Source organism: Rhizobium aouanii (genome assembly GCF_037002925.1).
In the GTDB taxonomy this organism is placed as follows: Bacteria; Pseudomonadota; Alphaproteobacteria; order Rhizobiales; family Rhizobiaceae; genus Rhizobium; species Rhizobium aouanii.
Window position 1 is genome coordinate 57,672 of record NZ_JBAMYD010000011.1, and the last position, 56,482, is coordinate 114,153.

Annotated in this window: 55 protein-coding genes and 1 other RNA gene (2 of these 56 only partly in view); 22 read left to right on the forward strand and 34 right to left on the reverse strand. The window is 61.5% G+C overall.

Features of this window, described 5'->3' with window-relative positions:
* Positions 1 to 259 carry the final stretch of a YoaK family protein gene (locus V8P77_RS19705; protein WP_335913889.1) on the forward strand. 464 nt of this gene lie to the left of the window's left edge, so the window shows 259 of its 723 coding nt (coding positions 465-723); its start codon lies beyond the left edge, outside the window; the stop codon is at positions 257 to 259.
* A gap of 68 nt (positions 260 to 327) precedes the next feature.
* Entirely contained in the window at positions 328 to 1,116 is a 789-nt protein-coding gene (locus tag V8P77_RS19710; RefSeq protein WP_335913890.1) for a YdcF family protein, read from the forward strand.
* A 124-nt stretch (positions 1,117 to 1,240) separates the two neighbouring features.
* Here V8P77_RS19710 and V8P77_RS19715 read toward each other — a convergent pair whose 3' ends face one another.
* Positions 1,241 to 1,714, reverse strand: a complete 474-nt coding sequence (locus tag V8P77_RS19715) for a hypothetical protein (protein WP_028743597.1) — start codon at positions 1,712 to 1,714, stop codon at positions 1,241 to 1,243.
* A 171-nt stretch (positions 1,715 to 1,885) separates the two neighbouring features.
* On the opposite strand from V8P77_RS19715, the gene V8P77_RS19720 reads away from it, so the two are divergent.
* Positions 1,886 to 2,521, forward strand: a complete 636-nt coding sequence (locus tag V8P77_RS19720) for a trimeric intracellular cation channel family protein (protein ID WP_335913891.1) — start codon at positions 1,886 to 1,888, stop codon at positions 2,519 to 2,521.
* A gap of 119 nt (positions 2,522 to 2,640) precedes the next feature.
* Here V8P77_RS19720 and irrA read toward each other — a convergent pair whose 3' ends face one another.
* Positions 2,641 to 3,060 (reverse strand): iron response transcriptional regulator IrrA, encoded by a 420-nt coding sequence (gene irrA / locus V8P77_RS19725; protein WP_003544303.1) that lies wholly within the window; start codon positions 3,058 to 3,060, stop codon positions 2,641 to 2,643.
* 300 nt (positions 3,061 to 3,360) lie between these two features.
* Here irrA and fabA point away from each other — a divergent pair, with 300 nt between their 5' ends.
* The 5 genes from fabA to V8P77_RS19750 all read left to right on the forward strand — a co-directional run bounded on the left by fabA (position 3,361) and on the right by V8P77_RS19750 (position 6,761).
* On the forward strand, positions 3,361 to 3,876 hold the full coding sequence (gene fabA / locus V8P77_RS19730) for a 3-hydroxyacyl-[acyl-carrier-protein] dehydratase FabA (protein ID WP_011649939.1): 516 nt from the start codon (positions 3,361 to 3,363) through the stop codon (positions 3,874 to 3,876).
* A gap of 45 nt (positions 3,877 to 3,921) precedes the next feature.
* Positions 3,922 to 5,154 carry a beta-ketoacyl-ACP synthase I gene (fabB, locus tag V8P77_RS19735; RefSeq protein WP_168349151.1) on the forward strand — a complete coding sequence of 411 codons (1,233 nt, stop codon included), beginning with the start codon at positions 3,922 to 3,924 and terminating at the stop codon, positions 5,152 to 5,154.
* Positions 5,155 to 5,161: 7 nt separating this feature from the next.
* Positions 5,162 to 5,968: an enoyl-ACP reductase FabI gene (gene fabI, locus V8P77_RS19740; RefSeq protein WP_335913892.1), complete on the forward strand. Its 807-nt coding sequence runs from the start codon at positions 5,162 to 5,164 to the stop codon at positions 5,966 to 5,968.
* Positions 5,969 to 6,068: 100 nt separating this feature from the next.
* Positions 6,069 to 6,236: a type II toxin-antitoxin system HicA family toxin gene (locus V8P77_RS19745; RefSeq protein ID WP_335913893.1), complete on the forward strand. Its 168-nt coding sequence runs from the start codon at positions 6,069 to 6,071 to the stop codon at positions 6,234 to 6,236.
* 129 nt (positions 6,237 to 6,365) lie between these two features.
* On the forward strand, positions 6,366 to 6,761 hold the full coding sequence (locus V8P77_RS19750) for a type II toxin-antitoxin system HicB family antitoxin (protein ID WP_163878774.1): 396 nt from the start codon (positions 6,366 to 6,368) through the stop codon (positions 6,759 to 6,761).
* A gap of 3 nt (positions 6,762 to 6,764) precedes the next feature.
* Here the strand turns inward: V8P77_RS19750 and V8P77_RS19755 are convergent, their stop codons facing one another.
* From V8P77_RS19755 to rimP, 10 genes are all read right to left on the reverse strand, one after another.
* The gene (locus tag V8P77_RS19755) at positions 6,765 to 7,781 is read right to left on the reverse strand and encodes a class I SAM-dependent methyltransferase (RefSeq protein ID WP_335913894.1); all 1,017 of its coding nucleotides are present in this window, start codon (positions 7,779 to 7,781) and stop codon (positions 6,765 to 6,767) included.
* A gap of 171 nt (positions 7,782 to 7,952) precedes the next feature.
* Complete coding sequence (gene pnp, locus V8P77_RS19760) at positions 7,953 to 10,091, reverse strand: polyribonucleotide nucleotidyltransferase (RefSeq protein WP_027669094.1); 2,139 nt, start codon at positions 10,089 to 10,091, stop codon at positions 7,953 to 7,955.
* A gap of 348 nt (positions 10,092 to 10,439) precedes the next feature.
* On the reverse strand, positions 10,440 to 10,709 hold the full coding sequence (gene rpsO / locus V8P77_RS19765; protein ID WP_003544317.1) for a 30S ribosomal protein S15: 270 nt from the start codon (positions 10,707 to 10,709) through the stop codon (positions 10,440 to 10,442).
* Positions 10,710 to 10,862: 153 nt separating this feature from the next.
* Complete coding sequence (locus V8P77_RS19770) at positions 10,863 to 11,714, reverse strand: alpha/beta fold hydrolase (protein WP_335913895.1); 852 nt, start codon at positions 11,712 to 11,714, stop codon at positions 10,863 to 10,865.
* A gap of 96 nt (positions 11,715 to 11,810) precedes the next feature.
* Positions 11,811 to 12,743, reverse strand: coding sequence for a tRNA pseudouridine(55) synthase TruB (gene truB, locus V8P77_RS19775; protein WP_335913896.1), 933 nt, complete (start codon positions 12,741 to 12,743; stop codon positions 11,811 to 11,813).
* Positions 12,744 to 12,756: 13 nt separating this feature from the next.
* On the reverse strand, positions 12,757 to 13,161 hold the full coding sequence (gene rbfA / locus V8P77_RS19780) for a 30S ribosome-binding factor RbfA (protein ID WP_017966457.1): 405 nt from the start codon (positions 13,159 to 13,161) through the stop codon (positions 12,757 to 12,759).
* Between the two features lie 149 nt (positions 13,162 to 13,310).
* The gene (infB, locus tag V8P77_RS19785; protein ID WP_335913897.1) at positions 13,311 to 16,064 is read right to left on the reverse strand and encodes a translation initiation factor IF-2; all 2,754 of its coding nucleotides are present in this window, start codon (positions 16,062 to 16,064) and stop codon (positions 13,311 to 13,313) included.
* A gap of 101 nt (positions 16,065 to 16,165) precedes the next feature.
* Positions 16,166 to 16,858 (reverse strand): RNA-binding protein, encoded by a 693-nt coding sequence (locus tag V8P77_RS19790; protein ID WP_335913898.1) that lies wholly within the window; start codon positions 16,856 to 16,858, stop codon positions 16,166 to 16,168.
* A complete protein-coding gene (gene nusA, locus V8P77_RS19795; RefSeq protein ID WP_003555785.1) occupies positions 16,855 to 18,456 on the reverse strand; it encodes a transcription termination factor NusA in 1,602 nt (533 codons plus the stop codon). The genes V8P77_RS19790 and nusA overlap by 4 nt, the downstream gene beginning before the upstream one ends.
* Positions 18,457 to 18,515: 59 nt before the next feature.
* Positions 18,516 to 19,121 (reverse strand): ribosome maturation factor RimP, encoded by a 606-nt coding sequence (rimP, locus tag V8P77_RS19800; RefSeq protein WP_020052336.1) that lies wholly within the window; start codon positions 19,119 to 19,121, stop codon positions 18,516 to 18,518.
* Between the two features lie 198 nt (positions 19,122 to 19,319).
* Here rimP and V8P77_RS19805 point away from each other — a divergent pair, with 198 nt between their 5' ends.
* Complete coding sequence (locus tag V8P77_RS19805; protein WP_335913899.1) at positions 19,320 to 20,999, forward strand: MFS transporter; 1,680 nt, start codon at positions 19,320 to 19,322, stop codon at positions 20,997 to 20,999.
* A gap of 9 nt (positions 21,000 to 21,008) precedes the next feature.
* Positions 21,009 to 21,464 carry a GNAT family N-acetyltransferase gene (locus tag V8P77_RS19810; RefSeq protein ID WP_335913900.1) on the forward strand — a complete coding sequence of 152 codons (456 nt, stop codon included), beginning with the start codon at positions 21,009 to 21,011 and terminating at the stop codon, positions 21,462 to 21,464.
* 6 nt (positions 21,465 to 21,470) lie between these two features.
* Here V8P77_RS19810 and V8P77_RS19815 read toward each other — a convergent pair whose 3' ends face one another.
* Positions 21,471 to 22,742 (reverse strand): lytic murein transglycosylase, encoded by a 1,272-nt coding sequence (locus V8P77_RS19815; RefSeq protein WP_335913901.1) that lies wholly within the window; start codon positions 22,740 to 22,742, stop codon positions 21,471 to 21,473.
* Positions 22,743 to 22,915: 173 nt separating this feature from the next.
* Complete coding sequence (gene recR / locus V8P77_RS19820) at positions 22,916 to 23,521, reverse strand: recombination mediator RecR (protein WP_335913902.1); 606 nt, start codon at positions 23,519 to 23,521, stop codon at positions 22,916 to 22,918.
* Between the two features lie 57 nt (positions 23,522 to 23,578).
* Between recR and V8P77_RS19825 the strand changes: the two genes are divergently transcribed.
* Positions 23,579 to 24,196 carry an MOSC domain-containing protein gene (locus tag V8P77_RS19825; RefSeq protein ID WP_335913903.1) on the forward strand — a complete coding sequence of 206 codons (618 nt, stop codon included), beginning with the start codon at positions 23,579 to 23,581 and terminating at the stop codon, positions 24,194 to 24,196.
* Between the two features lie 27 nt (positions 24,197 to 24,223).
* Here V8P77_RS19825 and V8P77_RS19830 read toward each other — a convergent pair whose 3' ends face one another.
* The 3 genes from V8P77_RS19830 to ffs form a co-directional block, all read right to left on the reverse strand.
* The gene (locus V8P77_RS19830) at positions 24,224 to 24,547 is read right to left on the reverse strand and encodes a YbaB/EbfC family nucleoid-associated protein (protein WP_017966464.1); all 324 of its coding nucleotides are present in this window, start codon (positions 24,545 to 24,547) and stop codon (positions 24,224 to 24,226) included.
* A 22-nt stretch (positions 24,548 to 24,569) separates the two neighbouring features.
* On the reverse strand, positions 24,570 to 26,447 hold the full coding sequence (locus V8P77_RS19835; protein ID WP_335913904.1) for a DNA polymerase III subunit gamma/tau: 1,878 nt from the start codon (positions 26,445 to 26,447) through the stop codon (positions 24,570 to 24,572).
* Positions 26,448 to 26,492: 45 nt separating this feature from the next.
* Positions 26,493 to 26,589, reverse strand: an RNA gene (gene ffs, locus V8P77_RS19840) — signal recognition particle sRNA small type.
* Positions 26,590 to 26,948: 359 nt separating this feature from the next.
* On the opposite strand from ffs, the gene V8P77_RS19845 reads away from it, so the two are divergent.
* From V8P77_RS19845 to V8P77_RS19865, 5 genes are all read left to right on the forward strand, one after another.
* Positions 26,949 to 27,359, forward strand: a complete 411-nt coding sequence (locus tag V8P77_RS19845) for an HIT domain-containing protein (protein ID WP_335913905.1) — start codon at positions 26,949 to 26,951, stop codon at positions 27,357 to 27,359.
* Entirely contained in the window at positions 27,356 to 28,315 is a 960-nt protein-coding gene (gene nudC / locus V8P77_RS19850) for an NAD(+) diphosphatase (protein ID WP_335913906.1), read from the forward strand. The genes V8P77_RS19845 and nudC overlap by 4 nt, the downstream gene beginning before the upstream one ends.
* Before the next feature lie 4 nt (positions 28,316 to 28,319).
* Entirely contained in the window at positions 28,320 to 29,015 is a 696-nt protein-coding gene (locus V8P77_RS19855) for a helix-turn-helix transcriptional regulator (protein ID WP_077977152.1), read from the forward strand.
* Positions 29,016 to 29,086: 71 nt separating this feature from the next.
* Entirely contained in the window at positions 29,087 to 29,347 is a 261-nt protein-coding gene (locus tag V8P77_RS19860) for a hypothetical protein (protein WP_335913907.1), read from the forward strand.
* 139 nt (positions 29,348 to 29,486) lie between these two features.
* Positions 29,487 to 29,855 (forward strand): VOC family protein, encoded by a 369-nt coding sequence (locus V8P77_RS19865; RefSeq protein WP_017962745.1) that lies wholly within the window; start codon positions 29,487 to 29,489, stop codon positions 29,853 to 29,855.
* A gap of 113 nt (positions 29,856 to 29,968) precedes the next feature.
* Here the strand turns inward: V8P77_RS19865 and V8P77_RS19870 are convergent, their stop codons facing one another.
* Positions 29,969 to 30,823 (reverse strand): prephenate dehydratase, encoded by an 855-nt coding sequence (locus V8P77_RS19870; RefSeq protein ID WP_003544355.1) that lies wholly within the window; start codon positions 30,821 to 30,823, stop codon positions 29,969 to 29,971.
* Positions 30,824 to 30,833: 10 nt separating this feature from the next.
* A complete protein-coding gene (locus V8P77_RS19875) occupies positions 30,834 to 31,589 on the reverse strand; it encodes a 3-deoxy-manno-octulosonate cytidylyltransferase (protein ID WP_335913908.1) in 756 nt (251 codons plus the stop codon).
* A 154-nt stretch (positions 31,590 to 31,743) separates the two neighbouring features.
* Between V8P77_RS19875 and V8P77_RS19880 the strand changes: the two genes are divergently transcribed.
* Positions 31,744 to 32,307, forward strand: coding sequence for a c-type cytochrome (locus V8P77_RS19880; RefSeq protein WP_222270124.1), 564 nt, complete (start codon positions 31,744 to 31,746; stop codon positions 32,305 to 32,307).
* A gap of 68 nt (positions 32,308 to 32,375) precedes the next feature.
* Here the strand turns inward: V8P77_RS19880 and V8P77_RS19885 are convergent, their stop codons facing one another.
* Positions 32,376 to 33,323, reverse strand: a complete 948-nt coding sequence (locus tag V8P77_RS19885; protein WP_335913909.1) for an AEC family transporter — start codon at positions 33,321 to 33,323, stop codon at positions 32,376 to 32,378.
* A 416-nt stretch (positions 33,324 to 33,739) separates the two neighbouring features.
* Between V8P77_RS19885 and V8P77_RS19890 the strand changes: the two genes are divergently transcribed.
* Positions 33,740 to 34,732: an adenosine kinase gene (locus V8P77_RS19890; RefSeq protein ID WP_003544362.1), complete on the forward strand. Its 993-nt coding sequence runs from the start codon at positions 33,740 to 33,742 to the stop codon at positions 34,730 to 34,732.
* Here the strand turns inward: V8P77_RS19890 and V8P77_RS19895 are convergent.
* Complete coding sequence (locus V8P77_RS19895) at positions 34,725 to 35,264, reverse strand: SH3 domain-containing protein (protein ID WP_335913910.1); 540 nt, start codon at positions 35,262 to 35,264, stop codon at positions 34,725 to 34,727. The genes V8P77_RS19890 and V8P77_RS19895 overlap by 8 nt on opposite strands.
* 185 nt (positions 35,265 to 35,449) lie before the next feature.
* Here V8P77_RS19895 and V8P77_RS19900 point away from each other — a divergent pair, with 185 nt between their 5' ends.
* Complete coding sequence (locus tag V8P77_RS19900) at positions 35,450 to 36,451, forward strand: 2-hydroxyacid dehydrogenase (RefSeq protein WP_335913911.1); 1,002 nt, start codon at positions 35,450 to 35,452, stop codon at positions 36,449 to 36,451.
* Between the two features lie 33 nt (positions 36,452 to 36,484).
* Here V8P77_RS19900 and V8P77_RS19905 read toward each other — a convergent pair whose 3' ends face one another.
* The 3 genes from V8P77_RS19905 to recF are packed head-to-tail and all read right to left on the reverse strand — an operon-like array spanning position 36,485 to position 38,900.
* A complete protein-coding gene (locus V8P77_RS19905) occupies positions 36,485 to 36,958 on the reverse strand; it encodes a GNAT family N-acetyltransferase (RefSeq protein WP_335913912.1) in 474 nt (157 codons plus the stop codon).
* Positions 36,955 to 37,779, reverse strand: coding sequence for a molybdopterin-synthase adenylyltransferase MoeB (locus V8P77_RS19910; RefSeq protein ID WP_335913913.1), 825 nt, complete (start codon positions 37,777 to 37,779; stop codon positions 36,955 to 36,957). Before V8P77_RS19910 ends, V8P77_RS19905 begins: the two co-directional genes overlap by 4 nt.
* Positions 37,776 to 38,900, reverse strand: coding sequence for a DNA replication/repair protein RecF (gene recF / locus V8P77_RS19915; RefSeq protein ID WP_335913914.1), 1,125 nt, complete (start codon positions 38,898 to 38,900; stop codon positions 37,776 to 37,778). The genes V8P77_RS19910 and recF overlap by 4 nt, the downstream gene beginning before the upstream one ends.
* Positions 38,901 to 39,350: 450 nt before the next feature.
* On the opposite strand from recF, the gene V8P77_RS19920 reads away from it, so the two are divergent.
* Positions 39,351 to 39,716: a helix-turn-helix domain-containing protein gene (locus V8P77_RS19920; protein WP_168304640.1), complete on the forward strand. Its 366-nt coding sequence runs from the start codon at positions 39,351 to 39,353 to the stop codon at positions 39,714 to 39,716.
* Between the two features lie 160 nt (positions 39,717 to 39,876).
* On the opposite strand, the gene V8P77_RS19925 is transcribed toward V8P77_RS19920, so the two are convergent.
* From V8P77_RS19925 to V8P77_RS19965, 9 genes are all read right to left on the reverse strand, one after another.
* Positions 39,877 to 40,077 carry a hypothetical protein gene (locus V8P77_RS19925; protein WP_335913915.1) on the reverse strand — a complete coding sequence of 67 codons (201 nt, stop codon included), beginning with the start codon at positions 40,075 to 40,077 and terminating at the stop codon, positions 39,877 to 39,879.
* A gap of 525 nt (positions 40,078 to 40,602) precedes the next feature.
* On the reverse strand, positions 40,603 to 41,730 hold the full coding sequence (dnaJ, locus tag V8P77_RS19930; protein WP_011649969.1) for a molecular chaperone DnaJ: 1,128 nt from the start codon (positions 41,728 to 41,730) through the stop codon (positions 40,603 to 40,605).
* Between the two features lie 85 nt (positions 41,731 to 41,815).
* Positions 41,816 to 43,732: a molecular chaperone DnaK gene (dnaK, locus tag V8P77_RS19935; protein WP_335913916.1), complete on the reverse strand. Its 1,917-nt coding sequence runs from the start codon at positions 43,730 to 43,732 to the stop codon at positions 41,816 to 41,818.
* Positions 43,733 to 44,116: 384 nt separating this feature from the next.
* Positions 44,117 to 46,453 carry a transglycosylase domain-containing protein gene (locus V8P77_RS19940; protein WP_335913917.1) on the reverse strand — a complete coding sequence of 779 codons (2,337 nt, stop codon included), beginning with the start codon at positions 46,451 to 46,453 and terminating at the stop codon, positions 44,117 to 44,119.
* 198 nt (positions 46,454 to 46,651) lie between these two features.
* A complete protein-coding gene (locus V8P77_RS19945) occupies positions 46,652 to 46,873 on the reverse strand; it encodes a hypothetical protein (RefSeq protein ID WP_168345541.1) in 222 nt (73 codons plus the stop codon).
* 40 nt (positions 46,874 to 46,913) lie between these two features.
* Entirely contained in the window at positions 46,914 to 47,408 is a 495-nt protein-coding gene (locus V8P77_RS19950) for a hypothetical protein (RefSeq protein ID WP_335913918.1), read from the reverse strand.
* On the reverse strand, positions 47,405 to 48,058 hold the full coding sequence (locus V8P77_RS19955) for an SH3 domain-containing protein (protein ID WP_335913919.1): 654 nt from the start codon (positions 48,056 to 48,058) through the stop codon (positions 47,405 to 47,407). The genes V8P77_RS19950 and V8P77_RS19955 overlap by 4 nt, the downstream gene beginning before the upstream one ends.
* Positions 48,059 to 48,431: 373 nt before the next feature.
* Positions 48,432 to 49,820, reverse strand: coding sequence for a dipeptidase (locus tag V8P77_RS19960; RefSeq protein WP_335913920.1), 1,389 nt, complete (start codon positions 49,818 to 49,820; stop codon positions 48,432 to 48,434).
* 138 nt (positions 49,821 to 49,958) lie between these two features.
* Positions 49,959 to 50,375 (reverse strand): MarR family winged helix-turn-helix transcriptional regulator, encoded by a 417-nt coding sequence (locus V8P77_RS19965; RefSeq protein WP_335913921.1) that lies wholly within the window; start codon positions 50,373 to 50,375, stop codon positions 49,959 to 49,961.
* 544 nt (positions 50,376 to 50,919) lie between these two features.
* Between V8P77_RS19965 and polA the strand changes: the two genes are divergently transcribed.
* Entirely contained in the window at positions 50,920 to 53,919 is a 3,000-nt protein-coding gene (gene polA / locus V8P77_RS19970) for a DNA polymerase I (protein WP_335913922.1), read from the forward strand.
* A 170-nt stretch (positions 53,920 to 54,089) separates the two neighbouring features.
* Entirely contained in the window at positions 54,090 to 56,435 is a 2,346-nt protein-coding gene (locus tag V8P77_RS19975) for a DNA translocase FtsK (protein WP_335913923.1), read from the forward strand.
* Positions 56,436 to 56,470: 35 nt separating this feature from the next.
* Here the strand turns inward: V8P77_RS19975 and V8P77_RS19980 are convergent, their stop codons facing one another.
* A protein-coding gene (locus V8P77_RS19980; protein ID WP_335913924.1) for a GrpB family protein crosses the window boundary here: on the reverse strand, positions 56,471 to 56,482 show its end. Its footprint extends 492 nt past the window's final position; the window shows 12 of its 504 coding nt (coding positions 493-504); its start codon lies beyond the right edge, outside the window; its stop codon occupies positions 56,471 to 56,473.

A 56,482-nucleotide genomic window follows, 5' to 3' on the forward strand; every position in this document is an offset into this window, starting at 1 on the left:
CGGCCGCGGTATCGGCCGCTGGATCATCGGCGATCGTCGTGTCGAATGGACGATCCAGATCGTGCCCTGGGGCGGCATGGTGCTCGGCGCAATCGCCGGGGCCGTCCTGACACGGCTAACGGGCGCGCATGCGCTGTGGCTGGTCTCCCTTTTCGCCATGGTGCTTGCACTTGCCGCCATGCTCATCCCGCGGCCGCTTCAGCGCCGCTTCAATCAGAAGGTCGCACCGAGCGGATCGGCCATCACGCGCGCGAAATAAAACCGTCGCATTCCTGTCACCGTCGAATCGGATAGGAAGGATCGCCGCCAATCCTCAAGGAGTGGGTCTTGTTCCTGATTTCGAAGCTTGTCTGGATTTTCGCTCAGCCGCTGTCGCTGGCATTCTTCCTCGTCTTCTTGGCCCTCATTGCCGGCCTTCTGCGCTGGCGTATCTTAAGTATCCTCGGCGCAACGGGTTCAGCCCTCATCCTCTTCGTCACGCTCTACACCACGGCCGGCAACCTGCTGATGCAGGGTCTCGAGCAGCGCTTCGCAAAGCCCGCCGCCGATCCCGATAGCCTGCAATGCATGATCGTGCTCGGCGGCGCCTTCGAAAACGAGGTGAATACGGTGCGTCACGGCATCGAGTTCAACGCCGCGGCCGACCGCTTCGTCGAAGCCTTGCGGCTCGCGCAGAAATTTCCGCAGTCGCGCATCCTGGTATCGGGCGGCGACGGCTCTATTTCGGGCATCTACGAAGGCGATGCGGCGGCGTCCGAGCGTTTCTTCCCGCTCTTCGGCGTCGGCAGGGATCGCCTGATCGAGGAGAGGCAATCGCGCACGACCTTCGAAAACGCTGTCAACACCAAGGAATTCCTGACAAGCCAGGGGCTTTCCAATTGCCTGCTGATCACATCGGGTTTCCACATGCCGCGCTCCGTCGGCATCTTTCGCAAGCTCGGCATCGATATCGTGCCCTGGCCGACCGATTATCGCAGCGACGGCCAGGTGAGCCTTGGGTTTGATTTCACCCAGCCGAACCTCAATGCGCAGAACATGGCGACGGCGATCCGCGAATGGTACGGCCTGGTCGGCTATTATCTCGCCGGCCGCACGTCGGAGCTTTATCCGCAATAGAGCAAATCCAGGAAAAGTGCGAAGCGGTTTTTCCAGGCAAAGCGCGAAGCGCTTTTGCCGGGAATTGCGTCAAAACAAAAGGCTAGAGCGGTTCCGCGCTTCCAGGAAGGAACGGCTCTAAGATTTACTTCTTCGAGATGGTGACGAATTTCGTGCCGCGGACGCGTGCCGTCACGGTGCAGGGATCACCTTCGGTGCGGTCGCAGAAGCGCGGATGCATCTTCATCGCCAGCACCATGTTGCCGAAGCGCTGGACGAAATCGTAGCCATAGATCTGTGCCGTCGCGATCATGAAATAACCGCCTTCGGCAACTTGCAGGTAGAAATTATAGGTGCAGCCGTCGTCATTGCATTGCGGCCCCTTCTGCCCGTCGCAGGTCAACTGGCCCTCGTTGACCACCGCATCGATCAGGCCGTCATTGTTGATGTCCTGCCGGATGATGAAGCCGTCGGCAAACTCGGCCGTCTTGCACTGCTCCTGGAAATGTTTCTTCTCGTAGATCTCAGGGTCGGAGATCAGCGATTGCTGACTGAGGGCGACAGCCGGCATGGCAAGCAGCAGGACGATATTCAGAACGGCGAGCACCAGCGTTTTCACGGCTTTCCTCTTTGGATAAAGGCTCCCAATGCATGTCGCCCAAAACTGTGCAGCGGTTTTGGGACAACGACATGCATTAAATCAAAGACTCCAGCTTTATGGCCGCGCCGCCTTGCGCCGCCCTTGCCGCCGTGATTGATTCCGCAAAACTTCCGCCGGTTCGGGGCTCGCATGTCTCTGCTCGTCTATCTCGATTATGCCGGCATTGCGCTGTTTGCCGCGACAGGCGCACTTGCCGCCTCGCGCAAGCAACTGGACCTGATCGGTTTTTTGTTTTTTGCCATGGTGACGGGAACCGGCGGCGGCACCGTGCGCGACATCGTGCTCGGCCGCGTACCGGTCTTCTGGGTGCTGAACCCCGCCTATATCCTCGTCTGCTGCATCGTCGGCGTCATCGTTTTCTTCACCGCCCATCTGCTGGAATCGCGCTATCGGCTGCTGATCTGGCTGGATGCGATCGGCCTTGCCGCCTATTGCGTGATCGGTGCCGCCAAGGGCCTCGCCGCCACCGGTTCGCCGACGATTGCGATCGTCACCGGCACGCTGACGGCGACCTTCGGCGGTATATTGCGCGATCTGATGGCAAACGAGCCTTCGGTGCTATTGAGGCCGGAAATCTACGTGACCGCAGCCCTCATCGGCGCCAGCGTGTTCACGCTCGCCAATGCACTTGGAATGCAGCTCTATCTTGCGTCAGCCTGCGGCGTCGTGGCGGCCTTTGCGGTGCGCGGTGGAGCCCTGTGGTTCGGCTGGACCTTCCCGACCTACAGGCACAAGCCCGGCCGGCATCCCGACGATATCATGTGAAGCCTAATGCGTCTCGCCCAAAAGTGCGCAGCGGTTTTGGGACAACGACATGCATAAAAACAGAGATCTAAAGCGCGAGGAGCGAATCTGAAAGATCGCGACGCGCTTTAGAGATGTCGTCAGCCCTGCTTCGCCCGCAGCCGGATCACCACGTCGACATGGGCGATCTCCATGCCCTCAGGCGGTTCCGGCAGATTGGCGATCGTCAGGTTGCTGACGGGAATGTCGAGCACCTCGTTCTCGCCTTCGACGAAGAAATGGTGATGGTCGGAAACATTGGTGTCGAAATAGGTCTTGGCGCTCTCGACGGCGAGAACGCGGATGAGACCGGCTTCCGTGAACTGATGCAGCGTGTTGTAGACGGTTGCCAAGGACACCGGCACACCGGCGGCAACCGCCTCTTCATGCAGTTCCTCGACGGTCAAATGCCGGTCGCCCTTGGCAAACAGGAGGTCGCCGAGCGCGACGCGCTGGCGGGTGGGGCGCAGGCCTGCACCGCGCAGCCTTACCTCTATTGCGATCGGGAATGCACCCGTCATCAAAACCAACTCCGGTTATTCTGGCATAAAGCAATCATGTTTCTTTAAGCGGTATAACTTTTGCATCGGAGCCTTTCAATAGTTCAATGGGGAGGAGAGCCTGATAAACGCGGCAAAAACGGGCTTTTGACGCAAATAGGTCTGGTCCCAGCCCTAGCCTTCCTGTATGCGACCACCAAATAATGGCGCAAGCCTGGTCCGGGGCGATGAATGAAGCTGCCTTGCTTGTGCTTCATTTTCTGAAGAACTTGGACTACACGTTCACATCCATCGGCTTGACGCGGGGGGAAAAGAAACTTTATGACGACCAGACAGTCCAGCTTCTCCTATGAAGAACTCATCGCTTGCGCGCACGGCGAGCTGTTCGGCCCCGGCAATGCGCAGCTGCCCCTGCCGCCCATGCTGATGGTTCACCGCATCACGGAGATTTCCGAAACGGGCGGCACCTTCGATAAGGGCTACCTCAGGGCGGAATACGACGTACGCCCGGACGACTGGTATTTTCCCTGCCATTTTGAAGGCAATCCGATCATGCCAGGCTGCCTCGGTCTCGACGGCATGTGGCAGCTGACCGGTTTCTTTCTGGGTTGGCTCGGCGAAGAAGGCCGCGGCATGGCGCTTTCGACCGGCGAAGTGAAATTCAAGGGCATGGTCCGGCCACAGACGAAGCTGATCGAATATGGCATCGACTTCAAGCGTGTCATGCGCGGCCGTCTGGTCCTCGGCACCGCCGACGGCTGGCTAAAAGCGGACGGCGAGACCATATATCAGGCGGCCGATCTTCGCGTCGGTCTATCGAAAGACAAGACGGCCTGAAACCGCATTTCGAGCGGCTGACGAAAACAACAAAGGTTTGATCAGATGAGACGGGTAGTTGTCACAGGTCTGGGTGTCGTGTCCTCGATCGGAAACGACGCGGCCGAAGTCACCGAATCCTTGCGGCAGGCAAAGTCGGGTATCTCCTTTTCGAGCGATTTCGCCGAACATGGGTTCAAGTGCCAGGTCTGGGGCAGTCCGAAGCTCGGTTCGGCAGAACTTGCCGAACTGGTCGACCGCCGCGCCATGCGTTTCCTGTCGCAGGGCGGCGCCTGGAACCATGTCGCCATGAAGCAGGCACTTGCCGATTCCGGCCTGGAAGAGAAAGACTACGCTCAGAACGAGCGTACCGGCATCATCATGGGCTCCGGCGGTCCCTCCACCCGCACCCTGATCGAAGCTGCCGAGATCACCGTCAAGAACAACAGCCCGAAGCGCATCGGCCCCTTCGCCGTGCCGAAGGCGATGTCCTCGACCGCATCGGCCACGCTCGCCACCTGGTTCAAGATCCACGGCGTCAATTATTCCATCTCGTCGGCCTGCTCGACCTCGGCGCATTGCATCGGCAACGCCGCCGAGATGATCCAGTGGGGCAAGCAGGACGTGATGTTCGCCGGCGGCCATGAGGATCTCGACTGGACGATGTCCAACCTCTTCGACGCCATGGGCGCCATGTCCTCTAAGTACAACGACACGCCGGACAGCGCCTCGCGCGCCTATGACATCAACCGCGATGGTTTCGTCATCGCCGGCGGCGCCGGCGTGCTGGTGCTCGAGGAGCTGGAGCGCGCCAAGGCCCGCGGTGCCAAGATCTACGCCGAAATCGTCGGCTACGGTGCGACCTCTGATGGATACGACATGGTCGCCCCCTCGGGCGAAGGCGCTATCCGCTGCATGCGCCAGGCGCTCGCCACCGTCAAAGGCGATGTCGACTACGTCAACACCCACGGCACGTCGACGCCGGTCGGCGACAGCAAGGAAATCGGCGCCATCCGCGAAGTATTCGGCTCGAAGATCCCGCATATCCAGTCGACCAAGTCGCTGACCGGCCATTCACTTGGCGCTGCCGGCGTACAGGAATCGATCTATTCCCTGCTGATGATGCAGCAAGGCTTCATCGGCGAAAGCGCCCATATCACCGAGCTTGATCCCGAATTCGAAGGCGTGCCGATCGTGCGCAAGCGTATCGACGACGCGAAGATCGACATTGCCCTCTCCAATTCCTTCGGCTTCGGCGGCACCAACGCTACGCTCGTCTTCCAGCGCTATAACGGATAATAATAATATGACGGGAATCATGCAGGGTAAGCGCGGGCTCGTCATGGGCGTCGCCAACAACCACTCGATCGCCTGGGGGATTTCAAAAGCTCTCGCCGCACAGGGTTCGGAACTCGCCTTCACCTATCAGGGCGATGCGCTCGGCAAGCGCGTCAGGCCGCTTGCTGCCGAGGTCAGCTCGGATTTCGTCCTGCCCTGCGACGTCGAGGACATCGCCTCGGTCGATGCCGTCGTCGACGCGATAAGCGAGCGCTGGGGCAAGCTCGATTTCATCGTCCATGCCATCGGCTTTTCCGACAAGAACGAGCTGAAGGGTCTCTACGCCGACACGACGCGTGAGAATTTCAGCCGCACCATGGTCATTTCCTGTTTCTCCTTCACCGAGATCGCCAAGCGCTGCGCTCCGTTGATGGAAGATGGTGGTGCGATGCTGACGCTGACCTATAATGGCTCGACGCGCGTCATCCCGAACTACAACGTCATGGGCGTCGCCAAGGCAGCGCTCGAGGCTTCGGTGCGCTATCTCGCTGCCGATTACGGCCCGCGCGGCATCCGCGTCAATGCCATTTCCGCCGGCCCGATCCGCACGCTTGCCGGCGCCGGCATCTCCGATGCGCGCGCGATCCTTTCCTGGAACCAGCGCAATGCGCCGCTGCGCAAGACCGTGACCATCGATCAGGTCGGCAGCTCGGCGCTCTACCTGCTCTCCGACCTTTCCTCCGGCGTCACCGGCGAAATCCACTTCGTCGACGCCGGCTTCAACGTCACCTCCATGCCGACGCTGGAAACGCTACGCAAAGCGGACGTCGAATAAGATCTGCCTGATGTTTCTACAAGGCCATACGCATTATAATGCGTATGGCCTTGTCGTTTTTGTTCAGAAGAGTTATATCGGAAAAGGATTGGGGCGGTCCGTGGAGCGAAACAGTCAGAAGATTATTGCCAGGCTGAAGCGGGAAGGCTTCGAAGTCGTTTCGATCAAAGGCTCGCACCACAAGCTTCGAAGAGGCAATCAGACCGTCATCGTTCCGCACCCGAAGAAGGATCTGCCGATCGGCACGGCGCTCTGCCTAATTCCTTAAATCGGAATCGATTTAAGGATAAAATTATGCAGCAATTCAAAGTGCTACAGCGTCCTTTTGCGCGTCTGAAAAGACGCGCGGCGCTGTAGAGATAGCGAAACAGGCCGGATGGAATGCGAGTGACAAATCATGAAATATTTTATTGCCATCGTGCACAAGGACAAGGGCAGCGCTTTCGGGATCAGCTTTCCAGATCTGCCGTCGGTATTCTCCGCCGCCGATGAGGAGGAGGATCTGATTGCAAACGCCATCGAAGCGCTTCGCCTCTGGGCAGAAGATGAAACCCTGCCGATGCCGTCCTCATACGATGAGATCAGTTCCCGGCAGGACATCCGCGAGCAGCTGGCCGCTGGTGCCTTTTTGACGCGTATTCCATTTATCGAAGATACGACACGCACCGTTCGAGCCAATGTCACCTTCGACAAAGGCATGCTGGATGCGATTGACAGAGCCGCGAAAGAGCGCGGCCTGACCCGTTCAGCTTTCCTTGCGAGTGCCGCACGCAAGGAAATCGAGGCTGCATAAGCCCTATTTCTTCGCCCAGAGAACCTTGAAGCGGGCGTTACGGCAGGTTTCGCCGCTTTCTCTGAAATTCGCCGCCAGCACCGGCTCGTAAGGCAGGCCGCGATTGGCGACGAGCATCAGGCGGCCGCCGCCGCGAAGGGCGGATGCGGCAGTCTTGATCATTGCCTGGCCGAGCGCCGGCTCGGCCGCGTGCCCCTCATGGAAGGGCGGGTTCATGATGACGAGATCGTATTTATCTTTGACCGGCTCACCCGCCAGATCGTGCCAGAAGAAGCGCGCAGGCGCGTTCAGGCAGTTCTGAGCCAGATTATCCCTGGAAGCCTCCAGAGCCGCGTGGTTGGCCTCGTAGAGGTCGAGGCGCGTCAGTCCACGCGACCTCCGCGCCATCTCGACGGAGAGATAGCCCCATCCGGCACCGAAATCCGCCACGTCGCCGGTGAAATCCTCAGGCAGGCGCGAGGCCAGCAGCTCCGATCCGGCATCGATGCGGTCATGTGAGAACATGCCGGCGGTGGCGTGGAAACGACCGTCGACGCGTACCGGCGCCTTTGCCAGCTTGGAGATGATCTCGTCTGCATCCGCCGGCCGGCCGAACCAGAAGGCGACGCCGTGATATTTCGGCATATGGTCGACGGCGAGATTGAAACCTTCCATCCGCTTGCGCAGCGGCTGGATGCCGTCTTCCTTGGCGCCGGCAACGACGATCAGGGCGCCGAGCCGCGTACGGGCGATAGCGGCAGCAAGATTGGCTTCGTTCTCGCCCTTGTGCTTGGTGCAGAGCACCAGAGCCGCATCGTAATCCTCGCCGTCGATCTCCGGCTTCGCATCGATCCGCTGGGCCAGCAGCTGCCGATAGAGCGGCCGAAAGCCCTGGACGGCGCTGAGCGAGGCGGCAAAGCCTTCCGGCAGCGCAAAGCCTGCCTCGGCGCCGAGGAAGAGCACGCGCTCGCCCTCGCCGGGCGCCGCGACTGTGCCGCTGGCAAAGGGATGGAACAGGGTCTTCAGCGTCTCGCTGCTCATGGTCTCGTCTCGTCTTAAGTCGCGCAAAGTGTTCAGCGGTTTTGCGAGCACGACATGCGCAAAACCAAAGACCTGAAGTGCGGCAACGATCGGAAAGATCGCGCCGCGCTTTAAGATACAAAAAAGGGCGCGGAAGCATTCCCGCGCCCGGTATTGAATCTGGAAGGCGGCTTATTCGGCCGCTTCTTCCTTCTTCTTCTCGTTCGGGATTTCCTGGCCGGTGGCCTGGTCGACGACCTTCATCGACAGGCGAACCTTGCCGCGTTCGTCGAAGCCGAGCAGCTTGACCCAGACCTTGTCGCCTTCCTTGACGACGTCCTGGGTCTTGGCGACACGCTCGGAAGCGAGCTGCGAGATGTGGACGAGGCCGTCACGGGCGCCGAAGAAGTTGACGAAGGCGCCGAAGTCGGCGGTCTTGACGACCGTGCCTTCGTAGACCTGGCCGATCTCAGGCTCGGCGACGATCGAGTGGATCCACTTGCGGGCCGCTTCGATCTCCTTGCCGGAGGACGAAGCGATCTTGACGGTGCCGTCATCCTCGATGTTGATCTTCGCGCCGGTCTTTTCGACGATTTCGCGAATGACCTTGCCGCCGGAGCCGATGACTTCACGGATCTTGTCGACCGGGATGTTCATGACTTCGATGCGCGGAGCGAATTCGCCGAGCTGGCCGCGGCTTTCGGTGATGGCCTTGGACATTTCACCGAGGATATGGACGCGACCGCCCTGGGCCTGGCCAAGGGCGACCTTCATGATCTCTTCGGTGATACCGGTGATCTTGATGTCCATCTGCAGCGAGGTGATGCCGTCGGCGGTACCGGCGACCTTGAAGTCCATATCGCCGAGGTGGTCTTCGTCACCGAGAATATCGGAGAGGACAGCGAAACGATCGCCTTCCAGGATCAGACCCATGGCGATACCGGCAACCGGCTTTGCCAGCGGAACGCCGGCGTCCATCAGAGCGAGTGAGGTACCGCAGACGGTCGCCATCGAGGACGAGCCATTCGACTCGGTGATCTCGGAGACGACGCGCAGCGTGTAGGGGAACTGCTCAGGCGTCGGCAGCATCGGACGGATCGCGCGCCATGCGAGCTTGCCGTGGCCGATTTCGCGGCGACCCGGGGAGCCCATGCGGCCGGTCTCGCCAACCGAGTAGGGAGGGAAGTTGTAATGGAGCAGGAAGCGCTCCTTGTACATGCCCGTTAGGCTGTCGACATACTGCTCGTCTTCGCCGGTGCCGAGGGTGGCAACCACGATCGCCTGGGTTTCGCCCCGGGTGAACAGCGCCGATCCGTGGGTGCGCGGCAGAAGACCGACTTCCGAAACGATCGGACGAACGGTTTCGAGGTTGCGGCCGTCGATGCGGCTCTTGGTGTCGAGGATGTTCCAGCGGACGATCTTCGCCTGCAGATGCTTGAAGATCGCGCCGACTTCTTCGGCCGTGTACCGGGCTTCGCCTTCCTCGGGGAGGAAGTGCGCCTTCACCTTCGCCTTGACGGCGTCGACGGCGGCGTAGCGATCAGCCTTCTGGGTGATCTTGTAGGCTTCGCGAAGTTCACCTTCGGCAAGGCCGAGCATCTCGTTTTCGAGAGCGGAGTAGTCTGCCGGCTGGAAATCGCGCGGCTCCTTGGCGGCCACTTCGGCGAGCTTGATGATCGCGTCGAGAACCGGTTGGAAGCCCTTGTGGCCGAACATGACGGCGCCGAGCATGACGTCTTCGTTGAGTTCCTTGGCTTCGGATTCCACCATCAGCACGGCGTCGTAGGTGCCGGCGACGACGAGGTCGAGGCTCGATTCGTCCATCTCGTCGAGATGCGGGTTGAGAACGTATTCGCCGTTGATGTAGCCAACGCGCGCACCGCCGACCGGGCCCATGAAGGGAACGCCGGACAGCGTCAGCGCTGCGGAGGTAGCGACCATCGACAGCACGTCGGGATCGTTTTCGAGGTCATGCTGGATAACGGTAACGACAACCTGCGTGTCGTTCTTGTAGCCCTCAGGGAAGAGCGGGCGGATCGGGCGGTCGATCAGGCGGGAAACCAGGGTTTCCTTTTCGCTCGGACGGCCTTCGCGCTTGAAATAGCCGCCGGGGATCTTGCCGGCGGCATAGGTCTTTTCCTGGTAGTTGACGGTGAGCGGAAAGAAGTCCTGGCCGGCCTTCGGCGCCTTGGCCGAAACGACGGTGGCGAGAACGACGGTTTCGCCGTAGGTGGCGAGAACGGCGCCGTCGGCCTGACGGGCGATCTTGCCGGTTTCGAGTTTCAGCGGGCGGCCAGCCCACTCGATTTCCACTGTGTGTGTATCAAACATGTCTTGTCCTTCAATGCGGGAGCACGCGCCATCGCCGATATCAAGGCGCAGCGCACAGTCGACCGCAATCAATGTGACGTATCACGGGCAAGACAACGGGAGGCTTTCCATCCTCGGTTTCATCAGGCATTCCTGAGAAACCGGGCCAAAGCTCATTGACAAGCCTTGGCCGAAAGCATCCGGCAATCCTGCCCCATGACAGGTCAACGGTTGGTTTGGCAGAACCGGCCCATCCGGGTCTGCCGGTCTTTCCACCGCTAAAAGATAGGGCGCGGCTGGAACATTTCATCGGGAGCCGTGTCCCGAAACAGAGCCGGCGGGCGCTCGGAAAGCGCCCGCCGGACAATCTTAGCGGCGGATACCCAGGCTGGTGATCAGCTTGGAATAGCGGCCTTCATCCTTCTTCTTGAGATAATCAAGAAGCGAGCGGCGGCTCGAAACCATCGTCAACAGGCCACGGCGGGAATGGTTATCCTTCTTGTGGTCCTTGAAGTGTTCGGTCAGGTTATTGATGCGTTCTGTCAGGATCGCGACCTGGACTTCCGGAGAACCGGTATCGCCTTCAACGGTCGCATATTCCTTGATCAGCGCAGACTTGCGCTCAGCAGTGATCGACATCGGGTTATCCTTTCTAAGAGGAGGAGATAAAGTCGCCAAAAGCCGGGATGTCGTCCAGCTTTGGCCGTGAATGCGAGCAGGCAAACCTGACGCTGGCGCTGCCTATAAACCAAATAAGCAGCAATGGAAAGAGGGGAGCTCCCGCAGCGGTTTTCAGCGGCCCGCCATGGCGTCCCGGATCATCGCATCGTAACCCGTCGGATCCTGCAGCATGGCGAAATGGCTGGCGTCTTTCAGGATCACGAGCTTGGCGCCCGGAATGTCTTTTGCCATCATCTCCGTATGGTCGAGCTTCACCGCCTCGTCATGGTCGCCGATGGCGAGCGTGACCGGCACCGCGATCTTTCCAAGATCCGCTGCCGTCCAGGCCGGCTGGGTCGCCCACATTTCGGAGATCTGGGTGACGAAGGCGTCGTATTCGTTCGGCGTCGGCGACAGTTTCCGGTAATATTCGCCGGCGACGTTGATATAGTCGTTGAAGGTCTTGTTGTTCATCACGTCAGCCTTGACGCCGTCCGTCGTGACGTTGGCTGCCTGGGCAATGACGCGCGTCAGCTTATCCGGATGTTTCATCGCCATGTCGATGCCGATGATGCCGCCATCCGACCACCCGACCAGCGTCGCCTTGTCGATCTTCAGATAGTCGAGAAGGGCGACGTAATCAGACGTCATCAGGTCGTAACCGAAGGGCTGCTGGCTGCGCGTCGAGCGCCCATGTCCGCGGCTGTCGGCAACGATGACCAGATGATCCTTGGCAAAATCGGCGACCTGGTGACCCCAGACGTCGGCATTTCCAAGACCGCCATGAATGAACAGGATGGGGTCGCCTTCGCCGTATTCGGCGTAATACATCTTGATGTCGTTCACATCGGCCATGCCGCTCGTCTTTGCCACCGGCATCGAAGGAAAGGCCGGAAGCTCGGCCCATCGCTCGGCGGATCGAGCGCCGGCGGCGGCGAGAAACATCGAAAAGAACGTCAGAATTCCGATAGCAGTTCCGCGCATAATCTTTCCCTCTGTCAGGCCCCCATGGCCCGACAGGGAAGATATCGCATCGCTACCGGCTGACAATCGCTGTCGTTGTCGGAAAGCAAGATAGGCTCAGGCGAAAACCCGCTTCGGGCGGAACTCACCCTGGCCGATCTCGCCGATCGCGATCAGCTTGCCGCGGGCCGTCGCATAGGCTTCGCTTTCGGCAACCGGCGCATCGCGGCCACGCACCAGGATCGGGTTGCCCATCTTCAGCCGGTGCGCCTGGTCGTCGTTGATGACGAGATGGGGCAGGGAGGACAGCGCTTCGCAGGTGTCGATCAGCAGCGCGTCGAGGGCCGCCAGACGCTCGTCCATATCCTCGATCGCTTCCAGTGCCACGAGATCCGCGAGCGGCACCATGGCCTCTTCCGCGAAAGGCGCGACGAAGGTGCGCCGCAGCCCGGACACATGGCCGTAGCAGCCGAGCTCGCGGCCGAAATCGCGCGCCAGCGCCCTGACATAGGTGCCCTTGCCGCATTCCACTTCGAAATGCGCGCGATCGGCGTCCGGGCAGGCGAGCAAGGTCAGCCGGAAGATATCGACCTCACGCGAGGGGATTTCGACGGTTTCGCCTTCGCGCGCCAGATCATAGGCACGTTCACCTGATATCTTGATCGCGGAAAACTGCGGCGGCACCTGGCTGATCGTGCCGATATATCCAGGCAGAATATCGCGGATCTGCTGTTCGCTCGGGCGTTTGTCCGAACTCTTGGTCACCGCGCCCTCGAGATCGTCCGTCGCGCGCTCCTCGCCCCAGCTCACCGTGAATTTATAGATCTTGCGGCCGTCCATCACGTAGGGAACGGTCTTCGTCGCGTCGCCGAGCGCGATCGGCAGCATGCCGGAGGCGAGCGGATCGAGCGTGCCGGCATGACCGGCCTTCTCGGCCTTATAGAGCCACTTGATCTTGGAAACGGCTTCCGTCGAGCCGAAATCCACCGGCTTGTCGAGGATGAGCCAGCCCGAAATCGGCCGGCCCTTGGGTTTGCGTGGTTTGGACATGCGTCTCTTCTGTTTATTGTTCGTCATTATCGCCGTCGAGGTCGCGGCTCACCTCGGGCGAACGCAGCAGCTCGTCGATCTTCTTGTAGTTGTCGAAACTGGTATCGTCGCGGAAGCGCACCTCCGGCATGTATTTCATCTGCCGAAGCTGCTGCCCGAGCCGGCCGCGGATGAACCTCGCATTGCGGTTCAACGCCTCGATGACGATGCTGTGGTCGGAAACGCCGAGCGGCGTCACATAGGCGGTGGCGATCTTGAGGTCCGGCGACATGCGCACTTCCGAGATCGAGATCACGGTCGCTTCGATGACGTCGTCGCGTACTTCGCCCCGCTGCAGCACCTGGGTGATCGCGGCGCGAACCTGTTCGCCAACGCGCAGCATGCGCTGCGAAGGCGCGGAAGAAGTTGCTCTGGTCATTGTTATCTCTATTTGCCGATGCGGCTGGGAATCGAACCCGTCAAAGGAGAGCGTCCATGACTCTTTTGGTCGAAAAGGTCAAGTCGGCAGATGCCCAAAAGCCATCCGCCGGCTGGCGGATGGCTTTCGGAAAGCTCAGGCGCAGCCGTTTAGAGCGTGCGCGTGATATGTTCGACGCGGAAGCACTCGATGACATCGCCGGCGCGCATGTCTTCGTAGTTTTCGAAGGCCATGCCGCATTCCTGACCCATCGGCACTTCGGACACTTCGTCCTTGAAGCGCTTGAGCGTCTTGAGCTTGCCTTCGTGAACGACGACGTCGTTGCGGATGAGGCGGACGCCCGCACCACGTTCGACCTTGCCTTCGACGACACGGCAACCTGCGACCTTGCCGACCTTGGTGATGTTGAACACCTCGAGGATCTCTGCATTGCCGATGAAGGTTTCGCGTCGCTCCGGAGACAGAAGGCCCGACATTGCTGCCTTCACGTCATCCACGAGGTCGTAGATGATGTTGTAGTAGCGGATTTCGATGCCTTCGCGCTCGGCGAACTGGCGTGCCTGCGTATTCGCACGAACGTTGAAGCCGATGATGGCCGCGTTCGAGGCTTCGGCGAGCGAGATATCCGACTCGGTGATGCCGCCGGCGCCCGAATGGACGATGCGGGCGCGGACTTCGTCGGTGCCGAGCTTCTCCAGCGCGCCGGCGATCGCTTCGATCGAGCCCTGCACGTCACCCTTGATGACCAGCGGGAACTCCTTGATGCCGACGCTCTGGCGCTGCATCATCATCTGTTCCAGCGAACCGCGCTGTCCCGACTGGCGGGCAGCCGCCTTGTCGCGGGCCAGACGCTGACGATATTCCGAGATTTCGCGGGCGCGGCTTTCGCTTTCGACGACGGCGAACTTGTCGCCGGCCTGCGGCGTGCCGGAAAGACCGAGAACCTCGACCGGCGTTGCCGGACCTGCTTCCTTCACATGGTCGCCCTTGTCGGTGACGAGAGCGCGCACGCGGCCCCAGACGTCGCCGGCGACGATGATCTGACCGGGACGCAGCGTGCCCTTCTGGACGAGCACGGTCGCGACCGAACCACGGCCACGATCGAGCTGGGCTTCGATGACCGTGCCTTCGGCGGTCCGGTTCGCATTGGCCTTGAGATCGAGAATTTCGGCCTGCAGCAGGATCGCCTCGAGCAGCTTGTCGAGGTTCTTGCCGGTCTTGGCCGAAACCTCGACGTCAAGCACTTCGCCGCCCATGGATTCCACGAAGACTTCGTGCTGCAGCAGCTGGTTGCGGACCTTCTGCGGATCAGCCTCGTGCTTGTCGACCTTGTTGATCGCCACGATGATCGGAACACCAGCCGCCTTGGCGTGGTTGATCGATTCGATCGTCTGCGGCATCACGCTGTCGTCGGCTGCGACGACCAGGATCGCGATATCGGTCGCCTGCGCACCGCGGGCACGCATTGCCGTGAAGGCGGCGTGGCCGGGCGTATCGATGAAGGTGATCTTCTGACCGTTCTGCTCCACCTGATAGGCGCCGATATGCTGGGTGATGCCACCGGCTTCGCCGGAGACCACGTTGGCATGGCGGATGGCGTCGAGCAGCGAGGTCTTGCCGTGGTCGACATGGCCCATGATGGTAACGACGGGCGGGCGCGAAACCAGTTCGCCATCGTCGTCGGACACGTTGAAGATGCCGAGTTCGACGTCGGATTCCGACACGCGCCTGACCGTATGGCCGAATTCGCCGGCGATGATTTCGGCAAGGTCGGCGTCGATGACGTCGCCCGGCTTCATCATCTGGCCTTCCTTCATCAGGTACTTGATGACGTCGACGGCGCGTTCGGACATGCGCTGCGACAGTTCCTGAATGGTGATGGTCTCGGGCAGAACCACCTCGCGAGAGATCTTCTCGCGGGTTTCCTGCATCTGACCGCGGCGGAACTTCTCCTGCCGGCGACGCATCGCCGAGAGCGAACGGCCGCGGGCATTATCCTCGCCGTCGACGTTGGCGGTGGTGATCGTCAACTTGCCGCGGCGGCGCTCTTCATCCGTCTTCGGACGAGTCGTGACCGGCTTTGCGGGTTCCGGGCGAACGACGCGGCCACGGACCGGACCGCCGCGCGCTGCGCCACGATCGTCTTCTTCCTTTTCGTCGCGACGGCCGCGAATGGCCCCAGGGACGGCAGCACCGGGTGCCGGACGGGCAACAGGTGCTGCAGCCGCGTCGGGCCGGCGTGCGGCCGGTGCCGACGATGCGGGCTGCTGCGGCCGTGCCGCGTCGGTGCGTGCTTCGGCCGGAGCCGGCTCTGCGGCTGCGGGTTCAGCGACAGCCGGTGCCTCAGCCTGCCGGATGGCCTCTTCAGCGGCCCTGCGGGCAGCTTCTTCCGCTTCGGCTGCCTTGCGGATCACCTCTTCGGCGGCACGGAGCTTTTCTTCCTCGGCGCGGCGGATCGCATCCTGGGCGTCACGCGCCTGGGAGTCGGCAAGCGCGCGGCGGCGGGCGTCCATCTCTTCCGGCGACAGATGGTTCAGCACCACCGGGCGCGGACGATCGTTCTGGCGCGGCGCCTGGTGAGACTGCTGCGACGGACGCTGGTTCGTCTGGTTGTTGTTGCCCTGCTGAACCCGCGGAGCCGGCGTCGGCTGCTGCGGACGCGCCTGCACGGGTGCGGGCGCCGGTTCGGCTGCGCGCACGGGGGCCGGCGGAGCGACGGGTGTGATCGGCTTTTCGTCTTCCGGGCGCATCGGGCGCCGCTTACGGGTCTCGACGACGACCGCCTTGGTGCGACCTCGACCCATATCCTGGCGAACGGTGCCCTGGCTCATCCCCGATGGTTTCAGGGTGAGTGTCTTTTTGCCCGCTACGCTGATTGTCTTGTCGTCGTTACTATCGGTCATTCGTTCCCGTTCCTTCGGACAGGGAGCGATGACTAGATCAGACCCTGTCGTTCAATACTGTCGATCAATGAGGATGGGACCGGCCGATGCCGGTGACCGCCTCATTGTTTTTGCCGGCCAGCGCCGCCCGCTGCCCGGGACTGACCGCCAATACGGTACTGTTCGAGCATCTTTGCGCGCTTCACTACACCTTCACCCGCCTGCCCTGCAAGCACTGCGGCATGGATAAAAGCATTCTGGCCCATCAGGCCTTCCATTTCGCTCTCCGAGAAGAGACGGAAGGAAGGTATCTCCTCCTCGGTCTCCATTCCGAGGTGCCAGGCCTTGCGGGCCTGGTCGATTTTCCGGACGCCGTCGTCCGCTGCACCGGTCGCGTGGAACACCGCAAGGGCTGCTCCGCTTCTGACCGCGGCATCCACTTTCGAGGACCCGCTGACGAACTGGCCGGCTTTCCGCGCCATGTTCATCATCTGCATCAATTGCGCCGCGAGCAGCCGATCGACACTCGCGCCGAGATCGTCCGCCGCCTTCACATCCATCTTCAGCGCGCGGGCGAAGAGCTTCTTCGCCACCGCCCTGTCGACCAGCGACCGGTCGATCTTCACCCAGCATCCGCGTCCCGGAAGCTCGCGCTTCAGATCGGCGACAACTGTTCCATCGGGAGCGGCGACGAAGCGGATCAGCTCTTCCGGCGATCCGCTTTCGCGCGTCACGATGCACATGCGTCCGTTCACGTCATAACCTGCAAGATCGTCGTCCTCGAGAGGAGCGTCCGGTTCATGCGCGGTCATCATGCTTCTTGTTCGGCTTCGGTGACCTCTTCTTCGGTCCCCTTTGCCAGGTCCTCTTGCGTGATCCAGCCAGCCGAAAGGCGGGCCTGGACGATCATCTGTTCTGCTTCGACGCGCGAGACGTCGAACTTCGAGAACAGACCCTCGAACTTCTTCGTTTCGCCGTTCTTGCGCTCCGACCAGCCGACGAGATCGTCGGCAGCGCAGCCGGCAAAGTCCTCGATCGTCTTGATGCCGTCTTCGCCGAGCGCCACCATCATCTGGGCGGTCATGCCGTTGATCTCACGCAGTTCGTCCTGAACACCGAGCGCCTTGCGCTTCTCGTCCATCTCGGCTTCGAGACGCTCGAGGAATTCGCGGGCGCGCTGCTGGATTTCCTGCGCCGTCTCCTCGTCGAAACCGTCGATCGACGAGATTTCATCGAGATCGACATAAGCCAGTTCTTCGACCGCGGCAAAACCTTCCGAAGCCAGAACCTGGCCGACCATCTCGTCGACATCGAGCGAATCCATGAACAGGTTGGTGCGCTCGTTGAATTCCTTCTGGCGGCGTTCCGATTCCTCGGCCTCCGTCATGATGTCGATATCCCAGCCGGTCAGCTGCGAAGCGAGGCGGACGTTCTGGCCGCGGCGGCCGATGGCAAGCGACAGCTGCTCGTCGGGAACGACGACTTCGATACGCTCGGCATCCTCGTCGAGAACGACCTTGGCGACTTCGGCCGGCTGCAGGGCGTTGACGACGAAGGTCGCCGGATCTTGGCTCCACGGAATGATGTCGATCTTCTCGCCCTGGAGCTCGCCGACGACGGCCTGAACGCGTGAGCCGCGCATACCGACGCAGGCGCCGACCGGATCGATCGAGCTGTCGTTGGAGATCACGGCGATCTTGGCGCGTGAACCCGGATCGCGGGCAACCGACTTCACCTGGATGATGCCGTCGTAGATCTCCGGCACTTCCATGGTGAAGAGCTTCACCATGAATTGCGGATGCGTGCGCGACAGGAAGATCTGCGGGCCGCGCTGCTCGCGACGGACATCATAGACATAGGCACGGACGCGATCGCCATAGCGGACGTTTTCGCGCGGGATCATTTCGTCGCGGCGGATGATGCCTTCGCCACGGCCAAGATCGACGATGACATTGCCGTATTCGACGCGCTTGACGGTACCGTTGACGATTTCGCCGACGCGATCCTTGAATTCGTCGAACTGGCGGTCGCGCTCGGCTTCACGCACCTTCTGCACGATCACCTGCTTGGCCGACTGTGCGGCGATGCGGCCGAAATCCATCGGCGGCAGCGGATCGGCGATGAAATCGCCGAGTGCGGCGTCCGGGTTGCGGTCGCGGGCTAGTTCCAGCGGGATCTGCGTCGAATAATCTTCGGCCTTCTCGACGACTTCGAGCAGGCGCTGCAGGCGGATTTCGCCGGTCTTCGGATTGATGTCGGCCCGGATGTTGGACTCGGTGCCGTAACGGGAGCGTGCCGCCTTCTGGATGGCATCGGCCATTGCGGCCAGCACGATCTCGCGGTCGATGACCTTTTCGCGCGCCACTGCATCTGCGATCTGCAGAAGTTCGAGCCGGTTCGCACTGACTGCCATTGTCTTGTTTCTCCGTCTTTACCCCAGGGTTCCCGTCCCTGGAGCGGTCTGTTGATCGGTTATTCTTCGTCGTCCGCTTCGTTCTGGTTGGCGGCCTGGGCTTTCGCCAGCTTGTCGGCGCGCAACGCGTCGCGGATCAGGTCGTCGGTCAGAATGAGCTTCGCATCGCTAAGCGCCGTGAAGGGAATAGTGACCTTCTGCTCTTCCCCATAGGCGACCTGGTCACGCTCGAGCGTGAAACCATCTGTGCCTGCTTCGACGATCTTGCCGCGGAAGCGCTTGCGATTGTCGATCAAGATCGACGTCTCGCATTTCACAAGGTGGCCCTGCCAACGGACGAAATCGGATTTCCGCACCATCGGACGGTCGATGCCGGGCGACGACACTTCCAGATGATACTCTTTATCGACCGGATCTTCCACATCGAGGACGGGAGAAATCGCCATCGAGACTTCTTCGCAATCCTGAACCGTCATCGTGCCGTCGTTGCGTTCGGCCATGACCTGCATCGTCGCACCGTTCTGGTTCATCATGCGGACGCGGATAAGGCGGAAGCCCAGGTCGACGAGAACGGGTTCGATGATATCGGCAAGACGCTGGTCGAGCCCGGTTTCGGTAATCAGCCGCGGCTCACGTTCATTGTCTGCGTTTGTCAGATCCGACAAGCGGTGCGCTCCTCGCAATTTCATGCTTTTTCGGCGATCGCGCTAATAAAAAAGAGCGGGTCCTTGCGGCCCACTCTTCATCAAGCGATCAAGAATTTGAGAGGCATATAGTCGGGTTTTTCCGAAATTGCAAGGTCTGCGACCGATTCGGCCAATTCGCTTCCGGCGACATGATGAGGCCTATGGCCGGCGCCGGTCTTGCGCATATATTGCCGTTGGCGCGCAATAACAAAAGCGGGAGAAATCGTGGCCTACACTTCGTCGACATTGGCGCCTTTGCGGCACGATACCTACCGCACCATCTGGTTTGCGAGCCTTTCTTCGAATTTCGGCGGCCTGATCCAAGCGGTCGGCGCCGCCTGGATGATGACGACGATTACCGCTTCGGAGGACATGGTGGCGCTGGTGCAGACCTCGACGGCGCTGCCGATCATGCTGTTTTCGCTGATATCGGGTGCGCTTGCCGACAATTATGACCGGCGCAGGGTCATGCTGACGGCGCAGTGCCTGATGCTCACCGTCTCAGGCCTGCTGACGGCCTCAGCCCTGCTCGGCTGGATCACGCCCTGGCTGCTGCTCTTCTTCACCTTCCTGATCGGCTGCGGCACCGCACTCAACAATCCCTCCTGGCAGGCATCGGTCGGCGATATGGTGCCGCGCGCCGATCTGCCGGCCGCGGTCACGCTGAACAGCATGGGTTTCAACATCACCCGCAGCGTCGGCCCGGCGATCGGCGGCGTCATCGTCGCGGCCGCAGGCGCGGCTGCGGCCTTCGCGGTGAATACGCTGAGTTACCTCGCCTTGATCTATGCCCTGCTGCGTTGGCGGCCAGCCGCGCCCGTCTCGACCCTGCCGCGGGAGGCGCTCGGCAGCGCCATCTTTGCCGGCCTGCGTTATGTCTCGATGTCGCCCAATCTTGAAAAGGTTCTTGTCAGGGGACTGCTCTTCGGCATCGGCGCCAGCTCGATCCTGGCGCTGCTGCCGATCGTCGCCCTCGATCTCGTTGCCGGCGGCCCGCTGACCTATGGTTTCATGCTCGGCGCTTTCGGCATCGGCGCGATCGGCGGTGCGGTGCTGAACGCCAGGCTTCGCCAGGTGCTGTCCAGCGAGATGATCATCCGCCTCTCCTTTGCCGGCTTCGCATTGAGCGCCGTCATCGCCGCCGTGAGCCCGAGCGCCGTCCTCACCTCTGCGGGGCTGCTCGTCTCCGGCGCCTGCTGGGTCTCTGCACTATCGCTGTTCAACACCATCGTCCAGCTTTCGACGCCGCGCTGGGTGGTCGGCCGGGCGCTGTCGCTCTACCAGACCGTCACCTTCGGCGGCATTGCCGGCGGCAGCTGGCTGTGGGGCGTTGCCGCCGACCGCTACGGCGTCGCGAATGCGCTGCTGATGTCATCCGCCGTCATGCTGCTCGGCATCGCGATCGGCCTGCGTTTTTCGATGCCGGCCTTCGCCTCGCTCAACCTCGATCCGCTGAACCGCTTCACAGCGCCGGCGCTCAGCCTCGACATCACGCCGCGCAGCGGTCCGATCGTCATCCAGGTCGATTACGAGATTGCCGACGACGACCTTGCGGAATTCATGGCGCTGATGGGCGAGCGCCGCCGCATTCGCATCCGCGACGGCGCCCGCAATTGGGCGCTGATGCGCGATCTTGAAAATCCGGGGCTGTGGACGGAGACCTATCATACGCCGACATGGGTCGAATATATAAGACACAACCAGCGGCGCACGCAGGCCGATGCCGAAAATATCGACAGGCTGCGCGCGCTCCATCGCGGCGAAGGCCCGCCTCATGTTCACCGCATGATCGAGCGCCAGGCCATTGCGCCAGGTGACGATGTCTTCCACAAAGCGCCGATCGATCTGCATCATTGAGAACAGTCAATGCATAATTTCAGGCTCGCCCGCCTATCCGATCTTGCCGCCATCGTCCGGCTTCTTGGCGATGACGATCTCGGCGGCGCCAGAGAAATCGTCTCCGATCACGTCGATGCACGTTATCTCTCGGCCTTCGCCGCGATCGAGGCGGATGCCAACCAGCTGTTGGCTGTCGCGACCGACGCGGCCGACCAGGTCGTCGGCTGCCTGCAACTGAGCTTTCTTCCCGGCCTCTCGAGGACGGGCATGTGGCGCGGCCAGATCGAAAGCGTGCGTGTGGCAAGGGACCTTCGCGGCTCGGGCCTCGGCGCGCAATTCATCGAATGGGCGATTGCTCAGTGCGCCGAGCGCGGCTGCGGCTTGGTGCAGCTGACATCGGACAAGGCGCGAGGGGATGCGATCCGCTTCTATGAGAGGCTCGGTTTCGTTGCCAGCCATGAAGGTTTGAAGCGCACTCTATAAAGCCGATTACTTCAGCTTGCCCTTCATCGTCGCCTCGGGAAAACATGTCGGCTTCATGCCGTTCTTTGCTTGCCACTGGCCGATCGAACGCCGGGTCTTGTAGCCCGGCAGACCGTCGGAACCGCCGACATCATAGCCCTGCCGTTCCAGCGCCTTCTGCATGGCGGCGACATCCGAGCGCAGCATCTTGCCGACATCGCCCCATCTGCCCTGGAAGGCGCCGCCATTATAGGCGATCCGGTCGGCAAGATTGCCGATATAGAGCGCGTAGAGATCGGAATTATTGTATTCCTTGATGATGTAGAAATTCGGCGTGACGATGAATTCCGGTCCGTCTCGGCCGGCCGGAACCAGCATCATGCCCTCGGCCTTCATTTCGCCGGCGGGAAAGCCCTTGCCGGAGATGCGGTCGATGCCGAGCGAGGCCCAGTGCGACAGCGGCTTTGCCAGATCGGGTCCCTCCTGCGCGCAGGAGACCGCCTCCGGTATCGACACCTCGAATCCCCAGTCGCGGTCGCGCTGCCAGCCTTTCTTGACCAGGTAATTGGCGATCGAGGCGAGCGTATCGGGAACCGAGGTCCAGATATTGCGGTGACCGTCGCCATCGAAATCCACGGCATATTTCAGATAGCTGGTCGGCATGAATTGCGGCTGGCCGAGTGCGCCCGCCCACGAACCCTTGAAGTTGGCAGGTGTGACGTCGCCGCCGTCGAGAATATGGAGTGCGGCCATCAGCTCGGTGCGGAACATCTCCTTGCGCGTCGACATGAAGGCTTTGGTCGCCAGCACCTCGACCGCCGAATTCGGGATCTTTGCCGCACCGAAGCCGGTCTCCCGGCCCCAGATGGCCAGTACGATCGAGCCCGGCACGCCATAGGTCTCTTCGATCCGCTTCAGCGTCGAGCCGTATTGGGCGGCAAAGCCGCGTCCCGTCGCGGCAAGCTTCTTCAGCTGGTCTTCGTTGAAATAGGGAGCGGGCGAGGAAAACTCGGCCTGCGTCTGCTTCTGCTCCTTCGGCGGCGGAAAACCCGGCGGGGCGAGGTCGGGCAGGTTCCAGTTCAGCGTGATCCCGGAGAAAGCGGCTTGAAAGACCTTCTCCGAAATGCCGTTCGCCTTCGCCTCCGGCCAGAGGTCGGCCTGCACCCATTTTTCGAACTGCACCTCGACATCGGCTTTTGAAGGGGCCGCGAGGGCGGGCAGGGGGAGGAGGGCTGCCGTTAAAGCGAGTGCGAATATCCGCAGCCGCCGCGGAACACCCCCCTCTGCCCTGCCGGGCATCTCCCCCACAGGTGGGGAGATTGGCTGGGCGCCGACGTTTCCGGCGACAATCGACGTTTCCGCGCGGCAAACCGAGAATGAAGCGGGAAACCAAAGCCACTTGTGATCTCCCCCCTTGTGGGGGAGATGCCCGGCAGGGCAGAGGGGGGTATCTTCCGGCATATGCAAACCCCTCATATCACAGTCCGCGCCCGAAGTGCGGCCGCAAGCGTGCCCTCGTCGAGATAGTCGAGCTCGCCGCCGACGGGTACGCCATGCGCCAGCCGCGTGATCTTCACGTCGAGCCCCTGCAACTGATCGGTGATGTAGTGCGCCGTCGTTTGTCCCTCGACCGTGGCATTGACCGCGATGATCAGTTCCCGGATGCCGCCTTCGCCGAGCCGGTCGATCAGGCCGCGAATGTTGAGATCGTCAGGACCGACCCCGTCGAGCGGCGACAGCGTGCCGCCGAGCACATGATAGGCGGCGTTCATCGCACCTGCCCGCTCCAGCGCCCAGAGATCCGATACGTCCTCGACGACGATGATGACGGATTGATCGCGTTGGACGTCGGTGCAGACAATGCAGGGGTCGACCGTATCGACATTGCCGCAGCGCGAGCAGATCTTCACCTTGTCATAGGCCTCGCCCATTGCATTCGACAGCGGGCCGAGCAGCTGGTCCTTTTTCTTGATCAGATGCAGTGCCGCCCGGCGCGCCGAGCGCGGCCCGAGGCCCGGCACCTTCGCCAGAAGCTGGATGAGTTTTTCGATTTCGGGTCCGGTGACTCGTTTTGCCATGCGCCGTTCTTAACTGATATGGAACGAAAACGGAATCGCGGAAGGATCGGCCATCCCATGAAAATCCTGGCCCTGTGCACCGGCAATCCGGAAAGACTGCCGGGCAAGAGCTACAAGACCGGTATCTTCAAACACGCCGTCAACGGCGCGGTGATGATCGACGCCGAAGGTCTGGTCGGCGATGCGATCTGCAACCGCAAACACCATGGCGGCGTCGATCAGGCGGTCTATGTCGAGGGATCACTGACGCTCGACTGGTGGGGCAGGGAGCTCGGCGGGCCTTATGAGCCCGGCACTTTCGGCGAAAACATGGTGATCTCAGGCCTCGACAATCGCGACGTCTGCGTCGGAGACCGGTTCACATTAGGCGAGATCATCCTCGAAGTCACCGCATGTCGCATCCCCTGCGCCACCTTCGCCGCCAGGATGGCCGATCCGAAATTCGTCAAACGCTATACGGCCGCTGCTCGTCCCGGCATCTACTGCCGCGTCATCCAAGGTGGCGTAGCCGAGGCTGGGATGCCTGTTGATCATCGACCCTTTGCGGGAGAGAAAGTCACGATGCCGGAGCTGATAAAAACGTTCGGCCGCCGTCTGTCAGAGGCGGACCGATCGCGATATCTCGCCGCACCGATCCACTACAAGCTGAGAGCCTTGTTGCAAGCCGAGTATTGACCGTCCCGGGGTATACGCGACGATTGCTCAGAATGGCAGCTTGAAGCCCGGCGGGATCGGCAGGCCTGCCGTCAGGGCCTTGGTCTTTTCGGCGGCCAGCGCCTCGGCCTTGTCCTTGGCGTCCTTGTGGGCGGCGACGATCAGGTCCTCGAGGATCTCGACATCGTCTTCCTTGAACAGCGACGGATCGATCTTCAGGCTCTTCAGGTCGCCCTTGCCCGTGATGACCACGGCGACGAGACCGCCGCCCGCTTTGCCTTCGGCCGTGAGCTCGGCGATCTCCGCCTGCATCTGCTCCATCTTGGCCTGCATTTCCTTGACTTTGCCCATCATGCCCATGATGTCGCGCATCGTCTTGCTCCTTCTTGAAACCTCAGAATTCTATGTCGTCGCCCGGCAGGATGTCACCTTCCTCGGATTCGGCGGCGGCCGGCGGCGTCGCCTCGCCTTCCTCCTCCGGTTCGGGCGCCCGTACGCGTACGTCGATGATCTTGGCACCGGGAAAATGTGCAAGGATTGCGGCCACGTCAGGGTCCTGGCGCGCGTCGATCACATGCTGTTCCCGCGTCCTGGCCTCCGCTTCGACAAGCGTCGGCTGGCCCTCGTCGCGGCTGAGGCTGACGATCCAATGGATGCCGGTCCATTCCTTCAGCTTGACGGCAAGCTCGTTGAGCAGCGTCGTCGGCGCACCGGGAGCCAGGCTGACGTCGAGCCGGCCGGCTTCGATCCGGACCGGGCGCAGGAAGGTGCGCACCATCGCCTTCAGCTTCGGATCGCGTTTCTCGGTGGCGAGGTTGACGATATCGTTGACCGAATTGACCGGGACGAGCGGCTTCGGTGCCTCCGCCGGTTTTGGCTCGATCCGCCCGACAGGCATCGTCTCTGGTTGGCTGCTCGGCACGGCACGCAGCATCGCCACCGGCGCGGAAGAGGGCGGCTGGCTCGGCGCGGTTTCTGCTGCACGCGCCGCGACACTGCTTTGATAAGGAACCCGTGTACCGTTGCCGCCGCCATTGCCGGACGGCGGAGAGGAGGGCCGTGTCCCGGCATTGTCGCCGGAAAATTCCGCCAGCCGCCGCGCCGCGTCCTCGGGCGCCGGCAGATGCGCGGCATGCGCAAGCCGGATCAGCACCATTTCGGCCGCCCCTGCCGTCCGCGACGAGCCTTCCGTTTCCGGAATGCCTTTGAGCAGCATCTGCCAGATGCGCGACAGCGTGGTCACTGCAACGCTCTTCCCAAATTCCGCCGCCTTGGTGCGCTCGACCTCGCTGAGCGAAGGATCGTTTGCTGCATCCGGCACATATTTCAGCCGCGTCACCAGATGGGTGAAATCGGCAAGATCGGTCAGCACTACCACCGGATTGGCGCCGGCTTCGTACTGGTTCTGGAACTCGCCGAGAGCGGCGGCCACATCGCCTTTGACGATATGCTGGAAGAGATCGACGATCCGGGCGCGATCGGCAAGGCCGAGCATGCTGCGCACAGCTTCCGCCTGCACGACGCCCGCGCCATGGGCGATCGCCTGGTCGAGCAGCGACAGGCCGTCGCGCGCCGAGCCTTCGGCCGCACGCGCGATCATCGCCAGCGCGTCGGCTTCCGCGTCGATGCCTTCCTTGGCCGCGATCGTCGTGAACAGCCCGACGAGATCGGAGGCGCTGATGCGGCGCAGGTCGAAGCGCTGGCAGCGCGACAGCACGGTGATCGGCACCTTGCGGATCTCGGTGGTGGCGAAGATGAACTTCACATGCTCCGGCGGCTCTTCCAGCGTTTTCAACAGGCCGTTGAAGGCCTGCGTCGACAGCATGTGCACTTCGTCGATGATATAGACCTTGTAGCGCGCCGAAACCGGCCGGTAGCGCACCTGCTCGATAATCTCGCGGATATCGTCGATCCCGGTATGGGAGGCGGCATCCATCTCGATCACGTCGACATGCCGGCCTTCCATGATCGCCTGGCAGTGCTCGCCCGGCGTGCGAAGGTCGATCGTCGGCTTGTCGATCTCTGATGTCTTGTAGTTCAGCGCCCGCGCCAGGATGCGCGCCGTCGTCGTCTTGCCGACGCCGCGCACGCCGGTCAACATGTAGGCTTGCGCGATGCGGCCGGTCTCGAAGGCGTTGGTGAGGGTGCGGACCATCGGCTCCTGGCCGACCATCAGGTCCGTGAAATCCTTGGGGCGGTATTTGCGGGCCAGCACTCGGTATCCGGTGCCCGTCGAGGCGGCATCTTTTGATTGTCGCTCGGTGTCGCTCATCGCCCTGCTTGTCGCCCGGACTGTCGGGCACTTCGTGGAGAGAAGGTGGGAGGCTGGCACGATGACCCGTGCCGGGCTCGTTAGGGCTGCTTCCTTCCGGACCTGACCCGGTTGGCGAGTGGCTCGTCCACCACCAACCTCCCGGATGCACATATCGGCAATATCGTCATCAAAAGCAAGCCAACATGCAAAAAAACTGCTAGAGCCTTTCCCGATCAGATTGCAGCATTCTGCCGGAGCAGATTTTCGTCAGGGCAGAGGCGATTAGCGAAGGGCATACCGCTTGGTACGTCCGAGCCGATCGCCTCTGTCCTGGCGGAAAGATGCCCGGCCCTTCGGGTTGGCTGAAACGGGCCGGCTGATCGACCGGCCGGCTTGGCCGTAGAGCTTGGCTACGACGCGCGCCGGCCGGTCGACCATCCGACTCCGTTTGAGCCAACAGAATGTTGCAATCTGACCGGGAAAGGCTCTAGTCCTAGGAAAAGACAGGAGGAATGCCCTTTGAACGGTTTCGTGCTCGACCCCAGGCTGGAAAATGACAGCGTCAGCATCATGGTCACTGGCCTCTGCGATCTGAGATTGTCGAAGGACGCGCGCTGGCCCTGGCTTATTCTCGTGCCTCGCCGGGTTGATATAACCGAAATCTTCGAGCTGACGCCGCTCGACCAGGTGCTGCTTGCCTTCGAGACGGAGCTGGTCGCCAAGGCGCTGAAGAAGATCACCGGCGCGACAAAAATCAATGTCGGGGCTCTTGGCAACATCGTCCGCCAGCTTCATGTTCATGTCATTGCCCGCTTCGAAGGCGATGCCAACTGGCCGGGTCCCGTCTGGGGCTTCGGGCGCGCGGAGCCCTACGAAGACGGAAAGAGAGACGAATTTACAGCGAAGCTGCGGGAAGCCCTGTCATCATGAGTCATTCGCTTTTCGATTCGGATGTGCCTCATCCGGAACCCAGCAATCTCACGGCCTTTGCCGCCAACGATCTCAACCGCGATTCCGAGCATCGCGACGAACAATCCGTCGAAAAGGCGCTGGCCAAGGAAGGCACCCATATCTTCGCCTTCGCGGCAGATAAGCTGGTGCTGAAGCATGACGGCCAGGTGCTCGATCCGCTCTTTGCCCGCTACGAGCTGCAGGAATTGCAGCCGAACTGGAACGAGACCATACTTCTCGGCTTCCGCAAGACCGGCGAGCCGCGCCTTGCCGTTCCCGTCCGCATCGACGTCGACGACCTCACCAGCCACTACAAGCCTGCCGACGGCCGCACGCTGTTTCGCGAAATGCTGATCGACGAGGTGTTGCTCGGTGAATTCGCCCAGGCCGCAAGCCTCATCCGCTGGAATGGCGACAACCGCTTCTGCGGCCGCTGCGGCTCGGCGATGGAGATCCACATCGGCGGCTACAAGCGCGTCTGCGCAGCCTGCGAACACGTGATCTTCCCCCGCACCGATCCTGTCGTCATCATGCTGACGGTCGACGAGCAGCGCGACCTCTGCCTGCTCGGGCGCAGCCCGCATTTCGCGCCCGGCATGTATTCCTGTCTTGCCGGCTTCCTCGAACCCGGCGAGACCATCGAGAACGCCGTGCGCCGCGAAACGCTGGAGGAATCGGGCATCCGCACCGGCCGCATCCGATATCACGCCTCGCAGCCCTGGCCGATGCCGCATTCACTGATGATCGGCTGTTACGCCGAGGCGAAATCCACCGAAATCAGCCGCGACGAGACCGAGCTGGAGGATTGCCGCTGGTTCACCCGCGAGGAAACGATCGAGATGCTGGAACGCCCGAGCGCGACAGGCAAGGCCTCTCCGCCGAAAGGGGCGATCGCCCACCGCCTGATGCGCGACTGGGTGGAGTGGAAGCGATAGCGCCATGCCGGTCGCCCGCTCGGAACGGCTGTTGACGCTGCTCCAGACGCTCCGGCGTTACCGGCGGCCGGTGACCGGCACGGTGCTGGCACAAGAGACCGGGGTCAGTCTGCGCACGCTCTATCGCGATATTGCCAGCCTGCAGGCCCAGGGCGCGATGATCGAAGGCGAAGCCGGCATCGGTTATGTGCTGAAGCCCGGCTTCATGCTGCCGCCGATGATGTTTTCCGAAGAAGAGCTGGAGGCATTGGTGCTCGGCTCGCGCTGGGTGGCCCGCGCCGCCGAGCCACGCCTTGCCGGCGCCGGCGCCGATGCACTGGCCAAGATTGCCGCCGTGCTGCCGGCCGATATGCGCGAGATGATCGATTCGGCAGCACTTTTCGTCGGTCCCAAACGCAGGGACGAGGACAAGGCTGACGTTTCGGCCATCCGCAGGGCGATCCGCCTGGAGCGTATCCTCGAACTGCATTATGGCGACGAGCAGGGCCGTATCTCGCGCCGCCGCGTCTGGCCTTTCGGGCTCGGCTATTACGAGCATGTGCGCGTCCTCATGGCCTGGTGCGAACTGCGCCAGGATTTCCGCCATTTCCGCACCGATCGCATCATCGATATGGCGTTGCACGAAGTGCGTTATCCGCGCCGCCGCACGGTGCTCCTCAAGGAATGGCGCGAGACGCAGGACGTGCAGATGGAGAACTGAACGCTGCTGCCATAAACTGTCAGCAGATGGAGTTATTATCAGTCTCAATCCACCAGGAAGGAGTACTGATCATGGTAACGCCTCCAGCCATTCATTTCACCAACGACCGTTTTGCGGCCGAGTCCTTTGCCGATGTCATTTCGGCCGAGACTTTTGCCGATGTCCACCAGTCAGCGCGCTCCGGCCTGCTGCACCTGGTTATGGGTGTTTTCCGCTTTCGCAGGGGAAACCGCACCAGCCTCGACCTTGAAACAACCCCGGACTACCTGAAGCGCGACCTCGGCTTCATTGATGGACGCGACCCGCATTGCGAGGACCGTTTCCCGCTCTAGGCCACCCCAATCCTTATTAACATTCCACCCGGACGAGAAGAGGGCGTTGCGATCGCAACGCCCTCGGTAGTCTGCTGCCATTCATTGTCAGCAGACGAGATCTCTCGCGGCGCAATTCGTAAACAACGGGAGAACCGAAATGACCAGCCCCAATCTCATCATTCTTTACGTCAAGGACCCGGCTGAAAGCGCCAGCTTCTACCGGAATCTGCTGAACCGCGAACCGGCGGTGGAAGCGCCGAATTTCGTCGCTTTTCCGCTTGAGGGCGGCTTCACGCTCGGCCTCTGGCGGCGCAGCAAGGTCGAGCCGCAGCCCTCCGCCATCGGCAATCGCGGCGAAGTGGCCTTCATGGTCGAAGGAGAAAATGCCGTCGCCAGGCATTATGAGGACTGGCGCCAGCGCGGCCTGCCGATCGCCCAGGAACTGACCGAACTGGATTTCGGCCCGACCTTCGTCGTGCTCGACCCGGATGGGCATCGGCTGCGTGTCTGTGAACCGGATAAATAATTCAGGCGACTTGCGGGGCTTGCCTTGGAGCATGATGCCGAAAAGTGTCAGCGGTTTTCGGACAACATCATGCTCTAACTATTTAATTTAGAACAGGATGACTTCATCCTGTTCTAAAGCAGGCCTCGCATCGCATGCCCCTTGTAAACGCCGAGGATGCGGACTTTCTCGGAAAAGAACCGCAGTTCCTCCAACGCCCGGCGCACGTTCGGGTCGTTCGGATGGCCTTCGATATCGGCGTAAAACTGCGTCGCCACGAATTTACCGCCGAGCTGGTAGCTTTCGAGCTTCGTCATGTTGATGTTGTTGGTGGCAAAACCGCCGAGCGCCTTGTAGAGCGCGGCCGGAATGTTGCGGACGTTGAAGACGAAGGTGGTGACGACCTTTTCTTCCGCCGAATTCCGTTGCGCCCATTCCTCGTCGCGGGACAGGACGACGAAGCGTGTGACGTTGTTTTCCGTATCTTCGACATTTTCGGCGATGATCTCGAGCCCGTAGAGATCGGCGGCAAGGCGTGGCGCCAAGGCGGCCATCGAGCGGTCGCCGGTTTCCTGCACGAGTTTCGCCGCCCCCGCCGTATCGCCGGCGATCACCGGCTTCCAGCCATTGGCGCGAACGATCTTGCGGCACTGGCCGAGCGCGTGGATATGGCTGTGCACCGTGCGGATCTCGTCCTTGGTAACACCGGGCAGCACCATCAGTTGGAAGCGGATCGGCATGAAATATTCGCCGATGATGTGCAGCCGCGACTCCGGCAGCAGATGGTGGATATCGGCGACGCGCCCGGCGATCGTGTTCTCGATCGGGATCATCCCGATATCGGCGTCGCCGTTGTCGACCGCCGTAAAGGCATCCTCGAAGGTCTGGCAGGGAAGCGGCTCCATGGTTGGAAACATATCGCGGCTGGCCATGTCGGAATTGGCGCCGAATTCGCCCTGGAAGGCGATCCTGTTGGTCTTGATGTTCATGATGATTCCGTCAGTTCGGCTTTGCGGAGAGGATGCGCCGCGCTCTTTCGAGGTCGGCGGGAGTATCGACACCGAGTGGAACCGTGTCAACGATCTCCGCGTCGATGCGCATACCAGCTTCCAGCGCCCGCAGCTGCTCCAGCGATTCGCGCTTTTCGAGCGTCGAGAGGCCGAGCGAGACGAAGCGTTCGAGCGCTGCGCGGCGATAGGCATAAAGGCCGATATGATGGTAGAGCGGCCCCTGGCCGTAAGGGGCGGTTGCGCGGGTGAAGTAGAGTGCGTGCAGCCGGTTGGCTAAAATCGGCGAGCCGACGATCTTGACGATGTGCGGCGCGGTCTTGTCTTCCTCATTGTCGATTTCGGTCGTCAGCGTACCGATATCGACCGCCTCGTTCTCGAGCGGGCGCAACGCCGCGCGCACCGTTTCCGGATCGATCGTCGGCAGATCGCCCTGGACGTTGACGATGATTTTCGCTTTTCCGTCCGGATCGACTTTCGTCAGCGCCTCAAAGATCCGATCGGAACCCGATTGATGGTCTGCACGAGTCATGACGACTTCGAAGCCGGCGGCGGCCACGGCATCGAACACCCTTGCGTCGTCGACAGCGACGACGACGCGGCCAATGGCGGCCTCCCTGGCGCGCATCGCCACCTGGACGATCATCGGCAGACCGCAAATATCGGCCAGCGGCTTGCCCGGAAGCCGGGTGGAGGCCATGCGCGCCGGGATCAATACGAGCACGCCGTCTAAATTTGAATCACTCATGGTTCGGGCCTTCTATTCCGGGCTGAAAAGTGTCAAAAAGTCTCACGCACAAGACCATTTAGACAGTTGCAACGATCACCCAAAAGACATAGGTTCCGCGCGATTTCAAGATGGTCCGGTTTATGGTCTGCCGGCTGCAAGGGGAGCATTGCAGATGAATTCATACGTCAATACGGCTGTTGGGGCGCTGCTCGGAACGATTTTCGTTCTGATGTCTGTCTCCATCGCGTCCGAGGGGATCTTCCATTCCGAAGCACCGGAAAAGGAAGGTTTCGCGATCGTTGCCGAAGAGGCGCCTGCTGCTGGCGGTGAGGCTGCGCCTGCCGTTGCCGTTCCGATCGCGCAATTGCTCGCTTCTGCAGATGCCAAGGCCGGCGAAGTGGTCTTCAAGAAGTGTCAGGCTTGTCACGACGCCACCAAAGGGGGACCGAATAAGGTCGGTCCCAACCTCTTTGGTGCCGTTGATCGCCCGATCGCCTCGCATGAAGGCTTCGCCTATTCCGCTGCCATGAAGGATTTCTCCAAAGGCGGCAGCGAGAAGTGGACCTTCGAAAATCTCAACAAGTTCCTGCTGGCGCCGAAGAAGGACATTCCAGGCACCGCCATGGGCTTCGCCGGTCTGGCGAAGGATCAGGACCGCGCCAACGTCATCCTCTACCTGCACACGCTTGCCGATTCGCCGGTGCCGCTGCCGGATCCGAACGCCGCGACGCAGTAGCACGCCAGACAATCGCAAGACATCGAAGCCCGGCCCGTAAGCCGGGCTTTTCTTGTGCGGATATCAGCTCAGGCGCCGAGGAAATAGGCCCAGAGCGAGACCGTGATGGCGCCGAGCGCCGTCGTCACCGTGATCGTTGAGGCGGCAAGGCTGTGACCGACGCCGAAGCGATTGGCAATCAGCCAGGCGTTGACACCTGTCGGGACGGAGGAGGTCAGCACGATCGCTGCCGTCCATTCGCTGCTGAGATCGAGCAGATGGCTCGCCGCCCAGACGCAGCCGGGCAGGAGCAGCAGCTTCAGGCTCGAGGTAACGCTGGCGATGCCGAGATTGCCGGAGACGCCGTATCTTTCCAGCGCCATGCCGAGCGATATCAGCGCCGCCGGGCCGGCAATGCCGGCGATCTGCCCGACGACCGTTGCCAGCGTTGTCGGCATGGTGAGACCGGAAAGGTGCATGGCCATGCCGGCCGCAAGCCCGATCACCAGCGGGTTGCGCACGAGGTTGACTGCGATCTGGCGAAGCACGAGCACCATGCTGCGATCGCTTTTGCCAGCGATCTTGCGCTCGGCATGCTCCATCAGCACCGTGCCGGCGACCATCATGACGGGCAGATGCACGGCAAGCAGGATCGACAGCGCCACCAGCCCTTCGTCGCCGACGGTCCGCTCGACCAGCGGCAGACCGATGAAGATATTGTTGGCGAAAGCCGAGGAAACGCCGGCCAGCACGCCGATCCGTTCGTCGCGGCCGAAGAGGCGGGTGGCGGCGATATGGCCGGCCGTCCAGGTGATGGCGACGCCGGAAAAATAGACGATCCAGAGGCGGAAGGGCGAGGCGCCATGAAAATCCGCTTCGGCGATGGTGCGAAAGAGCAGAAGCGGCACGGCGATCTTGAAGACGAATTCGCTGAGCGCTTCGCCGACATTCGACGCCATCAATCCGCTGCGCACGATCACCCAGCCGATGAGAATCAGAATGAAGACGGGAAGGACGTCGAAAATGATGGCTGACATAGGGGAGGCTGCTCTGCGCGGGGGGAGTATTCGACGTCTAGCAGCAAACTGCTTGGTTTGAAAAGGCAATCGCCGTCCAATCAAGCACATCGGCAAAACAAAAAAAGCGGGCATAGCCCGCTTTTCCGCTCCGGTCTTGCCGGAAACCCGGATCACGAAGCTGCCAGTTCATCCGTGGTCAGCATCGCGCCGGTAAGATCGAAGGGGTCATCCCTCGTGCGCCCGGCTGCAACTGAAAGCTGCTCATGCCGGTCTTCTTGCGAGTATTTCTAGATATTGAAAATGACAGGGACATGACGAATAGGCGGCACTTTTGCGAAGAAATAGAGAGGCCATCCACCATTTATCCTTCCAAACCGCCGAAATTTCGCTAAGACCAAACCCCGGCTATCACAAACTCCGGGACCCCCCATTTCATGACAAGATTCGATGTTCTGACAGTCGGCAACGCAATCGTGGACATCATTGCCCGTTGCGACGACCAGTTCCTCATTGACAACCAGATCACCAAGGCGGCGATGAACCTCATCGATGCCGAACGCGCCGAACTCTTGTATTCGCGCATGGGACCGGCGCTCGAAGCCTCCGGCGGCAGCGCCGGCAACACGGCGGCGGGCGTGGCGAGCCTCGGCGGCAAGGCTGCCTATTTCGGCAATGTCGCCCAAGATCAGCTCGGTGACATCTTCGCGCACGACATCCGCGCCCAGGGCGTCCACTACCAGACCCGGCCGAAGGGCACCTTTCCGCCGACGGCGCGCTCGATGATCTTCGTCACCGAGGACGGCGAGCGTTCCATGAACACCTATCTCGGCGCTTGCGTCGAGCTCGGCCCGGAAGACGTCGAGACCGACGTCGTGGCCGACGCCAAGGTTACCTATTTCGAAGGTTATCTCTGGGATCCGCCACGCGCCAAGGAAGCGATCCTCGATTGTGCCCGCATCGCCCATGAAAACGGCCGCGAAATGTCGATGACGCTGTCCGACAGCTTCTGCGTCGACCGGTATCGCGGCGAATTCCTCGATCTGATGCGCTCCGGCAAGGTTGATATCGTCTTCGCCAATCGCCAGGAAGCGCTGTCGCTCTACGAGACCGATGATTTCGAGGAGGCGCTGAACAGGATCGCCGCCGATTGCAAGATCGCCGCCGTGACGATGAGCGAGGATGGCGCCGTCATCCTGAAGGGCCGCGAGCGTTTTTACGTCGATGCGATCAGGATCAGGGAAGTGGTCGATACGACAGGTGCCGGCGATCTTTTCGCCTCCGGCTTCCTCTATGGCTACACGCAGGGACGCTCTCTCGAGGATTGCGGCAAGCTCGGTTGCCTGGCTGCCGGAATCGTCATCCAGCAGATCGGCCCGCGCCCGATGACCTCGCTTTCCGAGGCCGCCAAACGGGCAGGGCTTATTTGAAGGCTTCGCCGGGATAGGCGCCCCAGATTTCCGACTGCGCCACCCAGCCCGAGGCGCCGTCGGATTCGGCGCGGCACCAGTCGCCGTTGCATTCGCCGATCGTCAGCATCACGCCGGGTTCGAGCTTCGCGACGATCGAGGCGGAGGGCTGCGCCTCGCGGCGCAGATTGACATAAATGCCTTTGCCCTTGGTCTTCATCCACGGAGCGGCGATCGCCGCGCGTTGGCCTGATAGCAGCGACTGGTTGACCCAGCCTTCGGTGCCGTCGGCATCGCGGATGCGACGCCAATTGTCGTATTCTTGGATGATTTCCACCGGTAGGCCGGATTTCAGGTACATCCACGACACGGCGTAATCTGTTCCCGGACCGATGCGCAGGTTGACGCGCTTGGATTTCAGCGTGACGAAACGCGGCAATGGCAGTCCGCTTGGCCCCTTGGCCGCCTGCGCATGGGCGAACTCGACGGTTCCAATGGACGCAGCCAGAGCGATGGCAAGGGCGAGGCAGGACTTCAGGACTTTGCTGCGCATGGAAGTTTCCGTTTGCTCGAATTCGCGGGCAGGCCCGGCCTGCTCGCGCTCCGGGCTCTGACATTCCCCGGCTGCACCACGAGTTTTGTTTGTCTTCGCGTGCGGGTCTGGTAGAAAATGCCCGGAATGGGAAAATTATCACCCCTCTTGGTTAAAGACCTCTGAACAAGGCACCACAGGCAGCCATGACAGCGAAGAAAAAACCGAAGGTCTACATCACCCGCAAGCTGCCGGATGCCGTCGAAACCCGCATGCGCGAGCTCTTCGACGCCGAGCTGAACATCGACGACGCGCCGCGCTCCGTTCCCGAGCTGATCGCCGCGGTCAAGGCCGCCGACGTTCTGGTGCCGACTGTCACCGATCGCATCGACGCGGCGCTGATCGAACAGGCGGGACCGCAGATGAAGCTGATTGCGAGCTTCTCCAACGGCACCGATCACATCGACGTCGAGGCGGCGGCGCGCAAGGGCATCACCGTCACCAACACGCCGAACGTCCTGACCGAGGACACCGCCGATATGACCATGGCGCTGATTCTCGCTGTTCCGAGAAGGCTCGGCGAAGGTGCGCGCGTGCTGACCGACAAGCCCGGCGAATGGGCAGGCTGGTCTCCGACCTGGATGCTCGGCCGGCGCATCCACGGCAAGCGGATCGGCATCGTCGGCATGGGCCGCATCGGCACGGCGGTGGCCCGCCGCGCCAAGGCTTTCGGCCTGTCGATCCACTACCACAACCGCAAGCGCGTCAATCCGGCCGTCGAGGATGAACTGGAGGCGACCTATTGGGAAAGCCTCGACCAGATGCTTGCCCGCGTCGATATCGTTTCGGTCAATTGTCCGTCGACGCCGGCGACCTTCCACCTGATCTCGGCTCGTCGTCTGGCGCTACTGCAGCCCACAGCCTATCTCGTCAACACCGCGCGCGGCGACGTGGTCGATGAAGCAGCGCTGATCAAATGCCTGAGGGAGGGCCGGATCGCCGGCGCCGGCCTCGACGTCTTCGAAAACGAGCCTGCCGTCAATCCGAGGCTCATCAAGCTCGCCAATGAGGGCAAAGTCGTGCTGCTGCCGCATATGAGTTCGGCGACGATCGAAGGCCGGATCGACATGGGCGACAAGGTCATCATCAATATCCGAACCTTCATCGACGGCCATAGACCTCCGAATCGGGTACTGCCGGGTCGTTGAAGGGCGCGTCGAGCTGGATTCAGGCGACGCGCATCAAGACGCAAGAACCTTGCGCATCTCGATGAACGTCGTCCTGGCAAAGCCGGGATGGGCCTTTTCGGCGGTTCTGGAAAATCCGCAGGCGGCAAAGACGGCGTGATTGTCGGTGAGTTCGATCCGCGTTTCCAGACGCAAGGCGGGAAGGCCGAGCGCCGCAGCGGTCTCCTCGGCTGTTGTCAGCAGCCGTTTGCCGAGGCCCTTGCCCTGCACCTCAGGCAGAACGGCGAGCTTGCCGACATAGAGACAATCGGCCTCCGGCCGCAGGAAGAGACAGCCGATCAGTTTTTCGCCGTCGATGGCGACATGGCCGATCTCGGTCCCGGCCTTTTCGGCCAGCGATGCGGTCGTCAGCTTGAGCGCCGAAGATGGCGGGTCGATCCTGCCGTTCATGGCGGCGAAGGCGGAAAGGATCAGCGCCAGCAGTTCATCCCAGCGCGTGAAAGTCTGATCAAGCGGAACAATCCTCATCCCGCCTGTCTCTGTGTTGTACGGCGTCGTTTGTAGCGGATGGTGTCGAAGCGGGCCGAGAGCGCGTCATAGAGCAGCAACCGTCCGACCAGCGGTTCGCCGGTGCCGGTGACGAGTTTGATCGCCTCCATCGCCATCATCGTGCCGATGACGCCGGTCAGCGCGCCGATGATGCCGGCCTCGGCGCATGCGGGAATCAATCCGGCCGGCGGCGCTTCCGGAAACAGGTCGCGATATCCAGGATTGGGTGTTCCGTCCTCAGCCGATTCATAGGGCTTGAGAACAGTCAGCGAGCCGTCGAAGCGCCCGACGGCGCCGGCGACGAGCGGAATGCGCGCTTCATCAGCCGCATCGGCGGCGGCATAGCGGGTGTCGAAATTGTCGGAGCCATCGATCAGCAGATCGAATCCCGAAAGCTGACGGCGGGCAGCCTCCGGGGAGAAGCGTTCCTCGAAGCGGATCAGTCGGACATGCGGATTGAGCCTGGCGATGGCGAAAGCAGCGCTCTCCGTCTTCAATTCGCCGATTGTGCCGGAATCATGGATCACCTGGCGCTGCAGGTTCGACAGCGACACCCGGTCGTCGTCGACGATACCGAGCGTGCCGACGCCGGCTGCGGCCAGATATTGCAGGACCGGCGCACCGAGGCCACCGGCGCCGATCACCAGCACGCGGGCGGCTTTCAGTTTCTGCTGGCCGGCGCCGCCGATCTCGGGCAGCAGGATGTGGCGGTGATAGCGCGCGATTTCTTCCGGGCTGAGCGGTTCCATGGCGCCGATGTTATCATGACGCCCGACGCCGGGAAAAGCCGCCTCCGTCATTCGAACACCCTTCCGTCGGCCACGGTGAAAAATTGCGCCCTTTCGCCGAGTGATGAAAACATCGCGCGATCCGTTCCAGTCATGAAGGCCTGACCGCCGAGCCCGTCGATAAGGTCGAATAACGCGGCGCGGCGGCCCTCGTCGAGGTGGGCCGCGATCTCGTCGAGCAGCAGGATCGGCGCATGGCCGGTGAGATTGCCGACGAGCCGGGCATGCGCAAGCACCAGGCCGACAAGCAGCGCTTTCTGCTCGCCGGTGGAGCAACGCTCCGCCTCCATCGCCTTTTCGCGGTGATGCACGATGAGATCGGCCCGGTGCGGCCCCTCAAGCGTGCGCCCTGCGCCGGCATCGCGGTAGCGGCTCTCCGCCAGCATCGCCGCGTAGTCGTCCTCAAGGTCGACCGAGGGGCGCGAGAACTGGCCGTCCATGAAGCCCGAGAGCTGCAGCGATGCCGAAGGGAAGGGCGACGTTTCGCGGGTTTCCTCGATCAGCCGGGTCAGCAGGCCGAGCATCTCCTGCCGGGCGAGCGCCATGGCGATGCCGAGGCTTGCCATCTGCTCCTCGATGCCGGCAAGCCAGGAAGGGTCGAAGCGGCCTTCGTCCAGCAATTTGTTGCGGCTGCGCATGGCGCGCTCGAAATCGCTGGCGCGGCGGCCATGGGCGGGATCGAGCGACAGCACCAGCCGGTCGAGAAAGCGGCGCCGGTCGGAAGAGGCGCCGGTAAAGAGGCCGTCCATCGCCGGTGTCAGCCAGAGAAGGCGCAGGTGATCGGTCAGTTCGTCGGCAGTCTTTGCCGTCGTGCCATTGATGCGCAGCCTGCGGGCGATGGTCTCCTCGTTCGTTTCAATGCCGGTGCCGATCTCGACGTCGCCCTCCATGCCGTCGAGCGCGGCGAAGATCGAAAAGCCGCCGGCCGCGCCGACCCGGGTAATGTCGCCATAAGCCGCGCGGCGCAGACCGCGGCCGGGCGAAAGCAGCGAGACTGCCTCCATGAGATTGGTCTTGCCGGCACCGTTGTCTCCCGTCAGCACGGCATGCCGACCATCAAGGGTAAGGGCCGCCGCCGCATAGTTGCGGAAGTCTGTCAGCTTCAGACGGGAAAGAGAAACCTTGTGCGGCATCGAATGTCCGGAATCGTAAAGCGTGACAGCTAAGCCGAAGCGGCGCTGATGGCAAGGCTGGCAGCTTTTTGGCAGTGGATCGGTACCGCCGCTGCTGGCGGACGTCAGGACGCGGCGGCTGGCGCCACGCAGGACATATATTCCGGATGATCCCGTGACCGAAGTCCTTGTGTCCGACATCCTCCCGATGGAATGGCAGCCACGGCGCTTCGAAATTCGGTTAAAAATACAACCATCCGAGATGGCCTGACATCGCCAAACCGATCCCGTCGACAGTCATTGCCAATGTCTTCCAGCGCCGGATATTCAAGGTTTGCCGCCATTCCTCTAAGGCTGCTGACGTAACGTAAAGCCCAAAAAAAGTTGGTTGAATTTTGCAACTGCAGGGTTGAGTTATCCGGTGCAAACGATATGGTAAACGGACCGTTTATGTATAAGAGAGTTGATGAAGTGCCAGATCCGGTTGATATTATCGTCGGTCGCAACGTCAGACAGTTTCGCGCCCTTCGCCGTGTTTCTCAGCTCGAGCTTGGCGAAGCACTCGGACTGACTTTCCAGCAAATCCAGAAATACGAAAAGGGGGCGAACCGCGTTTCCGCCAGCAAGCTGCATCAGATCGCGGTTTTTCTCGACGTCGAGATCTCTGCTCTCTTCGAGGGCGCCGGCATGTCGCCATTCGGTGGCCGTGTCGAACTCAGCCCCGACGCCTATGCGCTTGCGCTGAGCTACGACAAGCTGAACTCACCGGCAGGCAAGGAAGCGGTCAAGACCATCGTCACCCTCATGACGGGCGAAGCAGCCGAAACCGCCGCCTGATTCCACTGCAGCAGGGATCACGGTTCGCACGGAAAAGCACGACATATTCAAGGTCTGGATGATTCCGGACACATGCGGGTGTGCAGCAATATTGGGGGATGACGTGCATCAGCACAAAGACCGAAAGCAGACCGCCTGATTGAGGTTCGATGCTCGCGCTTCAGTGAATCTCGCATTCGTGCAGCGCCATCAGCAGATCGTCCTGCGTCTTGTGGCCGGCATGATAGAGGTCGATCGCGATACTGGCGATGGAAAGGCCTTGCTGGCTGCGAAGCTTGATGTTGCGCTCGGCGCACCATGTGTAGATGGCGCCGGCGAGAACGTCGACGTCTTCGGACTGAGAGGAAAAGGCTGGCGCCATGGTCGATACCCTTGCTTTGGTTGTCCCTCGCTAGAGCGCCGCGCTAAGGACGCTCTATCACTTTGATTGGGCGCATGACCCCGAAAATCGATTCCGTTTCTCGGGGTCATGCACTGACGGAGAGACTGAATTCATTTGGAAAACTTGCAAGCGGCATCATCTGGCTGCGTTAACGCAAGTCATTGTCCCGTCCGCCGCCGTATCGATCCGGGACAGATTCGCCGGCATGGACGGCAAATGTCGCAAATTGAGGCATGTCGCGCAAAAGTGTGAAGCGGTTTTGCGATAACGACATGCGTAAAAACAAAGACTTAAAGCGCAAGGAGCGAATCTGAAAGATCGCGACGCGCTTTAGAGCAATTCCAGGAAAAGTGCGAAGCGGTTTTCCGTCCGGAATCGCGTAAAAACAAAAGTTAGAGTGATTCTGCGTTTCCGTGAAAAGCTGAACCGCTCTAGGATTCTTGGAACAAAAAAGCCGGAGACGTTTCCGTCCTCGGCTTTTGTAATGGGCATGTCGATCGCGGCTCAGCCTTCGAAGAATTCCTTCATTCGGGCAAAGAAGCCCGTCGATTCGGGATTGTTCTCCTTGGAGGAAAGCTGCTCGAATTCCTGAAGCAGTTCGCGCTGGCGCTTGGTAAGCTTTTGCGGCGTCTCGATCTGGATCTGGATGTAGAGGTCGCCCGTCTGCACCGAACGCAGCACCGGCATGCCTTTGCCCTTGAGGCGGAACTGTTTGCCGACCTGGGTGCCCTCGGGCACGGTGACGCGCGACTTGGTGCCGTCGAGCGTCGCCACGTCGAAGGTGCCGCCGAGCGCGGCCGTCGTCATCGAGATCGGAACGGCGCAATAGAGATCGGCTCCGTCGCGCTGGTAGAATTCATGCGGTTTGACGGACAGGAAGATATAGAGGTCGCCTGCCGGTCCGCCGCGGGCACCGGCCTCGCCTTCGCCCTGCAGTCGGATGCGGGTGCCGTCCTCGATGCCGGCGGGAATATTGACCGAGAGCGAGCGCTCTTCCGTCACCCGGCCCTGGCCGTGGCACTTCGGGCACGGATCGGGAATGATCTGGCCGCGGCCGTGGCAGGTCGGGCAGGTCCGTTCGATCGAGAAGAAGCCCTGTGCCGCGCGCACGCGCCCCGTTCCCTGGCAGGTGCCGCAGTTCTTCGGCTGCGTGCCGGGCTTGGCGCCTGAACCCGAACAGACGTCGCAGGTGATCGACGTCGGCACGCGGATCTGCGCCGTCTTGCCGGAGAAAGACTCTTCCAGCGTTATTTCCATGTTGTAGCGAAGATCGGCGCCACGTTCGCGGCCGCCCGACGAGCGCTGGCGCGCGCGCCCTCCACCCATCATCTCGCCGAAGATATCCTCGAAAATGTCGGAGAAACCGCCGCCGGCAAATCCGCCGCCACCGCCGCCCATGCCGCCATGCTCGAAGGCCGCATGACCATACCGGTCATAGGCCGCCCGCTTCTGCGGGTCCTTGAGCATCTCGTAGGCTTCGTTGATTTCCTTGAACTTCCGTTCGGCGTCCTTGTCATCCGGGTTCTTGTCCGGATGGTATTTCATCGCCAGTTTGCGAAAGGCGCTCTTCAGCTCTTTCTCGTCCGCCGACTTGGCTACACCCAGAGTTTCGTAAAAGTCCGCTTTTGCCATTAAGGATTAAACCCCGGAAATGGATTTCCGGCTGCCATGGTGAGCAGCCGGATCAGATGTTGAAGCATAACCACGCCGTCGCGGATTACGCGGACTTCTTGCGGTCGTCGTCCTTGATTTCCTCGTAGTCGGCATCGACGACATTGTCGCCGCTTTCCGCAGACGCATCACCGGCAGTGCCGCCTTCGGCCTGCTGTGCTTCATAGATCGCCTGGCCGAGCTTCATCGACACTTCCATCAGCGTCTGGGTCTTGGCCTTGATGTCGTCGGCATCGGGCTCGGATGCTTCCGACGCCGTCTTCAGTGCGGCGATCGCATCCGAGATCGCGGTGCGGTCGGCCTCGGAAACCTTGTCGCCATAATCCTTCAGCGACTTTTCCGTGGAATGGATCAGGCTTTCGGCCTGGTTCCGGGCTTCGACGGCCTCGCGGCGCTTCTTGTCCTCGGTGGCATGGGCTTCGGCATCCTTTACCATCTTCTCGATGTCGGCGTCGGAAAGACCGCCGGACGCCTGGATGCGGATCTGCTGTTCCTTGCCGGTGCCCTTGTCCTTGGCCGAAACCTGCACGATGCCGTTGGCGTCGATGTCGAAGGTGACTTCGATCTGCGGCATGCCGCGCGGCGACGGCGGCAGACCGACGAGGTCGAACTGGCCGAGCAGCTTGTTGTCGGCAGCCATTTCACGCTCGCCCTGCGAAACGCGGATGGTCACGGCCTGCTGGTTGTCTTCGGCGGTCGAAAACGTCTGGCTCTTCTTAGTCGGAATCGTCGTGTTGCGTTCGATCAGGCGGGTGAAGACACCGCCGAGCGTCTCGATGCCGAGCGACAGCGGCGTCACGTCGAGGAGCAGGACGTCCTTGACGTCGCCCTGCAGAACGCCGGCCTGGATGGCGGCGCCAAGCGCCACCACTTCATCCGGGTTGACGCCCTTGTGCGGCTCCTTGCCGAACAGCTGCTTGACGACTTCCTGCACCTTCGGCATGCGGCTCATGCCGCCGACGAGAACCACTTCGTCGATTTCGGCAGCGGTGACGCCGGCATCCTTGAGCGCTGCCTTGCACGGCGCGATCGTGCGCTGGACGAGATCGTCGACCAAGCTTTCGAGCTTGGCGCGGGTCAGCTTCAGCGTCAGATGCTTCGGGCCGGAGGCGTCGGCCGTGATGAACGGCAGGTTGATTTCGGTCTGCTGCGAGGACGACAGCTCGATCTTGGCCTTTTCCGCAGCTTCCTTGAGGCGTTGCAGGGCAAGCTTGTCGTTCTTCAGGTCGATGCCGTTGTCCCTCTTGAACTCGGCAACGAGATATTCGACGAGACGCATGTCGAAGTCTTCACCGCCGAGGAAAGTATCGCCGTTGGTGGACTTCACTTCGAAGACGCCGTCGCCGATCTCGAGGATCGAAATATCGAAGGTGCCGCCGCCAAGGTCGTAGACGGCAATCGTCTTGCCTTCTTTCTTGTCGAGACCGTAGGCCAGCGCTGCAGCAGTCGGCTCGTTGATGATGCGCAGGACTTCAAGACCGGCGATGCGGCCGGCATCCTTGGTTGCTTGGCGCTGCGCGTCGTTGAAGTAGGCGGGAACGGTGATGACGGCCTTCTCGACCTTCTCGCCGAGATAGGATTCGGCAGTTTCCTTCATCTTCTGAAGGATCATCGCGGAAATCTGTGCGGGAGAGTAGCCCTTGCCATTGGCTTCGACCCAGGCGTCGCCATTGTCGCCCTTGACGATGGTGAAGGGAACGAGATGCTTGTCCTTCTCGACGGTCGGATCTTCGTAGCGGCGGCCGATCAGGCGCTTGACTGCAAAGAGCGTATTCGTCGGGTTGGTGACTGCCTGGCGCTTGGCCGGCTGGCCGACGAGGCGTTCGCCATCATCGGAAAATGCCACCATGGAAGGGGTCGTACGCGCACCTTCCGCGTTCTCGATGACCTTCGCGTCCTTGCCGTCCATGACTGCGACGCAGGAATTCGTCGTTCCGAGGTCGATACCAATTACTTTTGCCATGTCATTCTCTCCTTGAAGCAAGCTGTGGGAACCCCGAGAAGGCATTTCCCTGACAGCCCCTTACGGGATGGGTCTACTTAAGATTACGCAATCGTGATTGCGGTGATGCGGCGTATATAAGGAGCGGTTTTCTGGACTGCAAGGCGAGAAATGGCCCGGAATCCAGCAAAACGAATGTGTTGCATTCAATTTTGACAGTAGCCGGGAAAGAGGTCGCCCCATGCCCGGAAACCGGCCGATTTCTGAAGCATGTCGCGCAAAACCGTGCAGCGTTTTTGCGACAACGACATGCGTAAAACAAAGACCGCAAGCGCGAGGCGCGAATCCGAAAGATCATGGCGCGCTTTAGAGCATCGGGCGTGCGCCGGGCATGCAGCAAAGATCTCACTGGCCCATGATCAGATCGAGCAGCGTCGTGCGCCGCGGCTGGACGGAAGAGGTTGTCTGCGCGCCCCCGACATCCCCAGGCGGCACCATGCCCTCATAGTTCGAACCCCCGCCTTCGGCAATGTCTGCGGGAGGAACCGGGCCGTTGCCAGAGGTTGCCGCCTGCTGCCGGGCAGGCGCTTGCGGATAGCGGTTTGCATTGTCGTCGCCGCCGAAGACGCCGGAAATGATGCCGCCGATCGTCGATGGCGGCGCCTCGGCCGTCATCGGTTGTCCACTGCCCAGCTGCCCATCGCCCGGTGCCTGCGCCATCGGCTGACCATTGTTCGGATCGGCGATCAACTGGCCGTTGCCGAAGAGCGGTGCCGGCGAAAGACCCTTGTGGGCGGCGATCATGAATTCCTTCCAGGCCTTGGCCGGCAAGCCGCCGCCGGTCACTTTCTTCATCGGCTTGCCGTCGTCATTGCCGAACCAGACCCCGGTGGTGAGATTGCTGGTGAAGCCGACGAAGAGCGCGTCGCGCGAATTCTGGGTGGTGCCAGTCTTTCCCGCCGCCTGCCAGCCGGGGATCTTGGCGCTCTTGCCGGTGCCGTTGTCGATGACGCCCATCATCATCGCATCCATCTGGGCGACGATCTGCTCGGACAGCACGCGCGGCGGGCTGTCATAGGTATTTTCGTAGAGAACCTTGCCCTCGGCCGTCGTCACCCGGCGGATGACGTGCGGCGTCGCCTTGTAGCCGCCGTTCATGAAGGCGGCATAGGCGGCGGTGAGTTCCATCAGCGACACCTCGGACGTGCCGAGCGCAATCGAGGCGTTCGGCTGCAGCTCGCTTTCGATGCCGAGCCGGTGGGCAAGCTTGATCACCTGATCCGGCCCGTCATACATCACCAGCTGGGCGGCCACCGTGTTCAGCGACTTGGCAAGCGCGGTCGCCAGCGTCACTTCGCCATTGTATTTTTTCTCGTAATTCTCGGGCGTCCAGTCGCCGATCCGGATCGGCGCGTCGTTGAACACCGAATAGGGCGTCAGCCCCTTCTCGAGTGCTGCGGCATAGACGAAGGGCTTGAACGAGGAACCTGGCTGGCGTTTAGCCTTGACGGCGCGGTTGAACTGGCTCGTCGCATAATCCCTGCCGCCGACCAGCGCCCGGATCGCGCCGGTGCCGTCGATCGAGACGAGGGCCGCCTGCGAGGCGTCGAGCTTGCCGCCCTCCTTGTCGAGTACGTCGACCAGCGATTGCTCGGCTTTCCTTTCCAGCGATTTGTCGATGGTCGTATCGACGATGACGTCTTCCTTGACGTCGCCGATCAGACCCGGCAGCGCGTCCATCACCATGTCGGCGACATAGTGCCCGGCGCCGGACCAGTAGCTCTTGGCCGAAGCCGGGGTCTGCGACATCGCCGTCTTGACCTCGGAATCGGTGATGAAGCCCTGTTCGCGCATCGCCGCGAGCACGAGCTGGGCGCGTGCATTCGCAGCTTCCGCATCGCGGGCCGGCGAAAGCCGCGACGGCGCCTTGAGCAGGCCGGCAAGCACCGCGGCCTCGCCGAGGTTTACGTCACGCGCCGATTTGTTGAAGTAGCGGCGCGAGGCTGCCTCGACGCCATAGGCGTTCGATCCGAAGAACACCCGGTTGAGATACATGGCAAGGATCTGGTCCTTGGTGTAATTCTGCTCCAGCCAGAGCGACAGCAGCACCTCCTGCACCTTGCGTTCCAGCGTTCTTTCAGGCGAGAGGAAGAGGTTCTTGGCAAGCTGCTGCGTCAGCGTCGAGCCACCCTGGACCATGTGGCCAGCCGTGAGATTGGTCACGATCGCCCGGCCGAGGCCGAGCGGATCGACGCCGAAATGCGAATAGAAACGCCGATCCTCGATGGCGATGACGGCTTCCGGAATATAGGGCGACATGTTTTCGAGCGACAGTGCCTCGCCGCCGGTGGCGCCGCGATTGGCAATGACGCTGCCGTCGACGGCGGTAATCTTGACGTTCGGCGGCCGTTCCGGGATCGCCCACGTGCTGGCGCTCGGCATGCGCGAGCCATAATAGACCACGAGCCCGGCAACGCCGATGCCGGCCCAGATGAAAAGCACGACGCACCAGTAGGTCACGCGGCGCATAAAGCCGAAAAACCCGCCGCCATCGTGCTCGCGCGGCTCGCGCCGCCGCCGGGGGGCGGCACGCCGTGGCGGAGGTTTTGCGCCACCGCGGCGCTGGGATCGGCCTCCGGCAATGCGATCATCGTCATCGAGCGAAAATTCATCATCGTCGCGTGCCGGGCGGCCGCTGAAGGACGGTTCTATTCTGTCGCCTGATCTGCCTCTGCCTGCCATCGCGGACCGGTCACACCCCATGTTCGATCGCGAAGTCAGCTTCGCATAACGGCGCTCTTCTCCAGCGCCGCGCGTCTATTCAGGCGCGCAAAGGACGCTGGAGCACTTTGAGTGCCGACGTGATCATCCGACTGAACTGTAAATGCGGCGATTTAACGGGGTGTTAATAATGGAAAGCAAAGCAGATGGCGCCGCTTGTCAGAACTGGCGGGCCTCGTAATCGTCGAGCGTTTCCGGGTCCTGCTTATATTCCCACTCGCCCAGATGAAAGCGGCGCCAGATCTGGCCGGAAGGGTTGAGGTTAGCCCCATCGGTGAGGCGCACAGGCAGGATAGGGTTGTGTTTGTGCCAAACGGTAACATCTATGGCGGCCGCCCGAGGGGCGAAAAGCCCGAAGAAAGCCAGGTAGTCTTGCGTCATCAGGGTCCAGCCTCGAACGGATCAAAATCGATCCGCAACTTCACAAAAATGCAATAAACAATCCCGCAAAACAAGAGCAACGCGATAGCCTCACATCAAATTGTCGGTGACTGCATTCGAGGATCGATGCTTCTCTTATCTTGCGCTCACCGGCCAAGCCGCACGCCTCATGAAAAAAGACCTGAAGTGCGTCACGTGAATCACTGATGATACGACGCATTTTTTCAGTGCCGCGCGTCTTTTCGAGAAACATAAAAATGCTGTAACACATTGAATTGCCGCATAGTGTTTCCTCAAATCGGGTCCGTTTCAAGGAATTATGCAGCAGGTGGAACCAATAGGCTTCGCGATTGTTTATGAAGAAGCGGGACAGCCCCTCACGTCCCGCGAATGATCGGCCGTCTCCCCTCAACGCGTGCCGATCGACATCAGGCCCGGTGCATCCCTCCCAAGGGGAGCGCCGGGCTTTTTCTTGGATGTTTGCCCTTGGCTTGGCAAACTTGGAGGGCGGCGCGGCCGCCCCCTTTCTATTCATTCGTCGCAGGTGGGATCGCCCGGGCGGCAATCAAAATCCCTGCGGTCCGGCCTGCGATCATCGCCTCTCCGGTCGTCCCTCTGCCGTTCACCTCTTTGCCGATCGTCCCTTTGACTGTCGTCGCGCCAGTCACGATCGCGGTTGCGCCCATCTCGGTCGCCATCCCGCTCGCGCCAGTTCCGGTCGCGATCCCGATTATCCCGATCTCGGTCGCGATCCCGATTGTCGCGGTCGCGGTAGTAATAGTCCGGGCCGCGGCTCCAGCGGTCACGGTCGCGATAGAAATCGCGGTTGCGGTAGTAGCGGCCCCAATAATTGTCGACGCTGAAGCGAATCATCGGAATGCCGAGCGGACGGTAATATTGCGGGCCGACATAGACGCGGCGCTGCTGGTAGAGGGCCTGCACGTACTGGCCGGAAACCCAGCCGCGGCCGCCGTAGAACTCGACGTCGCACCAGTTGACGTCAGAAAGGCATCCGCGGATCTCGACGGAAGAACCGGCGGGTATGACGGCAACGGCAGGATATCGGGTGCTCGGACCGGCACGCATGTTGACGTTCGCCGTCGAGTAACCCTCGGCAGCCCGCGCTATGGCAGGCGCCAGCATAAGCAGGCCGGCGGCTGCGATTTTAACAAAGAGATTTTTCACGCTTCTCAGTCCTTGTTGGCACGTTTTTCAGGCATATGCCACTGAAACAAAAGATAGAGCGATCGCCCGCAGGTGTTTGGGCGTTGTTATTGGTCTTATCTTTCAATGGCTTATATATGGCACGCGATGAACGCAGCTTGAACGGCGAAATGTCTGTCATCGCCCCTGGAGCCGCGAGCGGTGCTTCCTGCAAGGGTCGATACCGTTAACGGCCCGTTAACCTTTCGGCGGCAGTCTCACTGCAATACCCGCTTGCTCCTTGACCACGGATGAACTGGCACTGAGATGAGCGGATGACGAAAGGCCGGGTCGAACCGGCCTTTTTGTTTCTTGCGATTTTGCTAGAGCGCCGGCTTGCAAGGCGAGCCCGCGTTCAGGCGGCGAGCGCCTGAAGAATCCGCACCCAGGAGCGGATGCCCTTGTGGTAGGAGACAAGCTCGTATTTCTCGTTCGGCGAGTGGATGCGATCGTCGCTGAGGCCGAAGCCGACGAGCAGCGATTCCATGCCGAGCATCTTCTGGAAATCTCCGACGATCGGGATCGACCCACCCATGCCGATGACGATGGCGGGTTTCGGCCACTCGTCGGAAAGCGCGTTCTTCGCCTTGGTGAGAACAGGCGAATCATAGGAGAGATGGATCGCCGGCGAGCCGCCATGCGGATGGAACTCGACCGAGCAATCGGCGGGAATCTTCGCGCTGATATAGCTACGGAAGGCCTCGCGAATGGCGGCCGGATCCTGCGTTCCGACGAGGCGGAACGAAACCTTCGCAGAAGCCTTGGCGGCAATCACCGTCTTGAAGCCTTCGCCGGTATATCCGCCCCAGATGCCGTTGATTTCGGCGGTCGGCCGCGCCCAGGTGAGTTCCAGCACCGAGCGGCCTTTTTCGCCCGATGGAATGGAAAGGCCGACTTCGCCGAGGAAGCTCTCCGCGGTCTTGCCGAGCGTCTCCCATGACGACTTGATGTTGTCGGGCGTTTCCTCGACACCGTCATAGAAGCCGTCAAGCGTGATGCGCCCCGTCTCGTCGTGCAGGCCGGCAAGAGCCTCGACGAGAATATGGATCGGATTGGCTGCCGCGCCGCCGAAGAGACCGGAATGCAGGTCGCGATCGGCGGCCGTCACGATCACTTCCTCGCCGACGAGGCCGCGCAGCGCTGCGGCGATCGCCGGCGTGTCACGGTCCCACATGCCGGTATCGCAGACCAGCGCATAGTCGGCCTTGAGCTCGGCGGCATTGGCTTCGAGGAAGGGCTTCAGGGAGGGCGAGCCGGATTCCTCCTCGCCCTCGAAGAGGATGGTGACGCGGCAGGGAAGCGCGCCGTTGATCTCCTTATAGGCGCGGCAAGCCTCGACAAAGGTCATCAACTGGCCCTTGTCGTCGGAGGTGCCGCGGCCGGTCAGGATCTTGCGGCCCTCGCCGACATCCTTGATCGATGGCTCGAAGGGGTCGTTTTCCCAGAGCTCGATCGGGTCGACCGGCTGAACGTCGTAGTGGCCGTAGAACAGAACATGCGGCGCATCGGCGGACGCGCCGGCATGATGGGCGACCACCATCGGATGGCCAGGCGTATCGCGCACCGAGGCTGTAAAGCCGAGCGTCCCGAGATAGGCGACGAGCCATTCGGCGGCTTTCCGGCATTCGGCTTTATAGGCGGGATCGGTGGAAATCGACTGGATGCGCAGAAGCTCGAACAGCTTTTCGAGACTCGTGGAAAGGTTCTGATCCGCGCGTGCAAGCACCTGTTGTACATCCGTCATTTTCGACTCCTTTTCGAAATTCGGCCGGACGATAGACCAAACCGGAAAGGCATGCGAGGCGGAAAAAAACAAAAATCGGCGGCGCGCGCAAAGCGCCGGACGGCACAGATTAGTCGTGCGAGCGGTGGCTCTTTTCGGTCAGAGCGCCTTGGCGTTTTCCAGAAGCCGGCGGATATATTCGAGCGTCAGCTCGCGCTCGAAAACCCGGAAACCTTTGAACAGCGCAAGGTCGGCCTCGCGCGCGGCTTCGATCGCCTCGGCCTCCATGGCGCGCGCCTTCGGCGTCAGGAAGATCAGTTGCGCCCGCTTGTCGGACGGATGCGGTCGGCGTTCGATCAATCCGTCGCGGACCATGCGCGAAAGCGTATTGGCCATGGTCGCCTGCTCGATATCGACCCGCTCGAGAAGCTGTTTCTGGGTCAGCCCGTCCTCGGCCCAGAGCTCCAGCAGAATGGGAAACTGGCCGGGAGAAAAACCGAGCCCGACCGCGCGCTGGTGCAGCGAGCGGGCAAAACCCTTCGCCAGCTGGCTGGCAAGGTAGGCTCCCGAATCCATGCGGTTAAATCCCATGATTGCAAGTTAGGCTCAAAACCATGCCGGAGACAATGCAGCAAATCGCATACGATGCTCCTAAACATGCAAGCGGCGAGCAGAATTTCGAGTGCCTGGAAAAAACAAAAGTCGCCATGGCCTGGAGGTTGGCCATGGCGACTTTAAAGTGGGGACAAAGGCCCGGAGAGGGGGATAAGGCCTTTGTCCAAGCCTGACGCGGCGGGGGACAAGCCGGTAATCAGACCCGCGACGCAATCAAGCGCCGGTGAGATGGATTTGTGGCTCAGAATGTGGTTTTTCAAGGGAGAGCGAACGTTACAAATCGGTAACAGTTTGGTGAGCCGGAATCGCTGCCGCACAATTCCTGAGATCGGAATCGATGGAAGGATAAAATTATGCAGCAACGCCAAGTGCTCAGCCTCCTTTGCGCGTCCGAAAATACGCGCGGGCGCCGTAGCCCACTGAACGCCATAATCCTTTTCGCGCGCCGAATTTTATGCCGAACTCTATATGGACCTCGTCCCATGCCCGCGCTATCCATGCACGCATGAAAAAAGGCGATCACCTCTTCCTAGTCGATGGTTCCGGATTCATCTTCCGGGCGTTTCATGCACTGCCGCCGCTGACCCGCAAGACCGACGGCCTGCCGATCGGCGCCGTGTCCGGTTTCTGCAACATGCTGTGGAAGCTGCTGAGGGACGCGCGCAACACCGATGTCGGCGTGACGCCGACGCATCTTGCCGTCATTTTCGATTATTCGGCCAAGACGTTTCGCAAGGATCTCTACGACGCCTACAAGGCGAACCGTTCCGCTCCGCCGGAAGAGCTCATCCCGCAATTCGGCCTTATAAGAGAGGCGACCCGCGCCTTCAATTTGCCCTGCATCGAGACCGAAGGCTTCGAGGCCGACGACATCATCGCGACCTATGCCCGCCAGGCCGAGGCGACCGGCGCCGATGTCACCATCGTCTCCTCCGATAAGGATCTGATGCAGCTCGTCAGCCCCAACGTCCATATGTACGACAGCATGAAGGACAAGCAGATCGGCATTCCCGATGTGATCGAAAAATGGGGCGTGCCGCCGGAAAAGATGATCGACCTGCAGGCGATGACCGGCGATTCCGTCGACAATGTTCCCGGCATTCCCGGCATCGGCCCGAAGACCGCCGCCCAGCTTCTCGAGGAATACGGCGATCTCGACACGCTGCTCGAACGCGCCACCGAGATCAAGCAGGTCAAACGCCGCGAGACGATCCTCGCCAATATCGACATGGCCAGGCTCTCACGCGACCTCGTGCGGCTGCGCACCGACGTGCCGCTCGATCTCGATCTCGACGGGCTGGTGCTGGAACCGCAGAACGGCCCGAAGCTGATCGGCTTCCTGAAGACGATGGAATTCACCACGCTGACGCGCCGCGTCGCCGAAGTCTGCGATTGCGATGCCAGCGCCATCGAACCGGCGGTCGTCCGCATCGAATGGGGTGAGGCGGCCCGCGGCCCGGATCTCGATGCGGCCGAGCCCGAGCCCGTTGCCGGCGGCATCCCCGAGGTCTCGGGCCAATCCGTGCCGGTGCCTCAGCGGGCGAAGGCGAAAGCCGCCGTCGAAGGCGCCTTTTCGCCCGCCGATCTTGCCAAGGCGCGGGCCGAGGCCTTCGCGACGCTGCCCTTCGATCATTCGGCCTATGTGACGATCCGCGACCTGGCGACGCTCGACCGATGGATCGCCGATGCGCGCGCTACCGGCCTCGTTGCTTTCGATACCGAGACCACGTCGCTGGATGCGATGCAGGCCGAACTTGTCGGCTTCTCGATGGCGATCGCCGACAATACGGCCGATCCCACCGGCACGAAGATCCGCGCCGCCTATATACCGCTCGTCCACAAGAACGGCGTCGGCGATCTGCTCGGCGGCGGTCTTGCCGAAGACCAGATCCCGATGGGCGATGCCCTGCCACGGCTGAAGGCATTGCTGGAAGACGAATCGGTTCTCAAGGTCGCCCAGAACCTGAAATACGACTACCTGCTGATGAAGCGCTACGGCATCGAGATCAGGAGCTTCGACGACACGATGCTGATCTCCTACGTGCTCGACGCCGGCACCGGCGCGCACGGCATGGACCCGCTCTCGGAAAAATTCCTCGGCCATACGCCGATCCCCTACAAGGACGTGGCAGGCAGCGGCAAGGCAAACGTCACCTTCGATCTCGTCGATATTGACCGCGCCACCCACTATGCCGCCGAAGATGCCGACGTGACGCTGCGCCTCTGGCTGGTGCTGAAGCCGCGGCTGGCGGCGGCAGGGCTGACCAGCGTCTATGAACGGCTGGAGCGGCCGCTATTGCCGGTGCTGGCGCGCATGGAAGCGCGCGGCATCACCGTCGACCGACAGATCCTGTCGCGCCTCTCCGGCGAGCTGGCCCAGAGTGCAACGAGGCTGGAGGACGAGATTTACGTGCTGGCCGGCGAACGTTTCAATATCGGTTCGCCGAAGCAGCTGGGCGATATCCTGTTCGGCAAGATGGGCCTTGCCGGCGGCAACAAGACCAAGACAGGCCAATGGTCCACCTCCGCGCAGGTGCTCGAGGATCTGGCCGCCGCCGGTTTCGAATTGCCGCGCAAGATCGTCGACTGGCGCCAGGTCACCAAGCTGAAATCCACCTATACCGACGCGCTTCCGGGTTACGTTCACCCCGAGACAAAGCGGGTCCACACCTCCTACTCGCTGGCATCGACCACCACGGGGCGCCTGTCCTCCTCCGAGCCGAACCTGCAGAACATTCCGGTGCGCACCGCAGAAGGCCGCAAGATCCGCACCGCTTTCATCTCGACGCCCGGCCACAAGCTGATCTCCGCCGACTACAGCCAGATCGAACTGCGCGTGCTTGCCCATGTGGCCGAGATCCCGCAACTGACCAAGGCCTTCGAAGATGGCGTCGACATCCACGCCATGACGGCGTCAGAAATGTTCGGCGTGCCGGTGGAAGGCATGCCGGGCGAGGTGCGCCGCCGCGCCAAGGCGATCAATTTCGGCATCATCTACGGCATCTCGGCCTTCGGCCTTGCCAATCAGCTTTCGATCGAGCGTTCGGAAGCCGGCGACTACATCAAGAAGTATTTCGAGCGTTTCCCCGGCATCCGCGACTATATGGAAAGCCGAAAGGCCATGGCGCGCGACAAGGGTTATGTCGAAACGATATTCGGCCGCCGCATCAACTATCCCGAAATCCGCTCGTCCAATCCATCCGTGCGCGCCTTTAACGAGCGTGCGGCGATCAATGCGCCGATCCAGGGCTCGGCTGCCGACGTCATTCGCCGGGCGATGATCAAGATAGAGCCGGCGCTCGTTGAAGTCGGCCTTGCCGATCGCGTCCGCATGCTGCTGCAGGTGCATGACGAACTCATCTTCGAGGTCGAGGACGGGGATGTCGAAAAGGCGATGCCGGTCATCGTCTCGGTCATGGAAAACGCCACCATGCCGGCGCTGGAAATGCGTGTGCCGCTAAGGGTCGATGCACGCGCTGCCACCAATTGGGACGAGGCGCACTAAAAGCTCCCCAAAAATCGCAAAGATTTTTCTCGCTGCCAGAACTCTTTGAAAGTGCAGCGATTTATCTCCCGGAACCGTATCGGAACGATACGGCAGGAAGGAACTTATTAACCTTCCTTTTCTATCCCGGTAGGGTCGTAATTTGCAAAGCATGAGTGAGTAGCGGACGCATGCGTTTTCCCAGAACCAATTTGACGGATGCCGGAGATTTTTCCAGCGAGATTGAAACGGACCTTCCGGAGGAAAACCCAGGGGAGAAGCCGGCGGCACCCATCTGGCAGAGCAACTTTTCCCTCGCCCCGAATGTCCGTTTCACCCGCACGCCGGAAACGCTGATCAGCAGGCGGCGCGTGCCGAATGAGCCGGATCGCGATGATTCGCAGATTGGACAGCAGGCGATACGGATAGAGCCGGTTGCCGTCGACGTGCCGTTCGATATCTATCTGCCGGAGCCGGACGAAATTTCCGCAGCACCGCACAGGATCGAACTGCAGCAGTCACCTTTGCTTGACGAGCCCGGCGCGCCGGCTTTCCGCGCCAGCGCCGAACTTTCCTCCATTTCGGATTTCGCCTTCTGGGAAGTCATGGCCTTCGAAGAGGCAGAGCCGGTTCGCGCGTCGCCGTTGATATCGTTCCCGAAGACCGAGACCTCGCCCGAATCGATCACGTCGCTGTTCCGGATCATGGAATGGCGCCCCGGCCGGCCGGCCCCCGCTCCCGTCGTCTCCCGCCCGGCCCCGCAGCCCGCCGCGGTCTCCACGAAGGTTGCCGTGCGCCCTGCCGCCGCCCCGTCCCTGGAAAAGCCCGGGCGCATTATTGTCGAGGCACCGGTCATGCTGGCACCTCAGGCTGCGCCAGCCACTCAGGTCACGCCAACCCCTCAAATTGCATCGGCCCCTCAGGCCGCGCCGGCACCGCAGCGCACGCCGCCCGTCGCCGCGGTTCTGCCGTCGCCGCGCCTGGCCGTGAGACCCGAAAGGATCGACGCATCCGGCTATGAATTCCCGCCGCGCGCGCTGCTGCAGGAGCCGCCGGAACGCCTCGGCGAGATCATGTCGCAGGAGACGCTGGAGCAGAATGCCGGGCTTCTGGAAAGCGTGCTGGAAGATTTCGGCATCAAGGGCGAGATCATCCATGTCCGCCCCGGTCCCGTCGTCACCCTCTATGAATTCGAGCCGGCGCCGGGCGTGAAATCGTCCCGTGTCATCGGTCTGGCCGACGACATTGCCCGCTCGATGTCGGCGCTTTCGGCCCGCGTCGCCGTCGTGCCCGGCCGCAACGTCATCGGCATCGAATTGCCGAATGTCACGCGTGAAACCGTCTATTTCCGCGAGATGATCGAAAGCCAGGATTTCGAGAAGAGCGGTTACAAGCTGGCGCTCGGCCTCGGCAAGACCATCGGCGGTGAGCCTGTCATTGCCGAGCTCGCCAAGATGCCGCATCTGCTTGTCGCCGGCACCACCGGCTCCGGCAAGTCGGTCGCGATCAATACGATGATCCTGTCGCTGCTCTACCGCATGACGCCGGAACAGTGCCGCCTGATCATGGTCGACCCGAAGATGCTCGAACTGTCCGTCTATGACGGCATCCCGCATCTGCTGACGCCCGTCGTCACCGATCCGAAGAAGGCGGTGATGGCGCTGAAATGGGCCGTGCGCGAAATGGAGGAGCGTTATCGCAAGATGTCGCGCCTCGGCGTGCGCAACATCGACGGTTACAACGACCGCGTCGCCCAGGCTCGCGAAAAGGGCGAGACCATCCATGTCATGGTCCAGGTCGGCTTCGACAAGGGCACCGGCACTCCGATCGAGGAAAGCCAGGCGCTGGACCTGACGCCGATGCCTTATATCGTCGTCATCGTCGACGAGATGGCCGACCTGATGATGGTCGCCGGCAAGGACATCGAAGGTGCGATCCAGCGCCTCGCCCAGATGGCGCGCGCCGCCGGCATCCATCTGATCATGGCGACACAGCGTCCGTCGGTCGACGTCATCACCGGCACGATCAAGGCAAACTTCCCGACCCGCATCTCCTTCCAGGTGACCTCGAAGATCGACAGCCGTACCATTCTCGGCGAACAGGGCGCCGAGCAGCTGCTCGGTCAGGGAGACATGCTGCATATGCAGGGCGGCGGGCGGATTTCCCGCGTCCACGGTCCTTTCGTCTCGGATGTCGAAGTCGAAAAGGTCGTTGCCCATCTGAAGACTCAGGGCCGCCCGGAATATCTCGACACCGTCACCGCCGACGAGGAGGAAGAGACGGAAGAGGAAGAGGCCGGCGCCGTCTTCGACAAGAGCGCCATGGCCTCCGAAGATGGCAACGAGCTCTACGAACAGGCGGTCAAGGTCGTCTTGCGCGACAAGAAATGCTCGACCTCCTACATCCAGCGCCGCCTCGGAATCGGCTACAACCGCGCCGCCTCATTGGTGGAACGCATGGAAAAAGAAGGCCTCGTCGGCCCGGCCAACCATGTTGGCAAGCGCGAGATCGTATCGGGACGGGGCGACGGCGAGTAATCGCCGGCGGCCAGGGCGTCTGACGGATTCCAGTTTTACGTCCTTAA

Bases quoted from the DNA above. Each gene is read 5' to 3' on its own strand.
- V8P77_RS19870 (WP_003544355.1), bottom strand. From the start codon at position 30,823: ATGAACATCAAGACCAACAGGATCGCCTTCCAGGGCGAATTCGGCGCC.
- V8P77_RS19885 (WP_335913909.1), bottom strand. From the start codon at position 33,323: ATGTCAGCCATCATTTTCGACGTCCTTCCCGTCTTCATTCTGATTCTC.
- V8P77_RS19750 (WP_163878774.1), top strand. From the start codon at position 6,366: ATGAAATATTTTATTGCCATCGTGCACAAGGACAAGGGCAGCGCTTTC.
- truB (WP_335913896.1), bottom strand. From the start codon at position 12,743: ATGTCCAAACCACGCAAACCCAAGGGCCGGCCGATTTCGGGCTGGCTC.
- pnp (WP_027669094.1), bottom strand. From the start codon at position 10,091: ATGTTTGATACACACACAGTGGAAATCGAGTGGGCTGGCCGCCCGCTG.
- V8P77_RS19860 (WP_335913907.1), top strand. From the start codon at position 29,087: ATGGTAACGCCTCCAGCCATTCATTTCACCAACGACCGTTTTGCGGCC.
- recF (WP_335913914.1), bottom strand. From the start codon at position 38,900: ATGCCGCACAAGGTTTCTCTTTCCCGTCTGAAGCTGACAGACTTCCGC.
- V8P77_RS19945 (WP_168345541.1), bottom strand. From the start codon at position 46,873: ATGACGCAAGACTACCTGGCTTTCTTCGGGCTTTTCGCCCCTCGGGCG.
- nusA (WP_003555785.1), bottom strand. From the start codon at position 18,456: ATGGCAGTCAGTGCGAACCGGCTCGAACTTCTGCAGATCGCAGATGCA.
- dnaJ (WP_011649969.1), bottom strand. From the start codon at position 41,730: ATGGCAAAAGCGGACTTTTACGAAACTCTGGGTGTAGCCAAGTCGGCG.
- V8P77_RS19875 (WP_335913908.1), bottom strand. From the start codon at position 31,589: ATGAGTGATTCAAATTTAGACGGCGTGCTCGTATTGATCCCGGCGCGC.
- rpsO (WP_003544317.1), bottom strand. From the start codon at position 10,709: ATGTCGATCACTGCTGAGCGCAAGTCTGCGCTGATCAAGGAATATGCG.
- V8P77_RS19865 (WP_017962745.1), top strand. From the start codon at position 29,487: ATGACCAGCCCCAATCTCATCATTCTTTACGTCAAGGACCCGGCTGAA.
- V8P77_RS19960 (WP_335913920.1), bottom strand. From the start codon at position 49,820: ATGACGGATGTACAACAGGTGCTTGCACGCGCGGATCAGAACCTTTCC.
- V8P77_RS19890 (WP_003544362.1), top strand. From the start codon at position 33,740: ATGACAAGATTCGATGTTCTGACAGTCGGCAACGCAATCGTGGACATC.
- V8P77_RS19910 (WP_335913913.1), bottom strand. From the start codon at position 37,779: ATGACGGAGGCGGCTTTTCCCGGCGTCGGGCGTCATGATAACATCGGC.
- V8P77_RS19755 (WP_335913894.1), bottom strand. From the start codon at position 7,781: ATGAGCAGCGAGACGCTGAAGACCCTGTTCCATCCCTTTGCCAGCGGC.
- nudC (WP_335913906.1), top strand. From the start codon at position 27,356: ATGAGTCATTCGCTTTTCGATTCGGATGTGCCTCATCCGGAACCCAGC.
- V8P77_RS19880 (WP_222270124.1), top strand. From the start codon at position 31,744: ATGAATTCATACGTCAATACGGCTGTTGGGGCGCTGCTCGGAACGATT.
- V8P77_RS19925 (WP_335913915.1), bottom strand. From the start codon at position 40,077: ATGGCGCCAGCCTTTTCCTCTCAGTCCGAAGACGTCGACGTTCTCGCC.
- V8P77_RS19720 (WP_335913891.1), top strand. From the start codon at position 1,886: ATGTCTCTGCTCGTCTATCTCGATTATGCCGGCATTGCGCTGTTTGCC.
- V8P77_RS19855 (WP_077977152.1), top strand. From the start codon at position 28,320: ATGCCGGTCGCCCGCTCGGAACGGCTGTTGACGCTGCTCCAGACGCTC.
- V8P77_RS19830 (WP_017966464.1), bottom strand. From the start codon at position 24,547: ATGCGCGACATCATGGGCATGATGGGCAAAGTCAAGGAAATGCAGGCC.
- fabI (WP_335913892.1), top strand. From the start codon at position 5,162: ATGACGGGAATCATGCAGGGTAAGCGCGGGCTCGTCATGGGCGTCGCC.
- V8P77_RS19950 (WP_335913918.1), bottom strand. From the start codon at position 47,408: ATGAATAGAAAGGGGGCGGCCGCGCCGCCCTCCAAGTTTGCCAAGCCA.
- V8P77_RS19790 (WP_335913898.1), bottom strand. From the start codon at position 16,858: ATGATGACCGCGCATGAACCGGACGCTCCTCTCGAGGACGACGATCTT.
- fabA (WP_011649939.1), top strand. From the start codon at position 3,361: ATGACGACCAGACAGTCCAGCTTCTCCTATGAAGAACTCATCGCTTGC.
- rbfA (WP_017966457.1), bottom strand. From the start codon at position 13,161: ATGACCAGAGCAACTTCTTCCGCGCCTTCGCAGCGCATGCTGCGCGTT.
- fabB (WP_168349151.1), top strand. From the start codon at position 3,922: ATGAGACGGGTAGTTGTCACAGGTCTGGGTGTCGTGTCCTCGATCGGA.
- infB (WP_335913897.1), bottom strand. From the start codon at position 16,064: ATGACCGATAGTAACGACGACAAGACAATCAGCGTAGCGGGCAAAAAG.
- V8P77_RS19905 (WP_335913912.1), bottom strand. From the start codon at position 36,958: ATGAGGATTGTTCCGCTTGATCAGACTTTCACGCGCTGGGATGAACTG.
- V8P77_RS19835 (WP_335913904.1), bottom strand. From the start codon at position 26,447: ATGAGCGACACCGAGCGACAATCAAAAGATGCCGCCTCGACGGGCACC.
- V8P77_RS19895 (WP_335913910.1), bottom strand. From the start codon at position 35,264: ATGCGCAGCAAAGTCCTGAAGTCCTGCCTCGCCCTTGCCATCGCTCTG.
- recR (WP_335913902.1), bottom strand. From the start codon at position 23,521: ATGGCAAAACGAGTCACCGGACCCGAAATCGAAAAACTCATCCAGCTT.
- irrA (WP_003544303.1), bottom strand. From the start codon at position 3,060: ATGACGGGTGCATTCCCGATCGCAATAGAGGTAAGGCTGCGCGGTGCA.
- V8P77_RS19825 (WP_335913903.1), top strand. From the start codon at position 23,579: ATGAAAATCCTGGCCCTGTGCACCGGCAATCCGGAAAGACTGCCGGGC.
- V8P77_RS19810 (WP_335913900.1), top strand. From the start codon at position 21,009: ATGCATAATTTCAGGCTCGCCCGCCTATCCGATCTTGCCGCCATCGTC.
- polA (WP_335913922.1), top strand. From the start codon at position 50,920: ATGAAAAAAGGCGATCACCTCTTCCTAGTCGATGGTTCCGGATTCATC.
- V8P77_RS19975 (WP_335913923.1), top strand. From the start codon at position 54,090: ATGCGTTTTCCCAGAACCAATTTGACGGATGCCGGAGATTTTTCCAGC.
- dnaK (WP_335913916.1), bottom strand. From the start codon at position 43,732: ATGGCAAAAGTAATTGGTATCGACCTCGGAACGACGAATTCCTGCGTC.
- V8P77_RS19900 (WP_335913911.1), top strand. From the start codon at position 35,450: ATGACAGCGAAGAAAAAACCGAAGGTCTACATCACCCGCAAGCTGCCG.
- V8P77_RS19965 (WP_335913921.1), bottom strand. From the start codon at position 50,375: ATGGATTCGGGAGCCTACCTTGCCAGCCAGCTGGCGAAGGGTTTTGCC.
- V8P77_RS19815 (WP_335913901.1), bottom strand. From the start codon at position 22,742: ATGCCCGGCAGGGCAGAGGGGGGTGTTCCGCGGCGGCTGCGGATATTC.
- V8P77_RS19940 (WP_335913917.1), bottom strand. From the start codon at position 46,453: ATGGCAGGCAGAGGCAGATCAGGCGACAGAATAGAACCGTCCTTCAGC.
- V8P77_RS19770 (WP_335913895.1), bottom strand. From the start codon at position 11,714: ATGCGCGGAACTGCTATCGGAATTCTGACGTTCTTTTCGATGTTTCTC.